The 55827-nt window shown below is 70.4% G+C and carries 49 protein-coding genes and 2 pseudogenes (1 of these 51 only partly in view); 25 read left to right on the top strand and 26 right to left on the bottom strand.

The genetic code is table 11. The features are described from left to right. A protein-coding gene (locus ACZ5TL_RS05925) for an NAD-binding protein (protein ID WP_468588130.1) crosses the window boundary here: on the bottom strand, positions 1 to 1081 show its 5' portion. It extends 908 nt beyond the left edge of the window; the window shows 1081 of its 1989 coding nt (coding positions 1–1081); the start codon lies at positions 1079 to 1081; the stop codon falls past the left edge of the window. A gap of 58 nt (positions 1082 to 1139) precedes the next feature. After that, entirely contained in the window at positions 1140 to 2375 is a 1236-nt protein-coding gene (locus ACZ5TL_RS05920; protein WP_468588128.1) for a cation:proton antiporter, read from the bottom strand. Between the two features lie 315 nt (positions 2376 to 2690). On the opposite strand from ACZ5TL_RS05920, the gene ACZ5TL_RS05915 reads away from it, so the two are divergent. Further along, positions 2691 to 3761, top strand: coding sequence for a PucR family transcriptional regulator (locus ACZ5TL_RS05915; protein WP_468588126.1), 1071 nt, complete (start codon positions 2691 to 2693; stop codon positions 3759 to 3761). A 287-nt stretch (positions 3762 to 4048) separates the two neighbouring features. Here ACZ5TL_RS05915 and ACZ5TL_RS05910 read toward each other — a convergent pair whose 3' ends face one another. The 3 genes from ACZ5TL_RS05910 to ACZ5TL_RS05900 form a co-directional block, all read right to left on the bottom strand. Further along, entirely contained in the window at positions 4049 to 4318 is a 270-nt protein-coding gene (locus ACZ5TL_RS05910; RefSeq protein WP_468588124.1) for a hypothetical protein, read from the bottom strand. Between the two features lie 57 nt (positions 4319 to 4375). Next, on the bottom strand, positions 4376 to 5692 hold the full coding sequence (gene nhaA, locus ACZ5TL_RS05905) for a Na+/H+ antiporter NhaA (RefSeq protein WP_468588122.1): 1317 nt from the start codon (positions 5690 to 5692) through the stop codon (positions 4376 to 4378). A gap of 249 nt (positions 5693 to 5941) precedes the next feature. Then, the gene (locus ACZ5TL_RS05900) at positions 5942 to 7477 is read right to left on the bottom strand and encodes an alanine/glycine:cation symporter family protein (RefSeq protein ID WP_468588120.1); all 1536 of its coding nucleotides are present in this window, start codon (positions 7475 to 7477) and stop codon (positions 5942 to 5944) included. 539 nt (positions 7478 to 8016) lie between these two features. Here ACZ5TL_RS05900 and ACZ5TL_RS05895 point away from each other — a divergent pair. Both ACZ5TL_RS05895 and ACZ5TL_RS05890 read left to right on the top strand, forming a co-directional pair. Then, positions 8017 to 8448, top strand: coding sequence for an NfeD family protein (locus ACZ5TL_RS05895; RefSeq protein WP_468588118.1), 432 nt, complete (start codon positions 8017 to 8019; stop codon positions 8446 to 8448). A gap of 5 nt (positions 8449 to 8453) precedes the next feature. Continuing rightward, a complete protein-coding gene (locus tag ACZ5TL_RS05890) occupies positions 8454 to 9491 on the top strand; it encodes an SPFH domain-containing protein (RefSeq protein WP_468588116.1) in 1038 nt (345 codons plus the stop codon). 154 nt (positions 9492 to 9645) lie between these two features. On the opposite strand, the gene ACZ5TL_RS05885 is transcribed toward ACZ5TL_RS05890, so the two are convergent. Continuing rightward, entirely contained in the window at positions 9646 to 10011 is a 366-nt protein-coding gene (locus ACZ5TL_RS05885; protein WP_468588114.1) for an STAS domain-containing protein, read from the bottom strand. A gap of 221 nt (positions 10012 to 10232) precedes the next feature. On the opposite strand from ACZ5TL_RS05885, the gene ACZ5TL_RS05880 reads away from it, so the two are divergent. Next, complete coding sequence (locus tag ACZ5TL_RS05880; protein WP_468588112.1) at positions 10233 to 10676, top strand: ATP-binding protein; 444 nt, start codon at positions 10233 to 10235, stop codon at positions 10674 to 10676. Positions 10677 to 10781: 105 nt separating this feature from the next. Here the strand turns inward: ACZ5TL_RS05880 and ACZ5TL_RS05875 are convergent, their stop codons facing one another. Continuing rightward, positions 10782 to 11201: an arsenate reductase ArsC gene (locus ACZ5TL_RS05875; RefSeq protein WP_468588110.1), complete on the bottom strand. Its 420-nt coding sequence runs from the start codon at positions 11199 to 11201 to the stop codon at positions 10782 to 10784. A gap of 217 nt (positions 11202 to 11418) precedes the next feature. Between ACZ5TL_RS05875 and ACZ5TL_RS05870 the strand changes: the two genes are divergently transcribed. The 4 genes from ACZ5TL_RS05870 to ACZ5TL_RS05855 all read left to right on the top strand — a co-directional run bounded on the left by ACZ5TL_RS05870 (position 11419) and on the right by ACZ5TL_RS05855 (position 14103). Further along, on the top strand, positions 11419 to 11553 hold the full coding sequence (locus ACZ5TL_RS05870) for a hypothetical protein (protein WP_468588108.1): 135 nt from the start codon (positions 11419 to 11421) through the stop codon (positions 11551 to 11553). A gap of 89 nt (positions 11554 to 11642) precedes the next feature. Then, positions 11643 to 11951 (top strand): ArsR/SmtB family transcription factor, encoded by a 309-nt coding sequence (locus ACZ5TL_RS05865; protein ID WP_468588106.1) that lies wholly within the window; start codon positions 11643 to 11645, stop codon positions 11949 to 11951. Beyond that, positions 11948 to 13042, top strand: a complete 1095-nt coding sequence (arsB, locus tag ACZ5TL_RS05860) for an ACR3 family arsenite efflux transporter (RefSeq protein WP_468588104.1) — start codon at positions 11948 to 11950, stop codon at positions 13040 to 13042. The genes ACZ5TL_RS05865 and arsB overlap by 4 nt, the downstream gene beginning before the upstream one ends. Then, positions 13039 to 14103, top strand: a complete 1065-nt coding sequence (locus ACZ5TL_RS05855) for an ArsO family NAD(P)H-dependent flavin-containing monooxygenase (RefSeq protein ID WP_468588102.1) — start codon at positions 13039 to 13041, stop codon at positions 14101 to 14103. The genes arsB and ACZ5TL_RS05855 overlap by 4 nt, the downstream gene beginning before the upstream one ends. An 83-nt stretch (positions 14104 to 14186) precedes the next feature. Here the strand turns inward: ACZ5TL_RS05855 and ACZ5TL_RS05850 are convergent, their stop codons facing one another. Next, on the bottom strand, positions 14187 to 14549 hold the full coding sequence (locus ACZ5TL_RS05850; protein WP_468588100.1) for an ArsR/SmtB family transcription factor: 363 nt from the start codon (positions 14547 to 14549) through the stop codon (positions 14187 to 14189). Between the two features lie 143 nt (positions 14550 to 14692). On the opposite strand from ACZ5TL_RS05850, the gene ACZ5TL_RS05845 reads away from it, so the two are divergent. Together ACZ5TL_RS05845 and ACZ5TL_RS05840 are read left to right on the top strand one after the other, a co-directional pair. After that, entirely contained in the window at positions 14693 to 16057 is a 1365-nt protein-coding gene (locus ACZ5TL_RS05845) for an NAD(P)-binding domain-containing protein (RefSeq protein WP_468588098.1), read from the top strand. 36 nt (positions 16058 to 16093) lie between these two features. Next, complete coding sequence (locus ACZ5TL_RS05840) at positions 16094 to 16558, top strand: ArsI/CadI family heavy metal resistance metalloenzyme (RefSeq protein WP_468588096.1); 465 nt, start codon at positions 16094 to 16096, stop codon at positions 16556 to 16558. A 282-nt stretch (positions 16559 to 16840) separates the two neighbouring features. Here ACZ5TL_RS05840 and ACZ5TL_RS05835 read toward each other — a convergent pair whose 3' ends face one another. Beyond that, on the bottom strand, positions 16841 to 16999 hold the full coding sequence (locus ACZ5TL_RS05835) for a hypothetical protein (protein WP_468588094.1): 159 nt from the start codon (positions 16997 to 16999) through the stop codon (positions 16841 to 16843). 463 nt (positions 17000 to 17462) lie between these two features. Next, positions 17463 to 17813, bottom strand: coding sequence for a winged helix-turn-helix transcriptional regulator (locus ACZ5TL_RS05830; protein WP_468588092.1), 351 nt, complete (start codon positions 17811 to 17813; stop codon positions 17463 to 17465). A 47-nt stretch (positions 17814 to 17860) separates the two neighbouring features. Here ACZ5TL_RS05830 and ACZ5TL_RS05825 point away from each other — a divergent pair, with 47 nt between their 5' ends. The 3 genes from ACZ5TL_RS05825 (at position 17861) to ACZ5TL_RS05815 (ending at position 22604) form a co-directional block, all read left to right on the top strand. Then, the gene (locus ACZ5TL_RS05825) at positions 17861 to 18766 is read left to right on the top strand and encodes an NAD(P)-dependent oxidoreductase (protein ID WP_468588090.1); all 906 of its coding nucleotides are present in this window, start codon (positions 17861 to 17863) and stop codon (positions 18764 to 18766) included. 152 nt (positions 18767 to 18918) lie between these two features. Continuing rightward, on the top strand, positions 18919 to 19086 hold the full coding sequence (locus ACZ5TL_RS05820) for a hypothetical protein (RefSeq protein ID WP_468588088.1): 168 nt from the start codon (positions 18919 to 18921) through the stop codon (positions 19084 to 19086). Between the two features lie 1355 nt (positions 19087 to 20441). Beyond that, on the top strand, positions 20442 to 22604 hold the full coding sequence (locus ACZ5TL_RS05815; RefSeq protein ID WP_468588086.1) for an ATP-binding SpoIIE family protein phosphatase: 2163 nt from the start codon (positions 20442 to 20444) through the stop codon (positions 22602 to 22604). 258 nt (positions 22605 to 22862) lie between these two features. Here ACZ5TL_RS05815 and ACZ5TL_RS05810 read toward each other — a convergent pair whose 3' ends face one another. Together ACZ5TL_RS05810 and ACZ5TL_RS05805 are read right to left on the bottom strand one after the other, a co-directional pair. Beyond that, positions 22863 to 24050, bottom strand: coding sequence for a beta-ketoacyl-[acyl-carrier-protein] synthase family protein (locus tag ACZ5TL_RS05810; protein ID WP_468588084.1), 1188 nt, complete (start codon positions 24048 to 24050; stop codon positions 22863 to 22865). 728 nt (positions 24051 to 24778) lie between these two features. Next, a complete protein-coding gene (locus ACZ5TL_RS05805; protein ID WP_468588082.1) occupies positions 24779 to 27373 on the bottom strand; it encodes an AMP-binding protein in 2595 nt (864 codons plus the stop codon). Between the two features lie 278 nt (positions 27374 to 27651). On the opposite strand from ACZ5TL_RS05805, the gene ACZ5TL_RS05800 reads away from it, so the two are divergent. The 3 genes from ACZ5TL_RS05800 to ACZ5TL_RS05790 are packed head-to-tail and all read left to right on the top strand — an operon-like array spanning position 27652 to position 31397. Beyond that, positions 27652 to 28698, top strand: a complete 1047-nt coding sequence (locus tag ACZ5TL_RS05800) for an iron ABC transporter substrate-binding protein (RefSeq protein WP_468588080.1) — start codon at positions 27652 to 27654, stop codon at positions 28696 to 28698. A 45-nt stretch (positions 28699 to 28743) separates the two neighbouring features. Then, on the top strand, positions 28744 to 30342 hold the full coding sequence (locus ACZ5TL_RS05795) for an ABC transporter permease (RefSeq protein WP_468588078.1): 1599 nt from the start codon (positions 28744 to 28746) through the stop codon (positions 30340 to 30342). Then, complete coding sequence (locus ACZ5TL_RS05790; protein ID WP_468588076.1) at positions 30339 to 31397, top strand: ABC transporter ATP-binding protein; 1059 nt, start codon at positions 30339 to 30341, stop codon at positions 31395 to 31397. The genes ACZ5TL_RS05795 and ACZ5TL_RS05790 overlap by 4 nt, the downstream gene beginning before the upstream one ends. A 238-nt stretch (positions 31398 to 31635) precedes the next feature. Here the strand turns inward: ACZ5TL_RS05790 and ACZ5TL_RS05785 are convergent, their stop codons facing one another. Both ACZ5TL_RS05785 and ACZ5TL_RS05780 read right to left on the bottom strand, forming a co-directional pair. Next, complete coding sequence (locus ACZ5TL_RS05785) at positions 31636 to 32724, bottom strand: class I SAM-dependent methyltransferase (protein ID WP_468588074.1); 1089 nt, start codon at positions 32722 to 32724, stop codon at positions 31636 to 31638. An 86-nt stretch (positions 32725 to 32810) separates the two neighbouring features. Then, a complete protein-coding gene (locus ACZ5TL_RS05780; protein ID WP_468588072.1) occupies positions 32811 to 33758 on the bottom strand; it encodes a class I SAM-dependent methyltransferase in 948 nt (315 codons plus the stop codon). Positions 33759 to 33868: 110 nt separating this feature from the next. Between ACZ5TL_RS05780 and ACZ5TL_RS05775 the strand changes: the two genes are divergently transcribed. The 4 genes from ACZ5TL_RS05775 to ACZ5TL_RS05760 are packed head-to-tail and all read left to right on the top strand — an operon-like array spanning position 33869 to position 37472. Continuing rightward, complete coding sequence (locus ACZ5TL_RS05775) at positions 33869 to 34864, top strand: branched-chain amino acid ABC transporter permease (RefSeq protein ID WP_468588070.1); 996 nt, start codon at positions 33869 to 33871, stop codon at positions 34862 to 34864. Between the two features lie 10 nt (positions 34865 to 34874). Then, complete coding sequence (locus ACZ5TL_RS05770; RefSeq protein WP_468588068.1) at positions 34875 to 35867, top strand: branched-chain amino acid ABC transporter permease; 993 nt, start codon at positions 34875 to 34877, stop codon at positions 35865 to 35867. Further along, a complete protein-coding gene (locus tag ACZ5TL_RS05765; RefSeq protein ID WP_468588066.1) occupies positions 35857 to 36729 on the top strand; it encodes an ABC transporter ATP-binding protein in 873 nt (290 codons plus the stop codon). The genes ACZ5TL_RS05770 and ACZ5TL_RS05765 overlap by 11 nt, the downstream gene beginning before the upstream one ends. A 2-nt stretch (positions 36730 to 36731) precedes the next feature. Further along, on the top strand, positions 36732 to 37472 hold the full coding sequence (locus ACZ5TL_RS05760) for an ABC transporter ATP-binding protein (RefSeq protein ID WP_468588064.1): 741 nt from the start codon (positions 36732 to 36734) through the stop codon (positions 37470 to 37472). An 18-nt stretch (positions 37473 to 37490) separates the two neighbouring features. Here ACZ5TL_RS05760 and ACZ5TL_RS05755 read toward each other — a convergent pair whose 3' ends face one another. Both ACZ5TL_RS05755 and ACZ5TL_RS05750 read right to left on the bottom strand, forming a co-directional pair. Continuing rightward, on the bottom strand, positions 37491 to 38738 hold the full coding sequence (locus ACZ5TL_RS05755) for an ABC transporter substrate-binding protein (RefSeq protein WP_468588062.1): 1248 nt from the start codon (positions 38736 to 38738) through the stop codon (positions 37491 to 37493). A 216-nt stretch (positions 38739 to 38954) separates the two neighbouring features. After that, on the bottom strand, positions 38955 to 40415 hold the full coding sequence (locus tag ACZ5TL_RS05750; RefSeq protein ID WP_468588060.1) for an aldehyde dehydrogenase family protein: 1461 nt from the start codon (positions 40413 to 40415) through the stop codon (positions 38955 to 38957). 169 nt (positions 40416 to 40584) lie between these two features. Here ACZ5TL_RS05750 and ACZ5TL_RS05745 point away from each other — a divergent pair, with 169 nt between their 5' ends. After that, positions 40585 to 43014 (top strand): SpoIIE family protein phosphatase, encoded by a 2430-nt coding sequence (locus tag ACZ5TL_RS05745; RefSeq protein WP_468588058.1) that lies wholly within the window; start codon positions 40585 to 40587, stop codon positions 43012 to 43014. Positions 43015 to 43545: 531 nt separating this feature from the next. Next, on the top strand, positions 43546 to 44211 hold the full coding sequence (locus ACZ5TL_RS05740) for an expansin EXLX1 family cellulose-binding protein (protein ID WP_468588056.1): 666 nt from the start codon (positions 43546 to 43548) through the stop codon (positions 44209 to 44211). 80 nt (positions 44212 to 44291) lie between these two features. Here the strand turns inward: ACZ5TL_RS05740 and ACZ5TL_RS05735 are convergent, their stop codons facing one another. Then, complete coding sequence (locus tag ACZ5TL_RS05735) at positions 44292 to 45422, bottom strand: glycoside hydrolase family 12 protein (RefSeq protein WP_468588054.1); 1131 nt, start codon at positions 45420 to 45422, stop codon at positions 44292 to 44294. A gap of 232 nt (positions 45423 to 45654) precedes the next feature. Continuing rightward, positions 45655 to 46677, bottom strand: coding sequence for a LacI family DNA-binding transcriptional regulator (locus ACZ5TL_RS05730; protein WP_468588052.1), 1023 nt, complete (start codon positions 46675 to 46677; stop codon positions 45655 to 45657). A gap of 347 nt (positions 46678 to 47024) precedes the next feature. Between ACZ5TL_RS05730 and ACZ5TL_RS05725 the strand changes: the two genes are divergently transcribed. Next, positions 47025 to 47870, top strand: a complete 846-nt coding sequence (locus ACZ5TL_RS05725; protein ID WP_468588050.1) for an RNA polymerase sigma factor SigF — start codon at positions 47025 to 47027, stop codon at positions 47868 to 47870. A 182-nt stretch (positions 47871 to 48052) separates the two neighbouring features. Here ACZ5TL_RS05725 and ACZ5TL_RS05720 read toward each other — a convergent pair whose 3' ends face one another. Beyond that, complete coding sequence (locus ACZ5TL_RS05720; RefSeq protein ID WP_468588048.1) at positions 48053 to 48592, bottom strand: phenolic acid decarboxylase; 540 nt, start codon at positions 48590 to 48592, stop codon at positions 48053 to 48055. 200 nt (positions 48593 to 48792) lie between these two features. On the opposite strand from ACZ5TL_RS05720, the gene ACZ5TL_RS05715 reads away from it, so the two are divergent. Continuing rightward, positions 48793 to 49101, top strand: a complete 309-nt coding sequence (locus ACZ5TL_RS05715) for a hypothetical protein (RefSeq protein WP_468588046.1) — start codon at positions 48793 to 48795, stop codon at positions 49099 to 49101. Between the two features lie 391 nt (positions 49102 to 49492). Here ACZ5TL_RS05715 and ACZ5TL_RS05710 read toward each other — a convergent pair whose 3' ends face one another. Both ACZ5TL_RS05710 and ACZ5TL_RS05705 read right to left on the bottom strand, forming a co-directional pair. After that, complete coding sequence (locus ACZ5TL_RS05710; protein WP_468588566.1) at positions 49493 to 49915, bottom strand: DUF350 domain-containing protein; 423 nt, start codon at positions 49913 to 49915, stop codon at positions 49493 to 49495. A gap of 400 nt (positions 49916 to 50315) precedes the next feature. Further along, positions 50316 to 51001 (bottom strand): annotated as a pseudogene (locus ACZ5TL_RS05705) (S1 family peptidase); the annotation flags it as partial. A gap of 110 nt (positions 51002 to 51111) precedes the next feature. Between ACZ5TL_RS05705 and ACZ5TL_RS05700 the strand changes: the two are divergent. Further along, on the top strand, positions 51112 to 51621 hold the full coding sequence (locus ACZ5TL_RS05700; protein WP_468588044.1) for a MarR family winged helix-turn-helix transcriptional regulator: 510 nt from the start codon (positions 51112 to 51114) through the stop codon (positions 51619 to 51621). Positions 51622 to 51714: 93 nt separating this feature from the next. Here the strand turns inward: ACZ5TL_RS05700 and ACZ5TL_RS05695 are convergent, their stop codons facing one another. The 5 genes and pseudogenes from ACZ5TL_RS05695 to ACZ5TL_RS05675 all read right to left on the bottom strand — a co-directional run bounded on the left by ACZ5TL_RS05695 (position 51715) and on the right by ACZ5TL_RS05675 (position 55723). Continuing rightward, complete coding sequence (locus ACZ5TL_RS05695; RefSeq protein WP_468588042.1) at positions 51715 to 52140, bottom strand: PPOX class F420-dependent oxidoreductase; 426 nt, start codon at positions 52138 to 52140, stop codon at positions 51715 to 51717. Between the two features lie 73 nt (positions 52141 to 52213). Further along, positions 52214 to 52606, bottom strand: a complete 393-nt coding sequence (locus ACZ5TL_RS05690; protein ID WP_468588040.1) for a nuclear transport factor 2 family protein — start codon at positions 52604 to 52606, stop codon at positions 52214 to 52216. 41 nt (positions 52607 to 52647) lie between these two features. Continuing rightward, entirely contained in the window at positions 52648 to 53430 is a 783-nt protein-coding gene (locus ACZ5TL_RS05685; protein ID WP_468588038.1) for an MBL fold metallo-hydrolase, read from the bottom strand. An 837-nt stretch (positions 53431 to 54267) separates the two neighbouring features. Continuing rightward, on the bottom strand, positions 54268 to 54642 hold the full coding sequence (locus tag ACZ5TL_RS05680; protein WP_468588036.1) for a hypothetical protein: 375 nt from the start codon (positions 54640 to 54642) through the stop codon (positions 54268 to 54270). Positions 54643 to 55076: 434 nt separating this feature from the next. After that, positions 55077 to 55723 (bottom strand): annotated as a pseudogene (locus ACZ5TL_RS05675) (DUF5753 domain-containing protein). Between the last annotated feature and the right edge of the window lie 104 nt (positions 55724 to 55827).

The following is a 55827-nucleotide window of genomic DNA, read 5'->3' as shown; positions in this document are numbered from 1 at the left end:
CCAGCCCTGCCAGGAGTTGGAGAATCTGCCGGGCCGTGGGCTCGTCGAGGGCGGGGTCGTTGACGGCGAACAGGTCGAGCAGGGTGAGGTAGGCGGCGTGCAGGGGGTGGCCGCCGATGGTCAGCCAGGTCGCCACCGCCAGGCCGAGGACGCAGACGGTGAGCCCGGCCAGGGCCCCGCGCAGCCGGCGCGAGAAGAGCGAGGCGAGTGGAGCACTCCGCACCGCCAGGCGGCCGGGTGAGGGAGCGGACCCGGTGTGCGCGACCGCCTCGAGTACCACGGTGCCGCGCCCCGTGGCGGCTGCCACCGCGTCGTCGTCGGGCAGCAGCATCGGACCTTCCTCACCGCTGGCGTCGGTGCCCTCCGCGCCCGCCGGGTCGCTGGTGGTGGACGACAGCAGGGCGAGTGTGCACAGGCCGGGGCCGGCCGCCCGGCCGTGGCCGGGCGGCGTGCGCTCCGTGGCGCGCAGCAGCAGCCCGTCGGCCTGGACGACCTTGCTGGTGCCGGCGATGGCGGTGGCCGCGAGCGCGGGCGCCGCGGTGTCCGCGTCCGACAGGACGGTGGTGGAGGTGTCCAGGGCCTCGGGGTCCAGGCCCGGGACGGCCAGGGTCGCGGCCTGGTCGAGGAGCTCCTCCAGATGCTGGCCGAGCTTGCGGTTGTAGAGCCGGATGACAAGGCGCAGCCGGGGGTTGAGGCGGCGGGCGGCCAGGGCCGCGCGGATGTTGGTCTCGTCGTCGTCATGGACCAGCGCCAGCGCGGTGGCCTCGCGCACGCCCACCTCGGCCAGGACGGCCTCGTCCAACTCGCGGGTCTCCAGCACGCGGGGAGGGACGAGGCCCTCCTCGGCGGACGGTCCTCCCGTACGGTTCACGACGGCCTGCACCCGGCCGAGCAGGGCCGAGGCCCGCCACCCCCGCCCGGTGGGGTCGACGCGCCGAGTGGGCGGTACGACAAGGGTGACCCGCTCCCGGTACACCGTGGTGAGCTCGGCGGCCAGCCGGTCGGCGAGCGCGTCGTCACCGCACACGATCATGTGGCCCGGCCGCGGGAACCCACGCGTCGGCTGCGGGAAAAGGGCCATGTCGTTCCCTCAGTTCCGGACCGGGCGCAGACCAGCCGGCTTCGTTTCACGGATGGGTTCACGTCTCGGCACGGGCGCTCTCCTTGGCGGTCCGGGGCGTCGTGTCGCCGCCGGGTACCCCGGCGAGGTCCTCGACGTCGAACATGCGGGCGATCGGCACGTCGGTGGAGCTGTGCGCGATGATCGAGAAGGCGATGCACACGGCGATCAGGGTGAACGCCTCCTCGCCCTGGGGGATCCCGGCCTGCAGGACCAGCAGGCCGTACACCACCGAGGCGAAGCCCTTCGGGCCGAACCAGGCCGCGACCAGCTTCTCCCGCCGGTCGAACCGGGTGCCGAGCAGCGACAGCAGCAGCGACGCCGGGCGGATCAGCACGATCGCGAGGACGACGGCGACGTAACCGCCGAGGGACAGGTCACCGAACAACTGCGGCGTCAGCAGCGCACCGAACACCAGCAGCGCCGCGAACTTGGCCAGCTCCGCCAGCGCCTCGCCGAGCGGCTCGAACGCCTCCTTGGCCTCGAGGGAGCATGCGGTGAGCACGGCGCCCGCGGAGAACGCGGCGAGGTAGGGGTTGGCGTGCGTCAGGTGGCAGGCGGCGTACAGGATCACACCGATCGCCAGCGGCAGCAGCGGCTGGAGCTTGGGTTCAGCACCCAGCAGCCTGAACCGGACGAGGGCGATCACCACGATCGGCAGGACGACACCGAAAGCCAGTCCGAGGACCAGCTCCAGCGCGATCTTTCCGAGCGAGGACTCGGCGTGCCCGGACGTCGGCCCGGCAGCCGCGATCAGGATGAGGACGACCGGCAGTGCGAGCCCGTCGTTGATGCCGCTCTCCACGTTCAGCAACTGCCGCAGCTTCGGCGGGACTTCCTTGCGCCCCACGATGGCGGAGGCGAACACCGGGTCGGTGGGCGCCAGTACGGCGCCGACGAGGAGGGACGTCGTCCAGTCCAGGCCGACCAGGAAGTGCGTGATCAGCGCCATGCCGGCGAACGCCAGCGGCATGCCGAGCCCGAGCGCGCGAGCAGGGTTCCGCCAGTTCTCGCGCAGCTTGGGGAAGGAGACGTGCATGCCGTCGGTGAACAGCACGGCGAACAGCGCCAGATCGGCCGTCACCGACACGATCTCACTGTCCGGCGTGATGTGGATCAGCCCGAGGAAACCGTCGCTGACGACGGCGCCGCCGACCAGGAAGAGGAACGAGGTCGACAGCACGGTCCGGGCCGCCAGACCCGACAGCAGTACCGCGACGAGCAGTGCCACCCCGAAGACCACGACGAGCACCATGAACACGACCCCCGACCAGCGAAGAGACTTCCGTGGAAACGCCGACCAGGCTTCCCGGCACACCGCTGGAAACCTTACACATGCCTTACACGGCACCGGTGGCGGCATGTCCGCACCTTCAGCATCCTCGGCTTTGCCGGAATACGGCATGGTCCGTCGCTCGCGACCACACGTGTGTCACGTACGGGGAGCAACGACACAAACGGCTCTCGCGCGGGTCTTGCCGAAGCCGGGCAATGAACGCCGCCCCATCGTGGACGGCCCACCGCCCATGCGTTAAAACAGTGTCAAGAGTGCGGCGACGGGGGGATGTTCATGACAGAGCAGGGCGTGTCCGAGGAGCACGGGAAGTATCTGGACGGATACGCCGTCCTCCTCGCGGATGCCTCCGCGACCGGCCGCCGGCTGACGCGGGAGGAACTGGGCTCGCGTCGCGCCCTGGGGGAGAAGGCCGCGGAGGCCGGTGTCGGACTGCGCGCCCTGGTCGCTGCCCACATGACCTCGACCCGGACGAACTGGCCGACCGGAAAGGGTGTTTCCACGGACAGTGTGCTGGCCGCCGCCGCCCAGGCCATGGACGCGTTCGCCGAGGGCTACGAGCGGGCCCAGCGGCACGCAGTACGCCAGGAGGAGGCCGCCCGCCGGGAGTTCATCGACGACCTGCTGTACGGCCGGAGCGATCTGGGCCGGCTGGCCGAGCGCGCGGAGCGCTACGGGCTGCGCCTGTCGTACGAGCACGCGGTCGCCGTGGCGCGCGGCACGACTGCCTACGACGAGGGAGATCCGGCCCTCCGGGAGGTCGAGCGTGCGCTGATCGGCCGGTTCGGTGACCGCAGCATCCTGCTCACCACCAAGGGCGGACGGCTGGTGTGCATCGCCCCCGGCGACCAGGACGAGATCCTCGCGTACTTCGCCAAACAGGCGTTCGCGGCCACGGGCGGGGGACAGGTGGCGATCGGCCGCCCACAGCCCGGCCCGGCCGGTGTCGTCCACTCCTACGAAGAGGCCCTGAACGCCCTCGACCTGGCCGAACGGCTGGAACTCGACGAGCCCGTGCTGCGCGCCGCCGACCTTCTCGTCTATCCGGTCCTCACCCGCGACCGGCAGGCCATGGCGGATCTGGTGCACAGCGCTCTCGGCCCGCTGCGTCAGGCCCGCGGCGGTGCCCAGCCGCTCCTGGACACCCTCATCGCGTACTTCGACGCCGGCTGCGTGTCCGCGGAGGCGGCGCGGCGCCTGTCGCTGAGCGTGCGCGCCTTCACCTACCGCCTGGAGCGCATCCACAAGCTCACGGGCGCCGATCCCTCCGACCCGGTCCACCGGTACACGCTGCAGACCGCGGTGATCGGGGCCCGGCTGCTGGACTGGCCCGCGAGAGCCTTCTGAGACGTGACCTGCATCCGTGCTCTGCCGGGAGCCCGACGCGACCGCCACGCACAGCAGCCACAGGGGTCATCGGGCCGAGCCCGGGACACGGCGCCCCCTGACCGGCGGCGGAGCCCCGCCGCCGGAGCGGTCACGGTGGCCGTCTCCCCGGCTTCCGAGTCGAGAGGAACGGCGCCCGCGCGGGCGGGCATTCCGCCCGGCCGCCGCCCAGGGGCCCTCGGTCAGCCGCAGCGAGCTGTCCGCGGGTGTGTGCGGGCGGGTCCGGGCGGTCCGGGCGGTGAGGCCCGTCAGGGCCTGTTCCTTGGCCGGCCCACGAGGAACGCGACGAGCACGCCGATCAGCGCCGCCCACGCCAGTGCCGCAGCCCCGATCCGCCACCACCCCGTCACGGCGACGGCCACGGCCGCCACCACCCCGGCGGCCACGGCAGGGCCGCCGGTCACGTACGCCCACTGCCGGCGGGTGCTGCCAGGCCGGCGCAGCTCACCGATCGCGCTCCTGATCGCCAGCACGGCGACCACGATCACCACGGGCAGCGCAGACCCCGCGCCGTTCACTCCGGGGTCACACCGGGGCAGGGATCAGCCAGAGTCCGTGCGCGCATGCCGTCCTCCTCAGCTGTCGCCCGGGGCGCCGCTCTGGCCAGGGCTGGTCCGCTGGTAGATGTCGGGGATCCCGTCGGCGTCGTCATCCCGTGTCTCCTCCTCCCACAGGCGGCGGTAGATCCCGTTGCGGCGCTTGATCAGCAGCGCCGCGAGGACCGCGGCCATCAGTGAGCCGAGCAGCACGGCGGCCTTGATGAGCTCGGCATCGGCCGGATCGGGGAAGGCCAGTTCGCCGATCAGCAGGGCCACGGTGAAACCGATCCCGGCGAGCACCGCCAGGGCGAACACATCGGCCCAGGCCAGGTCGGGGTTGAGACGGGCCCGGGTGAAGCGCGCGGCGAGGTAGGTGCCGGCGAAGATGCCCAGGGTCTTTCCGGCGACCAGGCCCAGCACGACCCCCAGCGGCTCCGGCTGGGTGAACACCTCACCCAGCGCCCCGGTGGAGACCGCGACGCCCGCGGCGAAGAGAGCGAAGAGCGGGACGGCCACTCCCGCCGAGACCGGGTGCAGCAGATGGGAGGTCTGCTCGGCGGGGGAGTGGTCCTCGCCCTTGTCACGCTTGGTGCGCAGGATGAGGCCCATGGCCACCCCGGCGACGGTGGCGTGGACGCCTCCGTTGTACATCAGGGCCCAGATGGTGACGCCGAGCGGCACGTACCACCACCAGCCGCGCACGCGGTACCGCTGGAGCGCGTAGAAGACGGCCAACCCGGCGACAGCGCCGGCGAGGGCGGCGAGATTCAGGTCACTGGTGAAGAAGACCGCGATGACGAGGATCGCACCGAGGTCGTCGACGACGGCGAGGGTGAGCAGGAACGCGCGGAGGGCGGAGGGCAGGTGGGTGCTGAGGACCGCCAGGACCGCGAGGGCGAAGGCGATGTCGGTGGCCATGGGGACGGCCCACCCCTCCAGGCTGCCCCCGCCGACGGTGGCCGTGACCGCGTACAGGGTGGCCGGCACCACCATGCCGCACAGCGCGGCGACCACCGGCAGCGCGGCCGTGGCCGGCGTGCGCAGCGAACCCACGACGAGCTCGCGTTTCAGCTCGATACCCGCGACCAGGAAGAAGATGCTGAGCAACCCGTCCGCGGTCCAGTGCTGCACCGACAGGTCGAGGCCGAGCGCGCCGATGCCGAAGTGGAAGTCGCGGATCTCCTCATAGGTTCCGCTCCACGGAGTGTTCGCCCACACCAGAGCCACCACGGCCGCTGCCAGCAACACCAGTCCGCCGACGGTCTCCGTCCGCAGAGCCTGGGTGACCGCCGACCGCTCGGGCCACGGCAGCAGGCCGAGGAAGGTCGAACGCTCGCGCGGGGCAGCAGCCATGAGAAGAGACCTCCGGGGGGCACGGGCATGAGGGCATACGGCCCCCTGGACGCCGACCAGACTTCCCGGCACACCCCACGTACGACGCCCGCTACGGGCGGGCCGCCGACGCGTTCCGAACACCCTAACCGCCTGCCCGAGATCACACCAGATGCGTTTTCACCTGCCCGGATGCACAAAGATCGGGCCCGTACACACCACGGCGCGAGGTGTGTACGGGCCCGATGAGGAGCCGGGCCGCGGGGGCGGTCAGACGGTGGTCTTCGCCGACTCCTGGTCTTCGTCACCGCCGGTGTTCTCGCCGGCCTTGCGGGCGCGGACGAACTCCAGGAAGGAGTTGAGCTCGCGCTTGACGACCGGAGCGAGGAGGTAGAGGCCGATGATGTTGAAGACCGACAACAGGAAGAGCGCCGAGTCGGCGAGGCTGATCAGCGAGTCGAGGGACATCAGGGCGCCCACGATCACGAACAGGCTCCAGATGACCTTGAAGACGGTCTCGCTGGTCTTGCTCTTGCCGAACAGGTACGACCAGGCCTTGAGGCCGTAGTAGCCCCAGGTGAGGATCGTGGAGAAGGCGAACAGCAGCACCGCGACGGTGAGCACGGCCGGGAACCAGGGCAGTACGGTCTCGAAGGCGTCGGAGGTGATGGTGACGCCGCCGATGCTCTCGCCGGCGCGGGCCTCGCCCCAGCTGGCCGGGTCGGCGATGACGATGGTCAGCGCGGTCATGGTGCAGATGACGACCGTGTCGATGAACGGCTCCAGCAGGGCGACCAGACCCTCGCTCGCGGGGTGCTTGGTCTTGACCGCGGAGTGGGCGATCGGGGCGGAGCCGAGACCGGCCTCGTTGGAGAACGCGGCGCGCTGGAAGCCGATGATCAGGGCACCGAGCACACCGCCGGCGACGCCGTCGGCCTCGAAGGCGCCCCGCAGGATTTCCTGGAAGGCGTCCGGCACCGCGGTGACGTTGCCCAGGATGACGACCAGGCAGGCCACGATGTAGATACCGGCCATCGCGGGCACCAGCCGGCTGGTGACCGAGGCGATGGAGCGGATGCCGCCGAGCAGCACGAGACCGACCAGCGCGGAGACGACCAGGCCGAAGAGGACGGCACCGGCGGAGGAGGCCAGGAAGCCGTCCTCGCCGCCGAAGGTCGAGGAGATCTGCGCGTAGCTCTGGTTGGTCTGGAACAGGTTGCCACCGAACAGTCCGAAGAAGAGGATCATGATCGAGGCGAGGACGGCGAGCACCTTGCCGAGCTTGGCGCCGCCGCTGCCGAAGCGCTCCTTGAGGCCCTTGGGCAGGTAGTGCATCGGGCCGCCGGAGACCGTCCCGTCGGCGTGCACCTCGCGGTACTTCACGCCGAGGGTGACCTCGACGAACTTGGACGCCATGCCGAGCAGACCGCACAGAATCATCCAGAACGTCGCGCCCGGGCCGCCGATGGAGACGGCGACGGCCACACCGGCGATGTTCCCGAGACCGACCGTGCCGGAGACGGCGGCGGTCAGCGCCTGGAAGTGGTTGACCTCACCGGCCGACCCCTTCTCGTCGTACTTCCCGCGCACCACGTCGACGGCGAGTTTGAACTTGCGGACCTGCAGGAGCCCGAACCAGCCGGTGAAGACCAGTCCGGCGACGACGAGCCAGGCCACGATGAGAGGAAGATCTGTCCCTCCAACCGGGACGGAGTAGAAGACGACCTCCCCCAGCCACGTGGCTATGGGTTCGAAGAACTCGCTGACAGCTTTGTCGACGGATTCGGTCATGGAGTCGAGTGACACAGTGGCTACCTCGGTGGTGCGGAACCGGGAGACAGGGGTATGCCGCCGGCTGGGTGTGCGGTCTCTGAACGAACGTCGTTGTCCGATTGGCGACCTCGGGTGTGCGTCCCGCAGAAGCGGTCCGTGAACACCCTGGTCGTATTGCCGGTGCATGCCGACCGCTCCGCGCTGTGGCGATGAGCGGTGCCACCTGCGGAGTCGCGCAGTTCTACCACGACTCCTGTGCACTCTTGAGTGATGCAGATCACATAACCATCAGTAGTCTTCGAAAGTGCCAGCGGGCGATATCGGACCGTTATGCGGTGGCCGGGATCCGTTCATCGGACATCTATTAAGGGGGGTGGTGGTCGGAGGGCCGCGAGGGGGTGGGGCGAGGGTCGGGTGTGCGCAGAGGTGGTGGGCGGTCCTGGGTCGTGCGCTGAGGCGTGAGGGGGGCGAGTTCGGGTCGACATTTCCGCTTTAGAGGAGTGATCTTCGCGGGAGCGGTAAAAATGAAGCAAAGAGCCCTTCGCACCCGAACCGGTCAGGAGGGGCGCGTCATGGACCCATGGCTGATCTGGTTGATCATCGCCGGCGTGCTGGCTGTCGCGGAGATCTTCACCTTGACCGCCGCGCTCGGCATGCTGAGCGCGGCCGCGTTGGTCACCGCGGGTTCCGCCGCGGTCGGACTGCCGCTGCCTTTCCAGTTCCTGGTCTTCACCGCCGTCGCGACAGTCACCGTGCTGTTCGTGCGCCCCGTCGCGCTGCGCCACCTGGTCCAACCCCGAGCGGCACGCTTCGGTGTGGAGGCTCTGGTCGGCAAGGGCGCCTATGTCGTCTCCGAGGTGACGGGTCTGGGTGGCAGGGTCCGTATCGACGGCGACGAGTGGACGGCCCGCGCCTATGACGAGACGCTGGTGATTCCCGCTGGAAAGACCGTCGATGTCATAGAGATCAGCGGTGCCACCGCGATCGTCTACCCCCGGGACTGACAATTATGGAAACCTCGGCGTTCCTGATCGCAGGCTTGATCGTCGCACTGTTCGCAGTATTCACCGTAGTGCGGGCGGTCCGCATCGTGCCCCAGGCCCGCGCTCGTAACGTCGAGCGACTCGGGCGCTACCACCGGACCCTGAATCCTGGCCTGAATCTCGTCATCCCGTACATCGACCGTGTTCACCCGGTGATCGACCTGCGGGAACAGGTCGTCTCCTTCAAGCCGCAGCCGGTCATCACCGAGGACAACCTGGTCGTCGAGATCGACACCGTCCTGTATTTCCAGGTCACCGATCCGCGGGCGGCGTTCTACGAGATCGCGAACTTCCTCCAGGCCGTCGAGCAGCTCACCGTCACCACGCTGCGCAATGTGGTCGGATCCATGGACCTGGAAAAGACGCTGACCTCGCGCGACACCATCAACAGCCAGCTCCGAGGCGTCCTGGACGAGGCCACCGGCAAGTGGGGGCTGAGGGTGAACCGGGTGGAGATCAAGGCCATCGACCCGCCGCAGTCCATCAAGGACGCGATGCAGAAGCAGATGCGAGCCGAGCGGGACAAGCGAGCCGCGATCCTCGGGGCCGAAGGGCAGCGCCAGTCGCAGATTCTCACCGCCGAGGGCGACAAGCAGGCCGCCGTCCTGCGCGCGGAGGGCAACCGTACCGCTGCGATCCTCCAGGCCGAAGGCCAGTCCCGGGCCATCGACGAGGTGTTCCAGGCCGTGCACCGCAACGACCCCGACCCGAAGCTGCTCGCCTGGCAGTACCTCCAGGCCCTGCCCCAGCTCGCGCAGGGTGCGGGCAGCACCTTCTGGGTGATCCCCAGTGAGGTGACCTCCGCACTCCAGGGCGTGTCCCGCGCCTTCAGCGAGGCCCTGCCCCCGTCGCCGGCCACCCGCGAGAAGCCCACGGACGACATGGCCGCTCAGGCCGCCGACGACACGGCGGAGGCGGCCGAAGCCGCTGCCGCGGCCCTCGCCGACGCGGCCAGGGCCGATCGCGCCGCCCCGGAGTCTCTCCCGTCCCGGCGTCCGGGCTGATGGCGGGTGACCCTGGTCGGAGGCCTTCAGCGCGCTCTGTACGCACCCTGTCCAGCGAGCCGATCGCAGCGTTCGGGCGGGGGCGGCTGAACAGCGTCCCCGGCCGCCGGCGTTCGTTCCGCATGCCTTTCGTGTCCCGTCCGGGTGGGGCGGGTCAGGGGTGGAGGGCCTGCTCGGTGGTGGGGTGACAGGGGATGAGGGTGTCGACGCCGACCAGTTGCAGGACTCGCAGGACGGAGTCCTGGGCGGCGGCGATGCGCAGCCAGCCCTGCGCGCCGCTCACCTGCCGGTGAGCGGCCACGAAGGCGTTGATGCCGCTGGAGTCCATGAAGGTCACGCCGCTGAGGTCCGCCACGATCCGCGGCGGCGCCACGCCGTCCGGGCAGAGCAGGGCCGCGCCGAGGACATCCTTGACGTCGTGGTCGATCTCGCCGTGCAAGGTCACGACACGGACACCATCCACGACGCGGTGCTCGACGGACAGCCGGCCGGACTGGTCTGCTTGCTGGTTGTCGGTCACCGTTTCCTCGACTGAGTTTAGGCTGGCCCTGGGCAGGGAGTGCGCGGGTGATTCTGCCCCACCGCCCGGGCCGGATGCACTCGGGAGGCTGTACCGGGCAGCACCCCTGCGGCATGCGGGCAGGAAAGTCGGGTACTGGCGCGCGTGAACGGGGAGTGAGGGCGAGGTCAGTGGGATCCCAGGATGACGGTCACGGTGCTGCTCAGCCGGAAGCGCATCTGATGCGCGCCGGCTACGCGCTGGAGGGGGACGGCGGCTGCATCGCGGACGCTCGCCACCACGCCGCCGCCTTCCTCGACCGGGCCCGGGCCGACCATCACGTGCCCGTGACGGCACGCGCGAAGGACCTGACCCAGCTGGTGGTCAGTGAACTGGTCACCAACGCCCGCAAGTACGCCCCCGGCCCGGTCCTGATGGAGCTGCGCATCACCACCGCCGGCGTCGAGGTCGTCGTGTGGGACAGCGACCCCACCATCCCCGCGGCCCGGGCCGCCGATCCCGGCAGGATCGGCCAGCACGGTCTGGAGATCGTCAAGGCCGTCACCGAGGACCTGTTCGTCGAGCAGGAACCGGTCGGCAAACGGATCACGGCCCGCATCGCCCTGTCCGGCACTCCGGTACAACGGGCAGCGATGCCGCCGTCCGCACCCGGAACCAGCGGCTGACCCCGCCCGGCGCGGACGCGCCTCGGGTCGGCCGACGCCGCGGCACGGGCGAGGCGTTCCGCCGGACGACGCCGCCGGGCGTGGGCGCAGGGGTGATCTCGGAGCTCAGGCGCTCCGCTGGGTGTCGATCTCGGCGATGAGCGCCTCGATGCGGGTTCTGATCGCGTCGCGGATGGGGCGGACGGCCTCGACGCCCTTGCCCGCGGGGTCTTCCAGGGCCCAGTCGAGGTACTTCTTGCCGGGGAAGACCGGGCAGGCGTCGCCGCAGCCCATGGTGATGACGTAGTCGGAGGCCTGGACCGCCTCGGTGGTCAGAACCTTCGGCTGGGCCGCGGAGATGTCGACGCCGACTTCCTCCATCGCCTCGACGGCGGCCGGGTTGACCTGGTCGCCGGGAACGGAGCCGGCGGAGCGGACCTCGATCCGGTCGCCCGCGAGGTGGTGGAGGAAACCGGCGGCCATCTGCGAGCGGCCGGCGTTGTGGACGCAGACGAACAGCACGGAGGCGAGCGGAGCGGAGGACATGCGTTCTTCCTTCACAAGATGAGTGGCAAGGGGTGCCGGGGGCTCAGGTGCTCGCCGGGCCGGCGGGCAGGCCGGCGATGAGCCGGCTGATCCGGTCGCGGGTTTCACGAACGACGGCGACGGCTGCGCGGCGGTCGGCGTCCCGGGGAGCGCGGCCTCCGCCTCGGTCGGCGCTTGTGCGACGTACGGCTCGACCTCGGCGTCCGGACGGGTGTCCGTGGGACGAGACCAGGACGCGGTCGGCGGCCCGGTGCTCAGGCGGTGCGGGAGCGAGCGGCGAGCGGCCTGCGCGCTGGGCGGCACGCCGGTCACCGCCGGCGGCCAGGCGCTCGGCAGGGAGGGCGGGCGGTGAGGAGGAGGCGGACATGGGAGACCCTTCCGACGGGCCTGCGGGTCAGCCCGGGCTGGTGTCAGCCCGAGGTGATGTGACAGTATCAGCCCATGCTGACGTCAGTCGACAATGAACTGATCCGGGTGCTGGCCGACCCGCTCAGGCTCCGGATCGTCACCCTGCTGGCCCGCGAGACGCTGTGCACCACGCACCTGGTCGAGGAGACGGGCGCCAAGCAGACGAACTTGTCCAATCACCTGAAGGTGCTGCGCGAGGCCGGCGTGGTGGAGACCGAGCCGTGCGGCCGGTTCACGTACTACCGCCTCCGGCCCGAGGTCATCGAGACACTCGCCGGCCAGTTCACCGATCTCGCCGCCTCCGCCCGCGCGAACGCCGACACGAAGAGGGCCTGCCCGTGACCCGCATCGACGCACCGGCGCCCGCCACCGAGGACGCCTCGGTCGTCGCCAAGCTCTCCACGCTCGACCGCTACCTGGCCGTGTGGATCCTCATAGCCATGGCCGCCGGCCTCGGGCTCGGGCGGGTGATCCCCGGATTGAACGACGCGCTGGCGAAGGTGGAGATCGGCGGCGTCTCCCTGCCGATCGCCATCGGTCTGCTGGTCATGATGTACCCGGTCCTGGCGAAGGTCCGCTACGACAAGCTCGACGCGGTCACCGGCGACCGGAAGCTGATGATCTCCTCGCTGGTCGTCAACTGGCTCGTCGGCCCCGCGGTGATGTTCGCGCTGGCGTGGACCTTCCTGCCGGACCTGCCCGAGTACCGCACGGGGCTGATCATCGTCGGCCTGGCCCGCTGCATCGCCATGGTCATCATCTGGAACGACCTCGCTTGTGGCGACCGCGAAGCCGCCGCCGTCCTCGTCGCCCTCAACAGCGTCTTCCAGGTCCTCGCCTTCGGCCTGCTGGGCTGGTTCTACCTCGACCTGCTGCCCGGCTGGCTCGGCCTCGGTGACGGTGAGCACCTCGACATCTCGATGGGGAAGATCGCCCTGAACGTCGTCATCTTCCTCGGCGTCCCGCTGCTGGCCGGGTTCCTCACCCGCCGCATCGGCGAGACCCGGCTCGGCCGGGAGGCGTACGAGTCGACGTTCCTGCCCAGGATCGGACCGTGGGCGCTGTACGGGCTGCTGTTCACGATCGTCATCCTCTTCGCCCTGCAGGGAAAGACCATCACCTCGCAGCCGCTGGACGTGGCCCGCATCGCACTGCCGCTGCTGGTGTACTTCGCGGTGATGTGGTTCGGCACCTTCGCCCTCGGCAAGGCGGTCGGCCTCGCCTACGACCGCACCGCCACGCTCGCCTTCACCGCCGCGGGCAACAACTTCGAACTCGCCATCGCGGTCGCCATCGCCACCTTCGGCGTCACCTCCGGCCAGGCCCTGTCCGGCGTCGTCGGTCCTCTCATCGAGGTCCCGGTCCTCGTCGCCCTGGTCTACGTCTCGCTTGCCTGGCGGCGGAAGTTCACTTCCGTCCGACCGGGTTCATGACGCAGCACACGGATGTGGTGGTGGCCGGCGGCGGCCAGGCTGGGCTCGCCGCCGGCTACCACCTCCACCGTCAGGGCCTCGGCTTCGTCGTCCTGGATGCCGGCGCCGCGCCGGGTGGCGCCTGGCAGCACATGTGGGACTCGCTGCACCTGTTCTCCCCGGCGCGGTACTCCTCGCTGCCCGGTCGGCTCATGCCCGCACAGCCCGGCCGGAGCTACCCGGACGCCGGGCACGTGGTGGACTACCTCGCCGACTACGAGAAGCGCTACGACCTGCCCGTCCAGCACGGCACCCGCGTCGTCGCCGTACGCCGTGACGGCGACCGGCTCCTCGTCGAGGCGGATTCCGGCACCTGGCGGGCCCGGGCGGTCATCAGTGCCACCGGTACCTGGTCGCGTCCCTTTCTCCCCGCCGTCGCGGGCCGAGGAGTCTTCGCCGGACGGCAACTGCACACGGTGCACTACCGCCGCCCGGCCGACTTCACGGGGCAGCGTGTCATCGTGGCCGGCGGCGGGAACTCCGGCGCCCAGATCGCGGCCGACCTCGCCCTGGACGGCAGTGTCGAGCTGACCTGGGCCACCCAGCGCCCGCCTCGCTTCCTCGCTGACGACATCGACGGCCGTGTCCTGTTCGACGTTGCCACCGCACGCCGCCGCGCCCTCGACGAAGGCGGCACCGACACCGGCGGAGTGGCCTCACTCGGCGACATCGTCGCCGTCCCGTCCGTCCGCGCCGCCCGCGACGCCGGACTCCTCGACGCCGAGCCGATGTTCTCCCGCCTCACCGCCGACGGCGTGCAGTGGGCCGATGGCGTGCACGAGCGCGCGGACGCGGTCATCTGGTGCACCGGCTTCCGGCCCGCGCTGGCCCACCTGGCACCGCTGAACCTGCGCGGCCCCCGCGGGCACATCGCGACCCACGGCACGCGCGCCCTCGGCGAACCCCGGCTGCACCTTCTCGGGTACGGAGACTGGACCGGGCCGGCCTCCGCGACCCTCATCGGCGTCGGCAGGCCGGCCCGCGACGCCGCCCGACAGATCGCGCGGCAGCTGCGCGCCTGACCCCGCGACCCCGCCCGTTCGGCATGCCGGAGGAGGCTTCGGCGAGCGGGTCTGCCGCCGCGTTGACGCAGGGGGAGCGGCGGTCAACCTCGCAGGTCGAGCAGGTCGGCCATGGCCGCCACCACGGACGGGGCGATCTGGTAGTACACCCAGGTGCCGCGCCGCTCCGAGGTCAGAAGGCCGGCCTCGCGCAGCTTCTTCAGATGGTGGGACACAGTGGGCTGGGAGACGCCGACATCGGCGATGTCGCACACGCACGCCTCTCCGCCCGGGTGAGAAGCGACCTTGGAGAACAGTCGCAGACGCACCGGGTCCGACAGCGCCTTGAACATCGCGGCCATCTTCTCGGAATCCGCCTGTGACAGCTCCCCGGCCGTGATCGGCGGACAGCACGGCACCGCACCGTCCTGCAGGATGGGCAGCTCCACAACCTCTGACTTCGACATGCGTCTATGTTGACACTCGTCGATGCGGGTGGCAAGCTCCCAAGGTATCGACAGGCATCGAAACAGCGCCGACGGCGCAGCCGGCCGACCGCCCGCGCCCACGCGGGCCGACCTCTTCGCCCACCTTGAGGAGACCGCGCACCATGAGCACCCAGCAGCTCCCCGTCATCGTCATCGGAGCCGGCCCCACCGGACTCGCTGCCGCCGCCCACCTCGTGGAGCGCGGCATCGAGCCCCTCGTCCTCGAAGCCGGCGACACGGCGGGCGCGGCCGTCCGGGAGTGGAACCACGTACGCCTCTTCTCGACGTGGGGCGAGGTCATCGACCCGGCCGCCCAGAAGCTGCTGGCTCCCACCGGCTGGACGCACCCCGACCCGGCGACGTATCCCACCGGCGGGGACTGGGCCGAGCAGTACCTGCAGCCGCTCGCCGAAGCCCTGGGCGACAGGGTCCGCTTCGGCGTCGCCGTCACCGGCGTCTCCCGGGCCGGCCGCGACCGGATCGTGGACGCCGACCGGGAGAGCCAGCCCTTCGCCGTGCACCTCTCCCACGCCGGCGGCCACGAGGAGCGCATCGTCGCCCGCGCGGTCATCGACGCCTCCGGTACCTGGTCCGGCCCGAGCCCGATGGGCGCCGACGGTCTTCCCGCCCTCGGCGAGAAGGCAGCCGCCGACCGCGTTTCGTACCGTGTTCCCGACCTCGGCGACCCCGCCGTACGGTCCCGCTACACGGGCAAGCGCACCGCCGTAGTCGGCGCGGGCGCCTCCGCCTTCACCACCCTCGCCCTCCTCGCCGACCTGGCGAAGGAGGAGGACGGTACGCACGCGGCGTGGATCCTTCGGCGCGGCATCGGCGCGAACACCTTCGGTGGCGGCGAGGCCGACCAGCTCCCCGCGCGCGGCGCGCTGGGTCTGCGCGCCAAGGCCGCCATCGAGGCCGGCCACGCGAGCGCGGTGACGGGCTTCCGCGTTCAGGCCGTCGAGCGCGACGGCGACCAGCTCGTCCTGCTCGCCGAGGACGGCCGCCGCCTGGACCCGGTCGACGAGGTCATCGTCCTGACCGGCTTCCGCCCCGACCTGTCCTTCCTCTCCGAGCTCCGCCTCCGCCTCGACGACCGCCTCCAGGCCCCCACGGCCCTGGCCCCGCTCATCGACCCCAACGTCCATTCCTGCGGCACGGTCTACCCGCACGGCGTCAATGCCCTCTCCCATCCCGAGCAGGACGTGTACCTCGTCGGCATGAAGTCCTACGGCCGCGCCCCGACCTTCCTGGCCCTGACCGGCTACGAGCAGGTCCGTTCCATCGCCGCCGCCATCGCAGGCGACCACGAGGCCGCCGAGCGTGTCGAACTCACACTCCCCGAGACGGGAGTCTGCGGCGGCGCGGGTCTCTTCGACGAGCCCGACGCCGCCGAGAGCGCTGAGGGCGGGGAGGGAGGCGGATGCTGCACCGTACCGGCCACCGTGCAGATCTCAGGCACCGCCCCGGCCGCGTCCGGCGGCTGCTGACACGCCAACCCGCCCCTTACAAAAAGGAGGTACGCCATGTCCCGCCTGCAACTCGCCCTGCGCGTTCCCGACCTCGACGCGTCCGTCGCCTTCTACAGCAGGCTCTTCGGCGCCGAGCCCGCCAAACTCCGCGACGGCTACGCCAACTTCGCCCTCACCGAGCCCCCGCTCAAGCTGGTTCTGATCGAGGGCACGGAGGGCGAGGCGACCCGCTTGGACCACCTCGGCGTCGAGGTCGGCAGCACCGAGGAGGTCCACACCGCCACCGCCCGTCTGAGCGAAGCCGGCCTGGCCACCGACGTGGAGAAGGACACCACCTGTTGCTACGCCCTCCAGGACAAGGTCTGGGTCCACGGCCCCGGCCAGGAGCCCTGGGAGGTCTATGTCGTCAAGGCCGACGCCGACACCCTGGCCAAACAGCAGGACAGCACCTGCTGCGAAGGCGCGGCCCCGACCGGCACCGACCCCAAGGAACCGGTCGCCGCGGGCGGCTGCTGCTGATCTCACCGCGGATCGGCCCCGCACCAGCGAGGCCGCGACCGGAACGGGGGACCGGTCACGGCCTCGCGCGGCGCTGTCCTCCCTGCGAGCGACCCGGATCACCAACGGGGGCACCGGGGCGAGGACACCGGCGCCCTTGCAGGCCCCGACACGTTGTTCGGGTGTCATGGCATCAGGGTCAGCACTACGACACCGGAACCGCTGTGGCGGAACCCTGGCCGTCGTCGCCGGCGAGAGTGCGCGCCGGGCGTCGCGACGCCGCGGAGATCCATCAGAAGCACCCTAATCCCAGTCGGACGGCGGCTGCTTGACCCTGCCGCCTGTGTGCGGCAGCTGCACGTAGTCCTCGGCGCCGGAGGGCAGGGCGGAAACGCACGCTGCTGAGCAGGCGTTGACCAGGAGAGGCAGGACATCGGCGGCCACCCGCAGGGAGATCCACACTTGGTGGAGCCCACCCTGCTTGATCGGCCGGTCGCAGACACCGCATCCACGGATGGCCGTGGTACCCCAGCGCCGGGCATCAAGCGCTGACAGGTCGAGATCAGCAACGGAGACTCGCGGCGGCTGTAGTCGAGGGAAGGGAGGACGGATCTTGTAGTTCCCGAACAGTGCGCGGGTGCTCACCGTGCTCCGGACCAGCATTGAGCATCTGGTGATCTCGTAGGGGAACCAGTGCAGCCGGACCACGCCGGAGGTCACCAAGGAAGCTGCAGCCGACGGTGGTCGGCGTGCCGGTGGTGAAGGCGGTGAGCGAACCGCTCAAGAAGGTTCCCTCACAGGGGTGCCGCCCGTAGTAGCCACTTTTTAGTGGGTACTTGGCGACGGTCAGCAGCCGGGTGACCCTGGTGGAGGGGGGCCGGAGGGCCGTCGGATCCCGGTGAGAGGTGGGTGACGAGGCGATGCGTCATGAGGCCGGCTGGGCCTCGGTGAGCCTCTCCAGACGGCGGTGGCCCCAATCGGAGAGGGGAGCCAGCGCCTCGGAGAGTTCTCGGCCGAACGCGGTCAAGGAATACGTGGTCTTCAGCGGAAGTACGTCGTGCACCTCCCGGTGCACCAGGCCGTCGGCCTCCATCTCGCGGAGTGCCTGAGTCAGCACCTTCTCGCTGAGACCCGGCACTTGCCGGCGCAGCTCGCCCGGGCGCTGCGGACCGGATTCCAGCAGCCACAGCAGAGCCGTCTTCCACTTTCCGTCGATCACCGCGATCGCGGCAGTGACACCACAGACATTCGGGTCCTGAGCACGACTGCGCGTCATTTCGCCCCATTCCTCACAAGTTGTCAATGCTCTTTGGGAGTTGAGAGATGTCCTCACACACCGAACAGTCTGCCGTCACCGTCCTCGGCTTGGGGCCGATGGGCCGATCTCTTGCGGGTGCCTTCCTGGATGCCGGCCTGCGAACCACGGTCTGGAACCGGACGCCGGGCCGGGACCGGGAGCTGGTCGCGCGGGGCGCGGTCAGCGCCCGGTCGGCCGAGGAAGCGGTTGCCGCGAGCAGGGTGATCGTGGTCTGCGTGGTGAACTACGACGCGATGGACGCCATCGTGAGGCGAGGGGTGGTCACGGGCGCGCTGAAGGGACGCACGGTGGTCAACCTGACCGCCGACACCCCGGACCGGGCCCGACATACCGCAGCGTGGGCGGCCGAGCACGGTATCCACTACCTGGACGGTGCGATCATGACGCCGACCACGACCATCGGAACCCCGGCCGCGGTGTTCATCCACAGCGGTCCGGAGGATCTCTACCGTGAGCACCAGCCCGTCCTGGAGGCGCTGGGCGGCACTCATACCCACCTCGGCGAGGAGATCGGCCGGGCGGCGGCATACGACATCGCGCTGCTCGACATCTTCTGGACGGCGATGGCGGGCTACATGCACGCCTTGGCCGTGGCTCGGGCCGAAGGCATCACCGCGTGGGAGCTGGCGCCCTTCGCCAAGGGGATCGGCGGCATCCTCCCGGCGATCTTCGAAGAGACCGCGAAGGAGGCCGACAGCGGCAGCTACTCGGGTGAGGACAACCCCATCACCTCGGCCGCGTCGTCCATGGCGCACATCATCCACACCTCCGAGGCGCATGGCATTGACGCGGGCGTGATGCGCGCGGCGGAAGGCATGGCCCGCAGAGCCATCGGACTGGGCCACGGCACCGACGGGTTCCTGCGGATCGCCGAGCTCTTGGGCCGTCGCCAGGAGGACCCCGCGGTCTGACCACCAGGTCCGGCAGCGTTTCAGCTGAGCCGTTCCCCGGACGGGATCACCGGCCCGGGTACTCCGGCGCTGTTGTTCCGCATCGACGCTCCGGTGTGTGGGGCCGAAGGCCGGGCATACGGGCTTCACCCGCTCTGAGAGGAGTTCGTTTCATGCTCGGCATAGTCGCGGCGGTGTTGTTCTTCTTCGCGTTTCTGATCAACGCGGCAGAGATCAGCACCAACGATGTGTTCTCTTCGACGAACGTCATGCTCCTGGGACTCATGTGTCTGGCTCTGCACATGGCCGGCGTCGGCACTGGCTGGGCCCGCAGACGCTGAGCCCATGCTCTGCGGGTCCGGTGAGCTGTCGCTTTGCCCGCCCTGTTCCAGGGCGGGGTGCGTTCTGGGCCATGGCGGCCGTAGCCGTGGCACGCACATCGACACCACGGCCGATGAGCTTCCAGGGCACCAAGTAGAGGGTGCGGCCAACCCCGTTGTTGTTTCTGACGGCCCATGGGGGCGGGTGGCTCGGCTGTTGCCACCCGCCCCCGAGTTTCGCTACCGCGATTCCCAACGGGGGCTTGTGGAGGGCGTGTTCACCTGTCGGCACTGGTTCCGCCGCCTGTGGATCCGCTGGGAGGCGCTCTCGGACGCGCGCTCATCTGCCGCCGGCTGGGCGACTGCACGCTCTGCCGGGCGAGGGCCGGCCAGTGGAGCGTGCTCTCATCGCGCCGCCGGACGGCCCCGGCACGGTCCGGCTGTACCGCGCGGACGACGGCAAGGAGCTCTTCACCACCGGCCTCGCGCGCACGCTCTCCTCGGCTGCCGTCGGTCCCGGCGGCAGCCTGCTCGCCTGTGCCCCGCCGACGGGCCGCTCCAGCTGTGGGACACCGTGGGCCGCGAGCGGCTGCCGGGGGCCTGCGAGAAGGCGGACAGAACAGTGTGCGGTACGGGCTCCGGCGTGGACGGCGGCGCACGCCTGCTGCGGTTCAGCGCGGACGGCAGGCGGCTGACCGCTGTCTACGGCACGAGGGCCCTGGTCTGGGACATCCGCGGCGGCCGCACGCTCGCCGACTTCAGCAGTGACGGGATCACCGGCTTCACCCAGGCCTCGAGCAGGTCGTCAACCCCGCAGCCGTGGACGCCCGGCCTCGTCGAGCACTTCGCCCGCATGGGCGCCGAACGCCGGACCGGTCGACGTGGCAATCGCACAGATCGCCCTCGCCGCCGTCCTGGCCCTGGTCTTCCTGCCACTGGGAGCGGCGAAGACCGCCGCGGTGCCGTTCATACGAGAGGCGGCGGCGCACCTCGGCATGCCCCCCGGGCCTGTACCGCGTCATCGGCGTACGCCGGCGCCGTCAGGGCCGGCCCGATCGCGGCGGACACCCCGAGCGGGGCGGGGCCAGTCCGAGCACCGGTCCCTGGCCCCGGCCACCTCCAGGGCGCCGGAGTGGCGGTCGGTTCCGCGTGACGGCCCGTGGTCCGCGCCCGTCTCGCGCGGGAGCTCGCCGACGCCTGACGGCTGTCTGCCGGAGCCCTTCCCTCACTTTCCGTGATCACCGAGCCATGCGCTGGTGTGGGCGAAGCGGCCCCCGGTGTTATTCAATGAGATGTGCGGTCAGGGATCTCGGGGCTCCGCCGCACGGGTCAGACTACGGCCCCGGCGCTGCGCCGGGGACTGCTGAGAGAGCCGCATGGACTCCACACCCCCGCCCTCGTCCTCTCCGGCGTTCGACCTGGTCAGTCGCGCCCTGGGACGCTACATCCCGCGCGGTGGATCGGCAGCGGCCGCCGGTCCTGCCGACGCGCAGGGCAACGGCACGACGTCCCAGCGGGTACCCGACGACCCGGCCGCCGTCCGTCAGGAGCAGATCCTTGGCGCGGTCATCCTGGACAGGGATCTGATCATCACCCGCTGCAATCTGGAAGCCCCCGTATTCGTGGGTCTGGACGTTGTGGCCGGGAGGCCGTTCGTCGACCTTCTGCCCCTCGGAGACGTACCGACGGTCACACGGCGGCTGCGGCAGGTCGTGGAGACCGGTGAGGCGCATGTCGCCCGGATCCAGCGCCTGCGGCGCGCTGACGGGTCGGAGCTGGTGGTCTCGATGAGTATCCTGCCCGCCGCGGCACCCGAGGAGGGCCTGACCGTCTCCGTGATCGCCATGGCGAGGAGGCTGCACCTTTACGCCGCCGAGACCGCGATCGGTACGTCACTGGACATCGGCGAGACCGCGCAGTCGCTGGCGGAGTCCCTGTTGGCCTGGGGAGATGTGGCCGCCGTCGACCTCGACTTCGCCGTGTGGACGGGTGAGGGCGTCACCGGGCGGGCGAAGGGGCGCATCCGGCTGCGGCGGGCGGCCCTGGTGCCGGACCGGGCGTGGCCCGAGGGCTACGTGACTCCGGGTGACGATCTTCCGGGCGACGCGAGTCACCTGCTGGCACAGGCGGTACTGCGGGACGACGCCCCGCAGACCATCGTCATACCCGACCGGGAGGCGGTCGAGCGGGTATTCGCCAGTCCGCGAGTTGTGCGTGCCCTGGTCCCCGGCGACCGGTCGGCGGGTGTGGCGTGCATACCGCTGGTCCTGGATTGCACGCCGCCCGTCGTCCTGGGCGTGGCGGAGGTCTGGCGGCGGACGGACCACCCCTTCCGCGACAGCGAGCTGTTCGACCTGCAGGAACTGGTGGCCAGGACCGCCCACCACGTCGATCTGGCGCGTCAGCACCAGCGCGAGCACACGCAGGTGCTGGCGTTGCAGCGCCGGCTGCTGCCCCGGGCCGGCGGCGACACCGTCCAGATCGCCAGCGTCTACCAGCCCGCCAGCCCCGACAGCGCGGGCGTCGGCGGCGACTGGGTGAACAGCTTTCCGCTGCCTGACGGCCGTACCGCGCTGGTGGTCGGTGACGTCGTCGGGCATGGCCTGGGAGCCGCGGCAACCATGGGGCAGCTGAGTATGGAGGCCCGCGCGTTGCTGTCCGCGGGACTCGCGCCCGACGAGGTGCTGGAGCACCTGGACGAGACCGTGACGCTGCTGGACGACGCCGAGTCCGGGCTGGCGGCCGGCTACAGCGCCCTCGGTTCGACTTGCTGCATCGCCCTCTACGACCCTGTCAGCCACCGCGTGACGCTGTCCAGCGCCGGCCACCTCCCCCCGGTCCTGGTCTCCCCGGACGGGCACGCGGGCCCGCTCCCGGTTCAGCCCCACCCCGGCCTCGGCGCCGAGTTCGCGCTGCGGGAGCCGTTCGACGTGCACACCTTCGACGCACCACCGGGCTCCCTGCTCGCCCTCTACACCGACGGCCTGGTGGAGGATCCGGCGGTGTCGATCGATGAGGGCATCGGCAGGCTGGCGGGCGTGGTGTCCACCGTGCACCCCTGGGATGCCCTGCAGCAGGCCGCACGGCACGTCGTCTCGGCGCTGGCACCCGCGCGCCAGCGCGACGATGTGACCCTGCTGCTCGCGCGGATGATCGGCTACCGCAAGGGAGACACCGCGACCTGGCGGCTGCCCGCCCGCCACGACGCCCCCGCCCGTGCCCGCGCGCAGGTCACCACACTGCTGAGGCGCTGGCGTACCAGGGACGACACCCGGGACACCGTGGTGATGCTGGTCAGCGAGCTGGTCACGAACGCGGTGCGCTTCGCCGCCGGTCCCATCACGGTACGGCTGATCAGGACCGGTCACGGCTTGCTGTGCGAGGTGGGCGACACAGGTCACGGCAGGCCGCGTCTGAGGCGGGGCGGCCTGCTCGACGACGGCGGTCGTGGGCTGAGCGTCGTGCACAGGCTCACCACGCGGTGGGGGGTGCGGTGGACGGACACCGGAAAGGTGATCTGGGCGGAAGTCGCCCGGTAGCGCGGCCACACGGTGCGGACCCGGCCCGCCCGCGTACGGGAGCTCGGCGAGAGCACGGGCGGCGTACGCGTCACCGCCGACGGCACGGATGCGCGTCAGCCACCGCCGTCGGTCCGGATGCGTCTCAGCCCCGCCGACGATACGAACGGGGCGTCAGCGCCCGCCGACGGAACGGACGGCCCCGCATTGGTACCGGCGGCATGACCGATGATGACGGCGGCCCATGTGCCGGACCGGTAACGGTGGCGCGGCCTCGCGCTACAGCCACTCGCCTTGCAGGGCGGTAGCGGTGAGGCCCGGTGCCGCCGCGTACAGAACGGCGCGATTGCCGGGCTTCTGCTGCCCGGCGTCATGCGCTCGCCTCAGGATGTCGAAGACGGCGGCGCCTCCGCGGTTGCCGCTGGTGTAGCTGTCCCGGCTGTGCTCCAGCAGCCCGGACGGCCACGCGTCGGGCATCGTGTGCTCCATGTACTCCAGCACCCGGGTGCCGCCGGGATGCGCGAGCAGAACGTCGGGGTGCCAAGAGTCGGGTTCGTCCTGGTAGCGCAGGCGCAGCCACTCCCACATCGCGGTGACCGTCTCCTGCACGGCGCGCGGCCCACGCCGGTCCATCACGAAGTGGGTGCCGTCCGCCCGTGTCTCCAGGCGGTGCAGGTCCTGGGTGCCGGGCAGGGTGTGGTGCCAGGCGGCGTCCAGCCGCACCACCGACTCGGGCCTCGGGCGGCCCGTGACCACGGCGGCGACCGCGGTGTCGGCAAACAACAACCGGACGATCAGAGACTCCAGGGTGTCGTCAGCGGGCTGGTAGGTCGTGCTCAGCGCCTCCGCGATGACGATCAGGACCACCCGGTCGGGGTCGGCGGCCACGAGATCCGCCGCCAGCGCCAGGGAGCGGGTCCCCGCGATACAGGCCCACTGCGTCGCGGGCAGCATCATCACGTCGCTGCGGAGCCGCAGCTTGTTGGCCAGGGCCATGTCCAGACCCGGCAACGCCGGGGTGGTGGAGTGACTGGTGATCAGGCAGTCGATGTCCGCGGCGTCCAGCCCGGCTATCTGCAGGGCCCCGCGTGCCGCGCGCTCCCCGTAGGACTGCACGGCCTCCCAGGCCGGCGCTGTGCGCTCCTGGATGGTCTGCGGCGCGGGTATGGTCTCGAGGGCGGCGATCACGCGGTTCACGTCGTGCTGGGTGAACCCGTCGCGTGCCAGCGCTTTTTGGGCCGGCTCGATGTCGACAGCCCGCAGGCCGCCGCCGTTGCCGGGCGCGACGGCGGACTCCAGCGGCAGCATCCATCCGCGGGTCTCGATGCCCGTACTGGCCGCGATGCCGTCGATCCGCGGCGCCCACGCCGCGTGCGGGTGCCGGTCGCTCACCTCGGCCACGATCTGGCTGGTCTTCACGGCGTGCTCGCCGTGTATCACGGCAGGAGGGCAGAGGTAAGCGGCCATAACGGGGCACCTTCCAAGGGGGAGGAGGGACTGGCGAGGGAACGTCACGAGTGCTGTGGCATGGGTCACTTCGGAACTTCGCACCCGGAGGACGCCGTTGGGATCCGGTTCGGGATGCGGTGTCCGTTTCGAGCATGGACGCCAAAGGGACATTTCCGCTGTGATGCAGGCAACTTAGGCGCCTTGGAGTTCGTGATACGGCACACACACCGAGGAATCAGGGTCCTCGAGGCGGTACCTCAGCCCCATCTGACTCACTGCCAGCCAGGTGGTTGCCTGGTCGTTCCGAGGGGTCGGTCCCCGGCGGTCCGACCCGGCGTTCGACTCCGGTGCGGGACTTCGAATCACTTTCGTTCGAACCACCTTCGCCGGGAGGAGAAGTTCAGGCCGCCGCCCGGCCCGGCCGACGGTGGCGCGCTGATCTGCTGCCGCCCAGGCCCGCCCGGCTCGGACACGCGCGGCGGCGGCAACACGACCACCGACGCCCTCCACTTCGGCAAGCCCGTGATCCTGTCGACGCACAGCTCCACGGCGAGCTCGACCGGTTGCCCGGATGCGACCCTGCGGCGGGCCCTCGCCACGATCCGGCGGGCCGGCATCCTGAGCCACGACGACTCCGCGGTCGCGTGGGGGCGGCCGCCGGCGAACCAGGCACCGGGCGCCGATGCCGTCAGGTCAGCTGAGGCGGAGGGTCAAGCAGCCCGTGGACCGCGAACGTCGGCCATGTCTCAGCCGGTCCGTTCCGCTCCGCGGGCGAGGGCCGCGCCGAAAGCGGAGGGCCTCGTGATGGTCGGGAGCGACGAAAGCAGCTGGTGCGTCAGGCGCGTGGCCACCGCTCCGTACGCCACACCGCAGACAAGGGAGACCACCAGGGCCGCCACGGGGGAGTGGTCCCGCAGGTGCGGGTAGACCTGGAAGTGCGTCAGGTAGATGTACAGCGAACTGCCCGCCAGGATCCCCGCCAGCCGGTTGACCGGGTCGATGCTGGGCAGGGCCGGGACCCAGAGCAGCAGGACGAGGCCGACCACGACGATCGAGGTCCGCAGGGTCTGCTCGCCGGGGAACAGGCCTGGCACGGTGACCAGCGTGACGGCGGTGAGCAACAGGCGCTGTCCCCCCGTACGTGCCCGCGCCGCCGCCCAGCCCAGCGCGAACAGGAAGAAGACCACGGTGGGGCTCAGATGGGAGCGGACATGTGCGAGGCCCCAGGGGTCGTAGCGCCCGACCAGCCCCAGGGCGACCAGTGCCAGGGCGAAGCCGAACGGGTTGCGCCGCTCCGCGCGGTCCACCAGGGGGATCGCCAGGAGGACGGCCGACCCGGTCAGGAAGTAGACGAGTGCCTCGACGAACCAGTAGCGCCACTCAGGGTCGGAGTTGTCCTGTTCGAAGAGGCTGTTGGCCAGGACGACGTTGGCCAGGTCGTATTCGCGGGTCAGCAGCAGCGCGAAGGCGATCCACACCATGCTCGGTACGGCGATGCGCGCGATGCTTCGTCCCGCCCTCCGCAGGCGCTCCCGGCGTTCGCCGGCGGAGAGGTGGAAGCGTGCGAAGTTGTACCCGGCGACGCCGAGCAGGACGTGGGCGCCGCCTTGGAGGATGAAGGCCGGGATGTGTGAGCCGACGATGAGGACGATGCCGATCGCCCGCAGGGCGATGCCCGTCTCCAGGTTGCGCCGCAGCCTGCGCCGTGGGGTGGCCGGCGGTGCGAGCCGCCCGGCTCGGGGGGCCCGCAACTGCCGGATCGGCGTGGTGTGCCAGTCGGGGGGCAGCTCGCCCAGTGCCTCCTCCAGCCGCAGCGACATCTCGACGTACGAGAGTGAATCGCCGCCCAGGCTCACGAAGCTGCTGTCCTCGGTGACGTCGTTCCGGCCGAGGATCTCGGCGTAGAGGGCGCAGAGGCCGACGTCCCCGGGGCCGGGCATCGGCGTCTGTGCACCGCGCCCCAGCCGGCGTACGGCCTCGTAGTCGGGTTTGCCCGAGGCGAGCCGCGGAAGCTCGGACACCAGCCGCACGCGTATCAGGTGCGGCGGCAGACCGCAGCCGGCCGTCACGAGACGCCGGATCGCGGTCGCGTCGGCACCTTCCGTGCGGGCCGCGATGACGGACAGCGCGTCGTCATCGCCCGCGCACGCGGCATGTATGCCGTGCCCCTCCAGGACCGACTCGACGCCGTGCGGGTCTATGCGCAGACCGAGGATCTTGATGAATCGGCTGCGGCGGCCCACTATCTCGTACAGCCCGTCGGGGGCGCGCCGGGCGATGTCCCCGGTGTGCAGTTCCGACACGGTGCGGCCGAGGCCGAGGTCTTCCGGTGTCTCGGCGTAGCCGAGCATGACGTTGGGGCCCGAGTAGACCAGTTCGCCGGTGTCGGGTGCGTCGACGCCGTCGACCGGTTGCAGCCGGAAGGAGCCGCCGGGGATCGGAACGCCCACCGCCTGCGGGCGCTCGGGGGCGAGTTCCGGGGGCAGGTAGCCCATACGGGCCGTCGCCTCGGTCTGCCCGTACATCACGAACAGGTCCCAGCCGCCACGTCGGCCCAACTCGGCGTACCGGGTGACCCGTTCGGGTGCCAGGCGGCCTCCGGCCTGGGTGATGCAGCGCAGGTGAGGCAGCCGCATCTGCTCAAAGCCGACCCGGTCGAGCAGGTCGAAGGTGTACGGCACCCCGGCGAACGACGTGCCGTGGGCGGTGCGGAACTCCTCCCAGAAGGCGGCGTCGGCGACCGACCGTTCGGTGAGGATCAGTCCGGCCCCGCGCAGCAGGTGGCTGTGGATGACGGACAGGCCGTAGCAGTAGTGCATGGGCAGGGTGGTGGCCGCGCGGTCGGTCCTGCGGATGCCGAGGTAGGTGGCGATGGACTCGGCGTTGGCCTGGAGATTGTCGTGCGAGAGCCGGACCAGCTTGGGTGAGCCGGTCGAACCGGAGGTGCTCAGCAGCAGCGCGAGATCCGGGTGAAGGGTGTGGGCACTCCCACGGCGCCGTTCGTCGAGGATCCAGGTGCCGTGGTCGTCCGGGCGGGCGATGACATCCGGGTCGTACGCGGCGGTCAGGGCGTCGATCGTGCCGGTGCTGTCGTCGGTACCGTCACCGGTGCTGTCGCCGGGAACGAGCAGGACGGGGTGGCCGGAGGCTAGGGCCGCGAGGTGGACCACCAGAGCGTCGGCACGGTTGGCGCCGGCCAGCAGGACGAGGCGGCGCTCCGGTCCGAGGCGTTCGGCGGTGGCGGCGACCCGCTCGGCGAGCGCGCGGTAGGTGACTTCACCAGATGGCGTGATCAGCGCGGCGTGATCGCCGTGAGAGGCGAGATGACGTGCGAACAACACCCCCCGCTCCCGCGCGGGCGGCGGTGGAGACGAAACGGGGGCAAAACGTGGAACAGGCCTGGTGAACAGGGCCGAGGCAGGTCGAGGAGAGTTGTTCACGGGCGCGCGACCTTTCTGCGGCAGCGTCCGCAAATAGCACAGATCCCTTGACGGTTAGGCAAGCTTTACCTTATTCATAGCATGTCCCTAGCTGGCTTGAAAGCATCGCTTCGCCCGCTCGCTGGAACGACGCCGCGACCCCGCGGCGTGCCGGCGAGCCCCCAAGGAAGGCACACCACATGCGACGCCCCTCGGCTCGCCGGATCACCGCACTGCTCGCGGCCGGCCTGCTTCTCCCTGTCCTCGCCGCCTGCGGCTCCGGCGACGGCAAGGGCGGCTCGGCGGAAGGCGGTGACTCCGCCCTCGTCATCTACTCCGGGCGCAACGAAAAGCTGGTCAAGCCGATCCTCGACAAGCTGGAGAAGGCCGTCGGCACCAAGGTCGAGGTGCGCTACGGCGACAGCGCCGAACTGGCCGCGCAGATCCTGGAAGAGGGCGACCGCACCAAGGCCGGCCTGTTCCTCTCCCAGGACGCCGGCGCCCTGGGGGCCCTGTCCAAGGAGGGCATGCTCACGAAGTTGCCGCAGTCGAGCCTCGACGAGGTGGAGGAGGCCTACCGCGGCGGGGCGGGCGACTGGGTGGGCCTGTCGGGGCGGGTGCGCGTCATCGCCTACAACCCGGACCAGGTCGCCGAGGACAAGGTCCCGGACCGTGTGCTCGACGTGGTGAAGCCCGAGTGGAAGGGCGAGGTCGGCTTCGCACCCACCAACGCCTCCTTCCAGGCCTTCGTCACCGGCATGCGCGTCCTGGAGGGCGATGACGCCACCCGCGAATGGCTCAAGGGCCTGAAGGCCAACGGGAAGGTCTACACCAACAACCTCGCCACCCTCGACGCCGTCGAGTCCGGTGAGGTCTCCCTCGGCCTGGTCAACCACTACTACTGGTACGAGCGGGTCGCCGAGAAGGGCGAGGACAAGGTCAACGCCAAGCTCAACTTCCTGCCCGGCAAGGACCCGGGCGCGCTCATCAACGTCGCCGGCGTCGGCATCCTCAAGGACAGCGGCCAGACTGAGACCGCCCAGAAGGCCGTCGACTACCTGCTGTCCAAGGAGGCGCAGACCTACTTCGCGGACAAGACGAAGGAGTACCCGCTGGCCGCGGGCGTCACCAGCAACGTCGAAGACCTGCCGCCGCTCGACTCCCTGGAAGCCCCCGACATCGACCTGGGCAAGCTCGAATCCCTCCAGGAGACGCTGGCCATGCTCCAGGACGTCGGACTGGTCTGAGAGTCCGGGAAGCGTGAGAAGACCAACGGAAACCGTGAGCCCGACGTGACCACAACGGCATCCGGAGGCCGCCCGGCCGGAGCACCCGCTCCCGCCGGGCGCCGGCGCGTCCGTACGGCACACGGGGCACCACGCGCCGGCCGCAGACCCCCGTGGATCCTGCTCGTCCCCGCCTGTGTCGCCGCCCTGTTCGCCCTGCTGCCCCTCGGCTACCTCACGGTCCGCGCCTTCGCCCGCGGGCCGCGCTACGCCTGGGACGTCGTAGCCGACGAACGCACACTCCAACTCCTCGCCCGCAGCCTCGGCCTGACGGCCGTCGTCGTGGCGGCCTGCCTGGTGCTCGGCATCTCCCTGGCCTGGCTGACCGTCCGCACCGCCCTGCCCGGGGCACGCACTTGGTCGGTGCTGGTCACCCTGCCGCTCGCCGTGCCCAGCTACGTCGCCGCCTTCGCCTGGCTGGCCGCCGCACCGCGAACCGCCGGATTCGCGGGGGCCGCGCTCGCCCTGACCCTGGTCAGCTTCCCCTACGTGCACCTGCCGGTCGCCGCCGCGCTGCGCGGCATCGACCCGGCGCAGGAGGAGGCCGCACGCTCCCTCGGACACGGACCGGTGCGCACCTTCCTGAGAGTCACACTGCCCCAGCTGCGCCCGTCCGCCGCAGGCGGAGCACTGCTCGTCGCGCTGTACGTGCTGTCAGACTTCGGCGCCGTCTCGCTGATGCGCTACGACACGTTCACCCGGGCCATCCACACCTCCTACCGCGCATCCTTCGACCGCACCCCGGCCGCCGCCCTCAGCGTCGTGCTGGTGGTGATGACGGTGGCACTGGTCGCCGCCGAGGCCCGCACCCGCGGGCGCGCGGGCCATGCCAGGACCGGCGGCGGCACCGCCCGCCCGGTCGTCGCGGTGCCCCTGGGACGCTGGCGGATTTCCGCCCTCGCCTGGTGCGCCACGCTGGTGGCCGCCGCCGTGGCCTTCCCGCTCGGCACCCTCGGCTACTGGCTCTCTGTCGGAAACTCGGCAACGTGGGACCTCGGCGGACTCGCCGAGGCCGCCTGGGTCACTCTCGGCGTCGCCGCCGCGGGAGCCGCCCTCACCACGCTGCTGGCGCTGCCCGTCGGCGTGATCGCCGCACGTTACCGGGGACGCGGAACCGCGCTGCTGGAACAGGCCGCCTACGCCGGCCACGCACTGCCCGGCATCACCGTCGCGCTCTCCCTCGTCTTCTTCGCGGTGCGCTACGCCTACCCGCTCTACCAGCAGCTCCCCCTGCTGATCTGCGCCTACGCCGTGCTGTTCCTGCCGGTGGCCGTCGCCGCCACCCGCGCCGCCGTCCTGCAGGCGCCACCCGTACTCGAGGACATGGCCCGTTCGCTGGGCCGCTCGCCCCTGCGGGTGCTGCGCGAGGTGACCGTGCCGCTGGCCGCACCGGGTGTGGCGGCCGGCGCCGCGCTCACCTTCGTGGTCTGCATGAAGGAACTGCCGGCCACCCTGTTGCTGCGCCCCACCGGCATGGACACCCTGGCCACCCGGCTGTGGACCGAGACCGGGGCCGGCTCCTTCGCCGCCGCCGCACCCTACGCCGCGGCCCTCATCCTCCTGGCCGCCGTCCCCTCCTACCTCCTGGGCAGGCACCGCACATGACCGACCGCCACAACGAGCTCCGCGTCGAGCAGCTCACCAAGACCTACGGCCCGGAAGCCCCCGTTCTCCGAGGTGTGGACCTCACCGTGCCGGGCGGGACACTGGCCGCCGTGCTCGGACCTTCGGGCTGCGGAAAGACCACCCTGCTCCGCATCGTCGCCGGGTTCCTGCGTGCCGACGCGGGCACCGTCGCACTCGACGGACGCACGGTCGCGGGTCCCGCCGTCCATCTGCCGCCGGAACGGCGCCGCATCGGAATCGTGCCGCAGGAAGGCGCCCTCTTCCCCCACCTGAGCGTGGCCCGCAACGTGGCCTTCGGCCTGACCGGCCTCGACCGCGGCGAGCGGTGCCGCCGGACGCAGGACATGCTCGACCTCGTGGGACTGGCCGGATACGGCGACCGCATGCCGCACGAACTGTCCGGCGGGCAGCAGCAGCGCATCGCCCTGGCCCGGGCACTGGCCCCACGCCCCGCACTCGTCCTGCTCGACGAACCGTTCAACGCCCTCGACAGCGCGCTGCGCGTCGGAGTCCGGGCGGATGTGCGAGCCGCGTTGCGAGCGACAGGGGCCACGGCACTGCTGGTCACCCACGACCAGCAGGAAGCCCTGTCCACCGCCGACCTCGTCGCCGTCGTACGGCAGGGCCGCATCGCCCAGTGCGACACCCCTCACGACCTCTACCGGCGCCCCGCCGACCCCTGGGTCGCCGGCTTCGTCGGCGACGCCGTACTGGTCCCCGGAGAGGTGCGCGGCGGTGGCTCCACGGCCACCACACCGCTGGGCACCGTGACGCTGGCCGCACCACCACAAGGCCGCAGCACGGGCACGGTCGTACTGCGCCCCGAGCAACTGCGACTGACCGACGCGAGCACGGAGGAGGGCGTGCGCGGCACGGTCCGGGACGTCTTCTACTACGGCCATGACGCCAAGGTGACCGTGGCGATACAGGGCCTCGACGCCCCCGTCGACGTTCGCGTGGCGGGCCCCCTGGCGATAGTCCCCGGCCAGGAAACCGCGATCCGCGTGACCGGCGAGGCGACACTGCACCCGTAGCCCCTGCCGCGGCCGGAGACTCGGCACGAGCGAGCGCGAGCGATCGCCGAAGGACGCAGCGGGTTCAGTCACTGACTGACGCCCTGCCGGGCCTCCACCCGCCGGCGCCGGCTCTCCCGCGGCGGCGACCGGGCAGCCCGCCCTGCCCCCACCGCATCGCCTGGTCGCACGCAGGGCGGCGGCGTGACGATGCTCCCGGCCGGTGAGCAAGGGGGGCGCGGCGGCGCTCCCCTCACCATCACCTTCCGTGCAAGGTGGCGACGTAGTAGGCGTTGAGGGGGTCGCCGTCCACGGACTTGATGTCGACATCTGCGAAGCCGGCTTCCCGGAGCATCCGCACTGCTGTCTCCTGCCCCCAGACAGTGCCCAGCCCGGCTCCGCCGGTGCTGAGCGAGGTCGTCATGCAGTAGAAGACGGAGAAGCCGTAGAGCGCGGGCCCGAAGGGATGGCCGATGTTCTCCTCCAGCCTGCTGGAGGCGGCGATGTCGCCCATGAGGAACGTGCCGTCCTCAGCCAGAGCCCTCCTGATCGCTTCCAGCGTCTCGGCCGGCCGTGCCAGGTCGTGGATCACGTCGAAGGCGGTGATGAGGTCGTACGTGCCGCTGATCTCCGTCGAGTCGCCGAGGGTGTAGCGGAGGTTGCCCAGGCCGGAGCGGGCCGCCCGCGTACGTGCGACGTCGATCCCCGCCTCCGACTGATCGATGCCGTGGAAGCGGCTGGCGGGGAAGGCCCGCGCGAGCACGAGAGGAGCGTGTCCCTGTCCCGTGCCGACGTCGAGAACGTCGATGCCCTCGCGCAGCCGCTCCGTGAGCCCCGGGACCAGTGGCACGATCGTGTCGACCAGTGCCTGGTCATAGACCCGGGCGGTTTCCTCGGCCTGCAACGCCTGGAACCGCGGATAGGCCGAGTACGGCACGCCTCCTCCCTCGCGGAAACTGCGTACGACCTGCTGCTCGACCTCGCCCATGAGGGCGATGTAGGGCATCATTCCGGCCAGGCACTCCGGGCCGGCCGCGGTGGTCAGCGAGGCGGCGTGCTCGGACGGCAGCGTGTAGCGCTGCCCCTCCGGCTCGTACTCCACGAAGCCGCCCACGACCATGCCGCCCAGCCACTCGCGCACATACCGCTCGTCCAGATCCGCCGCCTTGGCGATCTCCGCGCTGGTCGACGGGGGAAGGGAGGCCAGGGTGTCGAACAGGCCGCACTGATGGCCCACGCTGGTCAGCAGGGCGAGCACGCCCTTGTTCAGGACATCGGCGACTTCGCCCGCGAACGCCTCCTGCCTCGCGGGGTCCGGGGGAGCCTGGTGCGTTTCACGAGTGGACATGATCGCCCCTTCGGTCAAGGCGGCTGAGACGCACGGCCAGAACGAGACCTTTTTGTCATGCTAAGCCCGTATCGCCGACCAGGCCGTCACGGTGCTGCCTCCCCCTGGCGGGCGTCTCCAGCGGGCGAGGACGGGACACGGGGCCGCTTGTCGAAGACGTACGCCGTGTAGCGCGCGACGCGCTCGATGGCCTGGTGGGCCCGGATGACGGCGAGGGCCTCGTCCCACTCGCGGGCGTCGAGACTTCTCAGGCCGGGCCACCGCACGCACAGGGCCTGCCGGCCGGCCCGGGTGGACGCGGTGCCGGCGAACAGGGCGCAGAGCTGGGCCGCCCGGTGGAGTACGGGGGTGGTCCAGTCGAGGACATGGCGTGTGGTGAAGCCGGCGGCGGAAGCCATCAACGGGTAACGCTCGTACGGTTCGAGGTCGTCGAAGCGCCAGGTGCCGCGGACGAGGCCGTTCGGGTCGAGGGTCCCGATCGGCTGATCCGTACGGGAGGTGACATCCACGAGGACGAGCCGCCCTCCGGGGCGGAGCAGCCGGAAACCTTCGCTCAGGAAGGACCTGCGGCCCTCATGGCCGAAGTGGAAGGCGGCCTCCAGGCAGTGCACCCGGTCGACGGAGCCGTCCGTCAGCGGGATCTCCGCTGCCCGCCGCGGCAGAGCGGTGGCGTCGGCGACGGCGAATCGCGCGCCGGAACAGCCACCGAAGCGGCGGCGTGCCTGGGCGATCTGCGCGGGCTGGATGTCCACCCCCAGGGCCCGGCATCCCGCGGCGCCCAACCGTGCCGTGGTGTCACCGCGACCGCATCCGGCATCCAGGACGAGCTGTCCGGGCCGGGCGTCCAGCAACGCCAGCGACCGGCGGGCCAGACGGCGCTGAAAGGGCACAGGCCCTGCCAGAGGCACGACCGGCAAGGTGGGCAGCGTGAAGTAGCCGATGTTGGCCAGGCTGTCCCAGCCGAGGTGCCGGAGCACCCGGAAGAGCACGCTGTCGTCGCTGTAGGCACTCGCCAGGTTCCCGCCGTCACTCATCCCGCAACCTCCGCTTCCGGGGCGCATCTGTGGCCCGCTGCCCGTGTCACCGCACAGACCTGCACCTACACTGAGCCCATAAAGGACGTTCGTGACATACCGGAACTGCCATGCGCCATCAGCGGATGCTCGTACCGGTCCTCGCCCTGGCCCTTGTCATGCTGCCCGCGATCTCCGCACGGGCGCAGGGTGAGGAAGTCCCACGCGGCCCCACGTTCTCCGCGCGCGCTCTGCAGGCGCTGATCGACGGTATCCAGTTCGGGGTGATCATCGCGATCACCTCGGTCGGGCTCTCACTGATCTTCGGAACCATCCATCTGATCAACTTCGCGCACGGTGAGTTCGTCACGATCGGCGCCACCTTCGCGTTCTTCCTCAACGTCTCCGCGGCGGGTCCGGGCTGGCACCTGATTCCCGCCGCTCTCGCCGCGGTGGTCTTCGGCGCCCTGCTGGGCGCGGCGGTCGATCGCGGCATCTGGCGCCCGCTGCGGGCCCGGGGCACCGGGCTGATCAACATGTTCATCGTCACCATCGGGCTCTCGCTGCTGCTGCGCCACGTCGTACTCGTGCTGTACGGAACCCGTCCCGCCTCCTACGCGCAGTACGACATCCAGAGCACGATCGACCTGGGGCCGGCCGGCATCACGCCACGGGACCTCACGGTCACCCTGCTCGCCGTGCTGGTGCTGCTCGGCGTCGCCGCGCTCCTGCAGAAGACGCGGATCGGCACGGCCGTCCGGGCCGTCTCCGCCAACCGTGACCTCGCGGAGGCGTCGGGCATCGACGTGCAGCGGGTGGTGCTGTTCGTGTGGATGCTCGGCGGCGGGCTGGCCGCGCTCGGCGGTGTCTTCTTCGGCCTGGTCGAGATCGTCACCTGGGACATGGGCTTCAAGCTCCTGCTGCTCATGTTCGCCGGGGTCATCCTCGGAGGGCTCGGCTCCGCCTACGGAGCGATGGTCGGCAGTCTCGTCATCGGCATCGTCGCCCAGATGTCCACCCTGTGGTTCCCGGTCGACCTGCAGTACGCCTGGGCCCTGCTCGTCCTCATCGTCGTCCTCCTCGTCCGGCCGCAGGGCATCCTCGGCCGGGCCGAACGCGTCGGGTGAGGGGTGCGCCATGGACTTCTCGGACATCGTCTCCAACGCCCTGCGCTCGGGAATCGGCCCCATCGCCGCCGTCTACGCCCTCGCCGCGATGGGACTGAACCTGCACTTCGGCTACACGGGGCTGCTGAACTTCGGCCAGGTCGGATTCATGCTGGTCGGCGGCTACGGGCTCGCCATCACGGTGTCGACGTACGACGGTCCGATGTGGCTCGGCGTCCTGGGCGGCATCGCCTGCGCGATCGTGCTGGCCCTGCTTCTCGGTCTGCCCACCCTGCGGCTGCGCGCCGACTACCTCGCCATCACCACGATCGCGGCGGGGGAGACGCTACGGCTGTTCTACCGCTCCAGCTGGGCCGAGCCGGTCACCGGCGGGGTGTTCGGGCTGCAGAGGTTCGCGAACGACTTCTACGCGCTCAACCCTTTCGAGCCCGGCACCTACGGCGTGTGGCTCGTGAGGTTCGGCTCCCGCGACCTCTGGGTCATGACCGTCGGATGGACGCTGGTGCTCCTGGCCGGAATCCTGCTCGCCCTGCTGATCCACAGCCCGTGGGGCCGTGTCATCCGGTCGATCCGGGAGGACGAGGTCGCCGGGCGCAGCCTCGGCAAGAACGTCTACGCGTACAAGATGCAGAGCCTCGTGCTCGGCGGCGTCATCGGGGCGGTCGCGGGCATGATGCAGGCGATCCAGGTGCAGTCCGTGAACCCGGACAGTTACGATCCGGCCGTCACGTTCTTCCTGTACACACTGCTCGTCCTCGGAGGTGCCGGGCGGATCCTCGGTCCGGTTCTCGGCGCGATCCTGTTCTGGTTCGTCCTCAGCTTCCTCGACAGCGCGCTCCGCCAGGCCATCAACGCCGACTACATCTCGCCGGACCTCATCAGTACCTCGGAGGTCGGCGCGGTGCGCTTCGCCCTGGTCGGAGTCGCCCTGATGCTGCTGGTCGCGTTCCGGCCGCAGGGGATTCTCGGCAGCCGGAAGGAGATGCTGCTCAGTGGCCGCTGACCCTGTCGGATCCCACCCGGACCGGCTCTCCGCGATCGATCCCGAGCCGGGGGTGCGCAAGCCCGATCCCCTGCTGGTTCTGGACCAGGTGACCCGTACCTTCGGAGGCCTCGCCGCCGTGCGGGTCGAGCACCTGGAGGTCCAGCGCGGGGTCATCACGGCGCTCATCGGGCCCAACGGCGCCGGCAAGACCACACTGTTCAACGTGGTGAGCGGGTTCGACCGGGCCGACGGCGGCCGGTGGTCGTTCGACGGACGGCCGCTCACCGGCGCCCCGGCGCACCGGGTGGCGCGGCGCGGAATGGTCCGTACGTTCCAGCTCTCCAGAGCGCTCGCCCGGCTCACGGTGCTGGAGAACCTTCTGCTCGCCGCGCCCGGTCAACGCGGCGAGCGGGCGCTGCCCGCGCTGCTGCGACCGCTGTGGCGCGGGCAGGAGCGGGAGCTCGAGCGCCGGGCGGACGAACTGCTGGACCGGTTCCGGCTCGGGCACCTGCGTGACGACCACGCCGGCACGCTCTCCGGCGGTCAGCGCAAACTGCTGGAGCTGGCCCGCGCACTGATGACCCGGCCGGTCATGCTCCTGCTCGATGAGCCGATGGCCGGGGTGAACCCCGCGCTGACCCAGTCGCTGCTCGGACACATCCAGCGGCTGCGGGACGAGGGGCTGACGGTGTGCTTCGTCGAGCACGACATGGACGTGGTGATGGGCATCAGCGACTGGGTGGCCGTCATGGCCGACGGCCGCCTGGTGGCCGAGGGCCCACCGCACACGATCGGCCGGAACGCCGCCGTCGTGGACGCCTACCTGGGCAAGCGGCACGACGAGCCGGAGGCGACCGAGGAGAGGGATGAGGAGGAGTAGCGATGTCCGTCGAGGAACAGGCACCGGTACTGGCGGCCGACGACATCGTCGCCGGATACGTCCCTGGTGTCGATGTGCTGCGCGGATGCAGCGTCGAGGTGCGGCCGGGCGAGGTGGTCGGCGTGATCGGCCCCAACGGCGCCGGCAAGTCGACTCTGATCAAGGCCGTCTTCGGGCTGCTGCGGGTGCGCGGCGGGACTGTGCGCCTGCGCGGCTGGGACGTGACCGGCCGGCCCGCGCACGAGCTGGTCCGGCGGGGCGTGGGCTACGTTCCGCAGCTGCAGAACGTGTTCTCCACACTGACCGTCGAGGAGAACCTGCGGATGGGAGTCTATCTGCGGCCCAAGGACCAGGCGCGGCGGGTCGCGGCGGTCGAGGAGCTCTTCCCCGTCCTGGCCGACCGCCGCGGGCAGAAGGCCGGCGCGATGTCCGGCGGCGAACGCCAGATGCTCGCGATGGCCCGCGCGCTGATGATGGAGCCGCAGCTGCTGCTGCTCGACGAGCCGTCGGCCGGCCTGTCACCGCTCCATCAGGACCATGTCTTCGAGCAGTGCAGGACGATCAACAGCGCGGGCGTCGCCGTGCTCATGGTCGAGCAGAACGCCCGCAGGTGCCTGCAACTCTGCGACCGCGGCTACGTCCTCGACCAGGGCCGCAACGCGTACACCGGCACGGGTACGGCCCTGCTGCACGACGAGAAGGTGATCGAGCTCTACCTCGGCACGCTCGCCCGCGTCCGTTGACTCCCGCTGTCCTCCCGGTCACTCCTCGGCCGTGCTGGTCTCGGTGCGCAGGGTCTGCAACTCTCCCTCGTCGTTGTAGCCGTAGACCTCGATCGTGGCCTGGCCTGGTTCGCCCTCGTCGGTGAAGTCGAGCGGGCCGCTCACACCGTCGTAGTCGATGTCCCTGCCGTCGGCGATCAGTTCCTTGCAGGCGGCGAACGAGTTGCACTTCTCGCCGTCCTTGGTGATCCCGTTCATCTCCTTGACGTACTCGCGGGGATCGTCCGTCCCCGCCTTCTCGGCGGCGAGCGCGATCGTTGTCACGCAGTCGTACACCTGCGGTGCGAACTGCAGCTCCTGCAGGTCCGGCGCGAATTCCTTGAGGTCGTTCACGTACTGCTCGTTCGACGCCGATGCCGGCGCGGTCCCCTTCATCCCGGAGAGCCTCTCCGGCTGGCCAGGGGCGACCAGCGAGGGCAGCTCCTCGCTGCGCAGTCCGTCAGCGCCGTAGACGCCGATCTGGTCGGGCCCGAGTCCGGACTCGATCATGCCCTGCAGGATCTGGGTGCCCTCCTCGAAGGCGATCACCACGGCGGCGTCCGGCCTGGAGTTCTCCACCTGCTGGACGACCTGGTCGAAGTTGGTCGCCTTCGGGTCGTAGGTCTCCGCGAGCGTCACCGTCGCACCGGCGTCCTCCAGCGACTCCCGGGTGGCCTCCATCAGGCCGCGCCCGTAGTCGTCAGCCCGTGCGACCAGGGCCACCCGGTCGTGGCCGTCCTCGCGGACGACATCCGCCAGGACGGGCCCCTGCAGGGCGTCGCTCGGGACGGTACGGAAGTAGTAGCCGTCGTCCTCGTAGTCGGTGAACGTGGGAGCGGTGTTCGACCCCGAACACTGCACGACGCCCGCACCGGTCACCCGGTCGATGAACGCCAGCGACATCCCGGAAGCGGCGGCGCCGATGACCGCGTCCACGCCTGCCGAGAGGACCCGGTCCGCGGACTGCGCGGCAACGGCCTCCTGGCCCGCCTCGTCACTGGCGACCACATTCGGCACGAACTTGCCCAGGACCCCGCCGGCGTCGTTGATCTGCTGTATCGCGAACTTCAGCGACTCGATCTGGGGCGGACCGAGGTAGGCGAGCTGTCCCGTCTCCGGCAGGACGTAGCCGAACTGGAGCTCACCGTCGCCCGGCTCGGCCTGGGCGGTGCCCGTCGTACCTCCGACGGCTATCACAAGAGCGGCCGCGCTCGCGAAGATCGCGGACCGCCGTATCGACGCTTTCATCTCCGCCTCCGCTCGTTACAGGCGGCGGTGGTCGACTGGCCGGCCAACCGCCCGCCATCTGTACACGAGGTTAGATCTCTTTTGGAGTCCGGAAAAGAACAAAGAATACACTTTTGTGATGGAACGTGCTCCCGCCCCGGCCTCCGTTAAGTGCACCGTCCATCCGGGACCCGTTCCTCCAGCCGGGTCCCCAGCAAGCTTTGCCCGGCCCCGATGTCACGTCGGCCCGGGTGCCGTCATCCAGCGCCACTGGGTGAACGCTTCCAGGCTGGCCGTGCCGCCGATGCGCGAGCCGTTGCCGGAGATGCCCATGCCACCGAAGGGGGCGTTCGCCGCGTCCTTGGCGGAGACGTCGTTGATGTGCACCATGCCGGTGCGCAGTTGTCCGGCGACAGCGGTCGCCCTCGGCACGGAACCGGAGTGCACGGCGGCCGTCAGGCCGTACGCGGTGTCGTTGGCGATCTCGACGGCCTCCGCCTCGCTGCGAAAGGGAATGACAGGGGCGACCGGACCGAAGATCTCCTCACGGAACGCCGGCATGGCTCGGTCGACGCGGTCCAGGACGGTGGGCGGGTAGAAGAGCCCGTCGCGTCGGCCGCCCGTGAGCACCCGCGCCCCGACGGCCACGCTCTCGTCGACGATGCGCTCGATCCGGGTGGCCTGCCGCTCGCTGATGATCGGGCCGACGCCGACCCCCTCCAGGCGGGGGTCGCCGAGGCGCATGGTCCGCGCGTGCCCGACCAGCGCGTCGGTGTACGCCTCGACCAGGTCGGCATGGACCAGGTGCCGGCCGGCGGCGACGCACGCCTGTCCCTGGTACCCGAAGGCGCTCATGGCTCCGGCCAAGGCGGCCGCCTCCACATCGGCGTCCTCGAGCACGACGAACGAGTTCTTGCCGCCGAGTTCCAGGACGACCCGCTTCAGTCCCTCACCCGCCACACGGGCCACCTCGCGTCCGGCCTCGACGGAGCCGGTGAACGCGACCATGCCGACATGAGGATCCGCTGCGACCGCCTGCCCGGTCTCCGCCCCGCCCGGCAGGACGTGCAGCACCCCTTCGGGCAGGCCGGCGTCCTCGAAGAGCCGCGCGACGAGGACGCCTCCGGACACCGGCGTGAGCGGGTCGGGCTTGAGGAGCACGGTGTTGCCCAGCGCCAGTGCGGGCGCCAGCGCGCGCACCGCGAACAGGAGCGGCGCGTTCCACGGGTTGATGACGCCGACGACGCCCAGCGGCACCCGCCATGCCAGACTCGTTCCACCGGGGGTCTGAGGGGTCAGGACCTCGCCCCTGGGCAGGGACGCGAGTCCCACGGCGTGCGACAGTTGGGCGAGGGCAGCGATGATCTCGTAGTCGCCCTTGACGGGGACGCCGGCCGACTCGCGGACGATCCAGTCGCGGAACGTGGCACTGTGCTCACGGAGCGCGGAGGACGCGCGCAGCAGGACCTCGACACGGTCGGAAGGAGCTGCCGCGGCCCAGTCTCCCGCGGCCTGGGCGGCCCGTGTCCCGGCCCGGGCGACGTCCGCCGGAGAGGCGATGCCGATGTCGGCCAGCACGTGTCCCGTGGCCGGTTCGCTCACTTGGCGTGTGCCGCCCTCGGATTCGCGCCAGCCGGCGCTGTAGATCTTCCCGGCCCACTCGGCCTGGTCCGGCCACCTGTCGCCGTTGCCGGTCATGGGTGCCGCCCTCCGTCCGGGGTCGGTGCCGCCGTCCTGACATGAGGACCGGTACATGCCCGTCTGCCACTCTTATTGTCTAGTGTCGTAAGTGTGCAGGTGCGCCGCACCTCGGGCCGGGGCGCTTCTGGGTCGTAGGCGCCAGGGCGGAGTGAGGGCAGATGACGTCATGAACGGATCCGCGTCCGCCGGGGACGACGGCCCGAGCGCCTGGTCGCAGGAACGTGTCGACGGTGCGGCGACGGCCAAGATCGTCGTCGATGATCACGGTGTCGTGACCGAGTGGAACGAAGGGGCTCGCCGGCTGCTCGGTTACCGGGCCCCAGAGGTGGTCGGCCGGAAGGCGGCCGTGCTTCTCGCGGACGCCGCTCCGTCCGACGTGCCGAACTCGCTGAACGGCCTGCGGAGGTGGAGCGGCACGGCCACGCTGCTGCACCGGGACGGTTACCACCTCACCGTCGGGCTGCTGGCCCATCACCGGCAGACCGACGGGGAGGACTGGCTGCTGGTGTCACCGGTGACACGGCCCGCACCGACGCCCGACGACGATACGTTCGTGCGGCGTAGTTTCGCCCAGGCTCCCTACGCGATGGCTCTGTACGACACCGGACTGCGGTTGCGCTGGGCGAACGCGGACATGGAACGTGTGATGGGCCTGCCCGAGCAGGAGATGCGAGGCCTGCGAGTGACGGAGATCGTCCTCGACCCGGAGAGCGAACGGACCGAGGAGGGCATGCGGACCGCGCTGGAGACCGGCCGTCTCCAGGAGCTCGGAGCCGCACTGCACCTCGCCGGCCACGAGCGGGAGAGCGTGTGGTCGGTGTCCCTCGTCCCCGTGCGGGGCTCCGATGGGAGTTTCGAAGGTGTCCTGCTGTCGGCACACGACGTGACGGAGCAGCACCTCGCACGGCAGCGACTGGTCCTGGTCAACGACGCCAGCCTGCTGATCGGCAGCACCCTGGACCTGACCCGTACCGCTCAGGAACTCGCCGACGTGGCCGTCCCGCGGTTCGCGGACTTCGTCACCGTCGATCTCCTGCCGGCGATCGAGGGGGGTGAGGATCCGCCACAGGGTTCTCCGCGCGGTCCGGTGAGGTTGCGCCGGGTCGCCTGCCAGTCGGTTCTGGAGCGCTGCCCCGAAGCCGTGGTGCCGTGCGGCACGGTCGCGGCCTACCCCGAGGGTTCCACCGCGGCGGAGTGCCTGGCCGCGGGGCGGCCCCTCATCGAGCACATCACGCCCGCCGCCCTGGAGGATCTTGACCGGACGGGCCCGGATCGGGCCGAACGCATGCGGCGGTTCGGGTTCCACTCGGTGCTGGCGGTACCCATGCGTGCGCGTGGCCTCATCCTGGGGGTGGCCACGTTCTCCCGCCACCGCCGGCCCAAGCGCTTCGAGCAGGACGACCTGCTGCTGGGCCAGGAGATCACCGCTCGCGCAGCCGTGTGTATCGACAACGCCCGGCGGTACACCCGCGAGCGCGACACCTCCCTCGCCTTGCAGAGCAGCCTGCTGCCGCAGGGTCTCCCCGAGCAGGCGGCTCTCGACGTCGCATCCCGTTATCTGCCCGCCAGCGCCCGGGCCGGTGTCGGCGGCGACTGGTTCGATGTCATTCCGCTCTCTGGTGCCCGGGTCGCCCTGGTCGTCGGGGACGTCGTGGGTCACGGCATCCAGGCCTCGGCGACCATGGGGCGACTGCGCACCGCCGTACGCACGCTGGCCGATGTCGACCTTCCCCCCGACGAGTTGCTGACCCACCTCGACGACCTGGTCAACCATGTTGCCGGCGGCGGCGACACCACGGCCACGCTCGACGGCGACATCGGCGCCACCTGTCTGTACGCCGTGTACGACCCGGTCTCCCGCCACTGCGCTCTGGCCCGCGCGGGCCACCCCGTGCCGGCCCTGGTGGCACCTGACGGCACCGTCGAGTTCCTCGATGTTCCGGCAGGCCCTCCCCTCGGCGTGGGCGGCCTGCCCTTCGAGTCGACCGAGCTGGAGCTGGCCGAGGGCAGCCTGCTCGTCCTCTACACGGACGGGCTCGTCGAGGGCCGTGGCCGTGAGGTCGACGAAGGGGTCACCGCCATGCGCGAGGTGCTGCGCCGACCGGCCCAGGATCTGGAGGCCGTCTGCGATGCCCTGCTGCGCACCCTGCTCGTGGATCGCGCGTCCGATGATGTGGCGCTCCTCGTGGCCCGCACCCGAGCCCTCGACGCCTCCCACGTGGCGACCTGGCAGGTGACGCAAGACCCCGCCGCGGTCGCCGAGACGCGCAAGGCCGCTTGCCGGCAACTGTCCGACTGGGGCTTGGACGACGCCGTGTTCGTCACCGAGTTGGTCGTCAGCGAACTGGTCACCAACGCCATCCGGTACGGCCGGCCTCCCATCGAGCTCAGACTGATCTACGACCGCACCCTCATCTGCGAGGTTTCGGACGGCAGCGGTACCGCTCCCCACCTGCGCCGGGCCCGTACCTTCGACGAAGGTGGACGCGGGTTGCTTCTTGTCGCTCAGCTCACCCAGGGCTGGGGCACCCGTCAGATCACCAACGGAAAGACCATTTGGGCTGAGCAGTCGCTTCCCGGCGACGGAGGTGCCTAGCGGGCCGAGACCCGTGCGGCCGTAGTGCCGGCCTGGCGGCGCGGCAGCACATGCGCCGCGTTGACCAGAGATAACACCGAGGCTCGGCGACGGCCGAGCAGCGCTGACGGCGGTCCCGCCAACTGCTTCGACCCGGCTGCACAGGTCCAGGGGCCTGACCGGCCGGGAGATCGACGGCAACCTTTTCGCCGTCCGCGGCCACTGAGCAGTGCGACACCGACACGCTCTTCCGAACGGATGAACATGCAAGAGACACGCCAGGCCGCGAGGCGGCGCAGGCACAGACGCCGGCTGATGGTGGGCACCGCCGCGGGGCTGGTCGTCACAGGTCTTCTCGTCGGCCTGGTCATGACGATCCAACCCGACCGGAAGGAGCGTGCCGGGCGGGCCCCGGCCACGGCCGTCGCCACCTCCCAGGGGGCTCTCCCGCAGGCGTCGCCTGCGCGGAAGTCCGCCACACCTTCCCCGTCCGCCACCTCCACGACCCCGTCGGCCGGCGCTGCGAGCCCGAAGGCATCCCCAACCCCGCCCGTGGCACCTTCGTCGGCCCCCGCACGGAAGGCTCCCGCCACGTCGTCCCTGGCCGGACGCATCCGGCCCAAGGTCACTTATCAGGGAGTCGCCACCGTCTACGAGGCCGGAGTCGGGGACGGCGCCTGCTCGTACGGCCCGAGCGACGACATGATGATCGCGGCCATGAACACCACCGACTACGAGACCTCCAAGGCCTGCGGGGCATACCTGCTCGTCCGCGCGGCGAACGGCGCCTCCGTCACGGTCCGTGTCACCAACGAATGCCCCCTGCCCTGCGCGCCGGGGCAACTCGACCTCAGTGAACAGGCCTTCGCCGAACTGGCCCCCACCTCGACCGGCCGGATCGCGATCACCTGGAGCCTGCTGAGCCCCGGCACGCCGGGCACGCTCTCGATCCGCTACAAGACCGGATCCAGCCCGCACTGGTGCGCCATCCAGGCGATCGGCCACCGCAACCCGCTCGCACGGCTGGAGGTCCGCGCCGACGGCGGCTGGCGCCCACTGGCCCGCACCGAATACAACTACTTCCTGTCCTCCGACGGCAGCGGATGCGGCGGCGCGATCAGGCTCACCGACATCTACGGAGAACGACTGACCGTCAACGGGATCGCGCTGCGGCCGGAAACGGTGCAGCCGACACGGGTCCAGTTCGCACGGCACTGACCCCGCCGCCACCAGTGGCGGCCTCCGGGGCCCGCCGCTGGGCGTGGAGAACTCAGGCGGACCCGGAGGGCGGCCCTGTGTCACACCGTGGTGCAGGCAGTGCCGTTCAGGCTGAAGTCGGAGGGCTTGCCCACGGTGCCGCCGGAGGTGCCCTGGAACCCGAAGCTCGCCCGGCCGCCGGCCGCCACCTCTGCGTTGTGGGCCACGTTGCTCGCCGTGACAGCTCCTGACGACCCGGACAGGTTCGCGTTCCAGGCGTTGGTTATCCGCTGCCCGGAGGGGAGGGTGAACGCGAGCGTCCAGCCGCTGACGGGGGAGGAGCCGGTGTTGGTGAGGGTGACGTCGGCGGTGAAGCCGCCCTGCCAGACGTTCGTCGCGTACGTCACCGTGCAGGCCGTGGAGCCTCCGGGGCCGCCCGGTTCACCGGAGGAGCCCGTGTCGACGGTGGAGGAGAACGAGTTCACGGCGAGGCCCGTGCCGTTCTGCCAGGGCTCGAAGCCCGCCTGAACACTCGTCAGGTACCAGCTGTTCCGCGCGAGTCCACGGGAGACGGCCTCCCGGGCGAAGTCCATGACGTCGAAGCTCCAGCTGCTGATCGCCGACGGTGCGACGAACGACAGCACGTCGTTCGAGCCGTTACTGCCGGACCACACCTGCCATGCGCGCCCGGCCACCGTGGCGGTGCCGGCCTGGGAGCCGATGGGCTGGATGGACCCGACCTTGTTGAACCAGATCATGATCTCCGTCCGGTTCACGCCGTCGGTGCGGGGCGTGGGGTCGAGCCAGATGTCGTAAGAGGCGTTGTACGCCCCGCCGTTCACGTAGGTGTAGGAGACGCTCGTGGGCGCGGTGGAGATGGTGCTGAGCTGAGCGGGAAGCGTGGTGCCGGGCGAGCAGTTGGTGTAGTGACAGCCGTTGTAGACGGACGGGTAGGACTTCGGAGCGCCGTTCGTGGGGACGGACCCGTCGGCCTGGGTGATCCTGAACCCCGAGTCGGTGACGGCGATGCACTGGGTGTCGTTGGTGCCCCAGCGGTTGTTCTGGACCACATAGCGGCCCTGGATGGTCGAGGTCCCGAAGGGTTGGCAGAGCGTGGTGTCGGCCTGTGCCACTGATGCTGTGGTCAGTAGCGCGGCGAGCGAGACGAGCGAGGTGAGCAGCGCGCCGAGCAGGCCACGCGCGCTGGGGGCATGGTGCGGTGAAGGACGCATGCGGATCCTCTTCGCAGGAGTGGGGGAGGGAACGGCAGTGCTACCGCAGCCTGGCAAATGGGAGCGCTCCCAATTCCGGGTTCGGCAGGGACTGTAGGGATGAAACAGGTACCTGACAAGAGGGGCGACGTGAACCTGTCCCCCGATGTCCGGGGACGCGGGTCGGACAAGGGCGCCGAGACGCAGCGCTCCGGCTTCGGGAGTGCCCCCCCGGTGGGTCAGCCGACGAGGGTCAGGTCGACTCGCGTACTACCAGCTCCGTACGGAGGATGACGTGGCGCCATGCCACGGCGCCCTCCTCGATCTCCTCCAGGAGCAGTCGGACCATGGCCCGCCCGATCTCCTCGATCGGCTGCCGCACCGTCGTCAGCCGTGGTTCGGTCCGCTGGGCCAGCGGAAAGTCGTCGAAGCCGATCACGGCGACATCCTCGGGCACCCGGCGCCCGGCCGCGCGCAGTGCCTCGAGTGCCCCCGCTGCCGTGGTGTCCGACGCGGCGAGGACGCCGTCGATGCCGGGATGCCGTTCGATGAGTTCGGCCATGGCTCGGCGCCCGCTCTCCGCGGTGAAGTCGCTTTCCGCGACACGGGTCTGCCCGCCCTCCAGGCCCGCCAGCGTCAGGGCGTCTTCGTAGCCGCGCAGCCGGCACTGAGAGGCGTACAGGTCGAGCGGCCCGGTGATGGTCGCTATGACTCTGCGGCCCTGTTTCACCAGGTGGGAGACGGCGCTGCGGGCTCCGCCGACGTTGTCCGCGTCGACGTAGCTGACGTATTCCTCCCCCGAGCGGCGCCCCAGCAGCACGGTCGGCAACCGGGCTTCGGCGAGCATGTCCGGCAGCGGGTCCCCGGCGCGCAGGGACATCAGCAGGACTCCGTCGACCCGGCCGCCGCGCGCGTACTCGAGGAAGCGCTGCCGCTCGGCGTCCGAGCGGACCAGGGTCAGCAGCAGTTGGAGCCCGGTGTCTGTCAGCGCGTCTCCGAGGGAGCGGACGATCTCGGAGAAGAAGGGCTCAGCGAACCGCCTCCAGTCCGGCTCCGTCATGACCAGGGCGACGGCGTCGGCTCGCCGCCCGGCCAGGGAACGGGCTGCGAGATTGGGCACGTACCCCAGTTCCTCGATGGCCCGCAGTACGGCCCGACGCGTCGACTCCTTCACGCCCGCCGCGTTGTTGATGACGCGGGAGACGGTGCCTCGTCCCACCCGCGCGTGGGCGGCCACCTCCTCCAGCGTCGGTGTCCCCGGGCGTCGCCTGCCCATGACCACCTCCCCCACCAGATCGCCGATCTTACCGGCGGGAGGCAAGCGAGCACACGGCTTCATCCGCGCCAAAAGATCAGGTGATCGTCCTGCGCCCAAGGGGCTGGGAGCGCTCCCGTTCTCGTAGGAGGTACGGGCGTCTCCGGCTGGTCACCGCAGGCGGAACTCGCTGCCCACGGCTCCGGTTCCACGTGATGGAGGAGGCCGAGGATCCGGGGCCGCCCGAGAGGAGCGGCCCCCCGTTCCGAGGGGTGCAGGCGTAGATGCAGGATGCGGGGGTACTAGCGCGGCGGCGTCGACTGCGCACAGTCGGCAGCGACGGTTGGCTTCGGTGGGAGGGGTATGCGATGGCGCTCATGAGCATGGCGGCAACGGAAACGCAGGCGCGCGAGTTGCCGGAGGTCGCCGATCCCTCTCGCGTCGCGCCGAAGGATGCCCGCGAACTGTCCAAGCTGTTCTTCGACCGGCTTGCGGTGCTGGAGGAGGGCACACCCGAGTACCAGTACGCGCGGAACACACTGATCGAGATGAACATGTCCCTGGTCCGCTTCGCGGCCGGCCGGTTCCGCAGCCGGGGGCCGGAGGAGATGGAGGACATCGTTCAGGTCGGCATGATCGGCCTGATCAAGGCGATAGACCGGTTCGACCTCACCAGGGAGGCGGAGTTCACCTCCTTCGCCGTCCCTTACATCGTGGGTGAGATCAAGCGGTTCTTCCGGGACACCACCTGGGCCGTGCACGTGCCCCGCCGACTGCAGGAGGCCCGCGTCCACCTCGCTCGCGCCACGGAGGAACTGCGCGGCCGGCTGGGTCGCACCCCGACAGTGAAGGAACTGTCGGAGCTGATGAGCCTTCCCGAGGAAGAGGTGCGCGAGGCGCGCCTCGCCGCGAACGGCTACAACTCCTCTTCTCTGGACGCGACCATCAGTGGCAGCGAGGACGGCGAAGCGGCGCTGCAGGACTTCATCGGCGCCGACGACCGGTCGCTGGAGCTGGTGGAGGACTTCCACACCCTCGCCCCGCTGATCGCAGAACTCGGCGAGCGGGACCGGCAGATTATCCACATGCGGTTCGTCGAGGAACTCACCCAGGCCCAGATCGGCGAACGTCTGGGCGTCTCACAGATGCATGTCTCCCGACTGCTGTCGCGCACCCTGGCCCGGTTGCGGGAAGGCATGCTCACGCCTCAGTGAGCAGGCGTCCCGAGCGTGGCGGGCAGGCCGGATGCCGCTTCTTTCTCATTGCCCATGCCGCGGTCGTCCTGCGTGCCCTGTGCCCCCTGTCGGCCCGGTGCCGCTCGCCCTGGTCGCGCGCACGTACTCGGTCGCCCGCGTGGGCCCGCTCGGGAAGAGCTGTGCAAGGAGCTGCCGGGCCGTCAGTTGGCTCGGTCGGGCCAGCCCGGCGGGAGGTCGCCGGGGGCCGTGGAGATGACGGTGTCGTCGTCGGCGCCGACGAACTCGAAAAGGGTGATCCTCGCGAATTCCGGGACCACGCAGACCGGGTAGGTCGGGCCCTCGTCGCGATACCTGCGCATCTCGTCGAGGTGGTCGTTCTGATACAGGACAGTGCGCTCGCCGTGCTCCTCGACCCAGTGCGGGAAGAAGATCACGCCGTGCAGGCGGCGCTTGCCGGGCATGACGTTGACGCAGACCGACGTACCGGTGGGCTCGTTCCACGAGACCTTGTAGTGGTCGTCGTCCAGTTGGACCAGGTCGACCCCCTGGTCCTTGACCCAGCGGCCGCCCACCATGCCGGAGTGGATCCGGTAGTCGATGGCGGCCGGGTTCTTCACGTACATCTCGTACTGCCAGCCGTTGGCATAGGTGTAGATGAAGCGGTGGCCGACGATCCCGGAGAGGTCCTGTGGGGGCACGGGGTTCCGGACGGTGGTCTCGTGGGCTCCGTTGCTGATCACGTCGTTCTTCCTTCGCGCTTGCCGCGGTGGGGTGGCCTGCATACATGCGTGGGGAGAGGATCTGCCGGGCCTCCGCGAGGCGCGGATCGAGTTCCTGAGAGTCCTTCCCGGCGCCGGCGCCCTCGCCCTCGCCCTCGCCCTGGGCGAGGTTGCCACGTCTACGGGTAGCCACCTCGACAGTCAGTAACCTGGTGCGCGCCATGAGCGCATCGGGCCTCGAGTGCAGGCCGTCGTCGACCGGCCCGGGTGCGGTGAATCTCGTGGCCTGCCCTCGTGTCCTCGATCTGCTCAGCCGGTACGACCGGGTGAGCACGGAAGCACTGAGGCGTGCCCTGGCTACCCTCGCGCCGGGCAGCCGACAGGCCATCGATGAGGCGCTGCAGGCGCTCACCGATCTGATCGGCGCCCTGGAGGGGCAGCGCGACTGCCCCCGGGCCATGGACGCCGGGACATGCGAGGTGGGCGCGGGTGGCAGGGGTAATACGCGGCGGCCCGGGCCTGGCGAGTGAGGCGTGAGGCCGGCAGGTCGGGGTATTCGTTTGCAGCTGGACGGGAGGGGCCGCGACGCCTGGGGAGGTCGAAGTGGCCCTTCCCCTTGCCTTGGCCACCGTCACCCTGCTGTGGCCCCTGATGACCGTCCGAAAACCGCCGGACCGCCCACGGCGCGCTGACGGACCGAAGCAGCGTACGGGCGCAGGTCGCAGTCGTGTGGTCGGCGGTCAGGGGAGACCGGCTCTTGCCGGCAGGTGAAGGTGGTAGTGCCGATTCTCGACCCGCCCGCCAAGAACGGAGCCCCCGGCATCGGGAAACCGGCGCGAGCCGGAAACGAGAATCCGCTGCCTCCGTGAGGAGGAACCCACCGCAGTGCGTGGAGGTGGGCGGTCCCTCAGGGGCAGCCGTTCAGGCGATGGACGCCGAAATGACGGCGGAGACAGCGAGGTTGCAGGACGCCGTCACCCAGACCGCGGGATGAGGCTCTGCCTCGACCAGCGTCGCGCCCAGGCGCCCCGGCGTGATCAGGTCCACCACCAGGAACGCCAAGGCCATCATCACCAGCCCCAGCAGCCCGAAAACAGCAGTTGAGACCAGTCCCTTGCCGAAGTCCTCGTATGTCGTCCAGATGGACGTGAACACGATGCCACCGATACCGAGCAGTGCGGAGCTGAGTACCGCGGCGGCGTTGCGATTGCGCTGCTCCCAGATCTGTCGGCCGAGCTTTCCGGGCGTCAGCACGTCGACCAGGACGATGCCGAGGACCAACAGGACCAGTCCCAGGCCGCCGTATGCGGTGGCCCGCCCGAGTCCGTTGACGATGTCGCTCATAGGGTTGCCGACTCCGAAGTCGTAGGGATCGTGAGTGATCGCGGTCAAGGAGAGGCAAAATGTAGCGCACACGTTCCGGCCGCTGATCGTCGCCCGGGCCTCTGTGAGGATCACCGGCGGGAGGACGCACCCTGGTTGCTGCCGGGCCCGCCTGAAATCCCGCGACCTTGCCGGCCAGGCCAGGGCTCCCAGCAGCTCAGCCCTGTTTCCTCTCGGCCGCGCGGTGACGAGCACCCAGCACCAGTCAGGGAGGACCGTGCCCGGGGCCAGCGGGCCCCTGGAGGTTCGGGGAGCGCATCGCACCCGCCGTCTTGAGCTGGTCGGCGTGCAGGAGCTGAGGTAAGAGCGGACTCCCGTCGGCAGGTCCGGGACGGAGTCCGCTCGGCCGCGCTGATGGGGATCAGGCCGTGTGAAGGGTCAGCCCGTACCGGTTGAGGATCTCGTTGACGGGCTGGTGCCAGGTCTGGCCGCCGCCGGTGCAGTTGCCCCAGCCGCCGGAGGTGACGCCTTGGGCCTGGTCGCCGCTGATGAAGGAGCCTCCGGAGTCGCCGGGTTCGGCGCAGACGCTCGTCTTCGTCATCTGGTGGACGGCGCCCTGGCTGTAGTTCACCGTCTCGTTCTTCGCCAGCACGGTGCCGCAGTGCCAGTGAGTGGTGGAGCCGGAACGGCAGACGGAGGCTCCCACCGGGGCTTCGGAGGAGCCGCGGACGAGCTGGTCGGGAACCGTGCCCCAGCCGAGCACCACCGGTACGGTCCACCAGCCGCTGCCCACGTTCACCCAGGCGTAGTCGTTGCCAGGGAACGAGGACCCCTGGAAGTTGCCGAGGTACGACCGGTCCCAGCCGTACACCGAGGCACTCGGCGAGCCGCAGTGCCCGGCGGTGACGAAGCCGCCGTGCACCGAGAAGCCGATGGAGCAGCGGACGTTGCCGGTGTAGCAGGGGTCGCCCCCCACGGTGCCGGCGGCGAAAAGCCGTGGTGCGGCGGGGCCTGCCGCACCGTCACGGGGCCCGCTCGGCGGGTTTGGGCGAGGAAGGCCCGGACATCGTTGTCGTGGCGGTGCGCGGCGACGATGTTCACGATGACCTATGCCAATCCTTGCCCGTGTGCGGTGGGGGCGAGCGGCGTCGGCGTAACCCCAAGCCGATGACCTACCATTAATCATCCATGGAAGATAGTTCTTTGGAAGATGAGTGATGGCTGACCTGAAACAGCTGTACCGGGAGCTGGTCTCGCTGGAGATCGAGCTGTGGAATGGCATCGAGGGGAGGTTGCGGGCGGAGCATGACCTGCCGTTGACCTCGTTCGAGGTGCTGCATCTGCTGCTGCGTCGGCCCGGGCGGCGGATCCAGGACATCGCGGAGGAGTTCTCGATCACCGTGGGCGGCACGAGCAAGGTGGTCGATCGGCTGGAGTCGGCGGGGCTGTGTGAGCGGCGGGCCAATCCGAACGACCGCCGGTCCTCGGTCGTCGAGTTGACGGCTGAGGGGCGGAAGCGGGTGGACGGGGCGCTGAAGGTCTTCGAGGACGAGCTGGAACTGCGGATCGGGTCGGTGATTCCTGAGAAGTCGGTGCGCGAGGTGACTGCGGTCCTCAGCACACTGCGGGCAGCCGGACGGGCCCTGGACGCGGAGCGGAAAGCCGCCGGGCAGACGCCGGTGCCGAGCATGCGGGCGCCGAAGGAGCCCGGCCGGCCAACGTCGTGAGCCGCGACGGCCTGCGCAGTGCCCGTGGGCTGAGGGAGCGGGGCCGGGGCCGGACGAGTGCGCTCGCGCGGCCCCGCCCCCTCAGCCCGCAGGTCAGTCGGCGATGCCGTCGAAGGCGATGACTGTGTCGATGTGGCCCCGGACGAGGAGGTTGCCGGGGCCGCCGTTGCGTGCGGCGTACTCCTCGGTGCGGCCGGCGCCCATGTAGCGGGCGCCGAGGCGTCCGCCCCAACGCAGCCTGTCGTCGGCGTCCTCGGAGATCTCGGCGCGTCCGTGGAGCAGGACGAACGCGTACGGGGGCCGGTCCTCGTCCACGCAGAGGGCGAACCGTCCGTCGCGCGCGAGGTTGCGGCCCTTGGCCCCGCCCGTCTCGGTGGTGAGCACGATGTCGTCGCCGTCCAGGAGGAACCAGACCGGTGTCACGTGGGGGCTGCCGTCGGCGCGGACGGTCGACAGCTTGCCGGTGCGGGTGCCCTGTGTGACGAACGCCCGCCACTGCTCGTCGGTCATCTTCCGCATGCGGGTGCCTTTCGCGTTCGTACGGATCGACTCGTGGGTGTCCGAGGGTGGTCGCCCTCGGACACCCGGAGGTTCAGCCCCAGAAGGCGTCTTCGGCGGCCGGGTCGCCGGAGAAGAGCCACATCTCGGCGATCTTGCCGTTCTCGATGCGCAGGACGTCGACGCCGTCCATGCTCATCGACGCGCCGTCGTGGCGGCCGGTGAAGTGGATGGTGGCGGCGACCAGGTCGCCGTTTCCCATGAGGGCATGGATCTCGTCGATGGCGAAGGTGCCCCGGCTGGTCTCCATCATGCTGCCGAGCATCTGGAAGACGGCGTCCTGGCCCTTGTGCTCGCCGGAGAACCGGTTGGCGCCGGGCTGGTGCCAGACGATGTCGGTGTCGAGGAGTTCGCCGAGAGCAGCCATGTCTCCGGTCTGCACGGCCTGGAAGTAGGTGCGGGCGATGTCGATGTTCGCTCTGGTCATGTTGCTTGCTCCTTGTGGTTCTTGGGTTGGGGGAGCGGTGGCTATCGGGCGAAGTCGAGTCGGTCGGCGAGGCCGGCGTCGGTGAAAGCCGCCTCGATCTCGTCTCGGCCTTCCTTGAAGTGGGCCCAGCTGTCGAAGTGGGCGGGGACGACCCGGCGGGCGCCGAGCATCTGCGCGGCCTGGGCGCCCTGGGCGCTGTCGAGGGTGAGCAGGGCGCCTTCGAAGGCGAAGGCCATACGGGCGCCGCCGAGGAAGAGAATCGCGGTGTCGACGGGAGCGAACCTCTCGGCGATCTCCTCGACATGCTCCAGGGCGGCGTTGTCGCCGCTGACGTAGACCGAGGGCAGGTCGTCGGAGGTGAGCATGAAGCCGACGACGTCGCCGGTGACCGGTTCACAGCCGACGGGGCCATGCCGGGCGGGCACGCCTGTGACGGTCACGGTGCCGCCGTCGGGCCGCTTGAGCTCGGCGGTCTCCCAGAAGGCCAGCCCCTGTGCGTTGCCGCCCAGACGACCGGCACCGCTGAGCGTGGTGAACACGACCGGAACCTCGGGCAAGAAGGCGCGGCCGGCGTTGTCCAGGTTGTCGTCATGCGTGTCGTGGGAGAGCAGGACGGCGTCGATGCCGCCCAGGTCGGCGGCGATCACAGGCGACGGGTCGGTCTTGACGAGCCTGTGGTCGCCGGGGAGGGGCATGGGGTACTCGCCGGGCGGGTCGAACGTGGGGTCGGTGACGAACCTGAGCCCGCCGTACTCGAACACGGTGGTCGGGCCGCCGTAGACACGGACGGGGATCTTTTCGCTGGTGGCGCTGGGGCCGGACATCGGTAAACCTCCAGGCGGTGAACAGTGGGGACGCGGCCCTGCGGGAGCGGTCAGGCGGCGGGTACGGAGAAGACGCCGAAGTGGTTGCCGGTGGTGTCCCCCCCGGCATCCAGCAAACCATTTACATTCCATGGAAGCAACTTCCGTGAATTATTGTTCCATGGATGTGGGTTCGGTCGTCGTCAGCCGGTCGGCGCGGACGGCACAGGAATCCAGCCTCTCGGACGCGCACGGCCGGGTCAGCAGGAAGGAAGTACGCCATGGAACCGGTCGAGATCGAGACGAAGACACCGATCCAGAAGTCGAGGGCCCCGTCGAACGACCACGTCACAACCCCTGCCCGGCAAGTCCGTGACCGCTCTGACCCGAAACGCCGACGCCGTCGTGGACGGCGCGCAGCGCGTTGTAGCCGGCGGCTACGGCTCCACGGCGGAACCGACTGAGGTATACCGCGGCGCTGAAGGGTGTTCGTGCACCTGCCGGTGGTCTCCGAAGAGGACCGCCAGACCTACGCGCGCAACATCGTCGCCGCTGTCCGCGCCGCCCGCCCGGCCTCGATCCGAACCGACTTCCCGGCTTCCTGAACGTCGCACCTGGGCATCGCCGACGCCCATGGTGTGGCCCTGGTCGGTGCAGAGTGGACGGTCCACTTCATCTTCCTCGTCAAGTTCAGCGTGTTGAAGCCGGGCGAGACTCGGCGTGGGCATTGCTTCTGCCACTTCGTTAGGCCACGCCCATGCCTTGGCCGGCCCGCGAAGTGCGCCTTGTCATCCGGATCGCACCCGGAGCCGAGTTGTCGCCGCGCCGGGCGGGGCCCCGGCGGCGGAACGACCGGTGTCAGGACAGCAGCATTCGTGTCCAGGCCACGGCCATGAACGCGCAGGCGATCGAGAACAGGCTCTGCACGCCGCCGCTGACCGGCATTCTCAGGCGGAAGTGCACGACGGCACCGGTCACCGCCACGGCCGGAAGACCCCAGACGACGAGCCACATCAGGACGGGAACGTCACGGGAGCCCGCGGTTGTGGAGGAGTGCGGCGAGGGCGCAGTGCCCATGCCGACCGCGAAGTGCAGCACTGCGGCGACCACGATGATGACCGCGTCCGCGACCAGGAACAGCAGGGCGAGCGCGATGTCGATCAGCCGAGATGGACGTTCGCGGCTCTGGGAAGGCGCCGGGGTGTCCTGGTCGTCCTCGGGCCGTGAGGTCATGACCAGACTGCATCACGGAATGACGTCTTCAGCCCCCGTCCGGGACCGTATAGGGACCCGACTGTGACCAGCCGTCACCACACCAGGGCCACGGTGGCGCCCAGGGTGACCAGGTGGTTGGGATGTGGCTTCCTGCGGCCCGGCGCCGGCCCCGGCGCCACAAGAGCCTGCTGGTGTCACCCGGCCGTGCCGCTCAGGTCCATCGCAGTGCTGGCCGACTCGTGGCGGGTCAGGTACGGCCGCCCAGCGGGCCCGGAAACCCATGTGCCTTCGGGGTTGGGCGCTCTGCACGGACCGGCGGGGGAGGGGCGCTGGTGTCCAGGAACAACGTGGCTCCAGGCGAAGGTAGTTCAGAACGCGGGGAGGGGGCTCATCGTCGTCACGCCGATGAGGTCTACCGGTTTGCCATGGGCCGGGTCGCTCCGACTTCAACATCAGGCACTCAGGGCTGGGACCGCTGTGTCGACGTAACCCTTGATGGCGTCGCTGATGAAGTCGTGGCTGCTGTCAGGATCGAGGGCCTGGGCCTGGAGGTGCTCGTACATGGCGGTGTACCGCTGCACGTCGGAGGCTTTCTCCAGGTAGAGGTCGCTGGTGAAGCGTTCGAGGTAGACCGTCGCTGTCTCGGGGCTGTCGGCGAACTTCAGGATGGAGAACTGTCCTGACAGGCCTGAGTGGGCGCCTGCCGTGTAAGGGAGAACCTGGACCGTGATGTGCGGCTCGGCCTCCAGTGCGTTCAGGTGCTCCAGTTGTTCATGCATGACGCTCGGGCCGCCGCCGACGCGCCTGAGTGCGGATTCGTCCAGGACGAGCCACAGGCGCAGCGGGCAGGACAGGTCGTAGATGCGGTGCTGGCGACGCATCTGCACCTTGAGGCGGGTGGCGCCTCTCCGGCCGTCGGCGGAGGGACCGTTTGCCGGATGACGGCCTGGGCGTAGGCAGGGGTCTGCAACAGGCCGGGGATCGCTGTGGGCTCGTAGGTGTGGAGGGAGGCGACGTCCGTCTCCAGGCCGATATAGACGCTGTTGGAGAGGTCGCCATAGGGGTGCCACCAGCCCCGCTGGCCGGATTCCCGGGCCATCTTCATCATTGAGCAGTGTGCATCGTGACGTTGCAGGTCACGGGTCTGGTATGCGCGGGGTTCGCGATGCTCGGGCTGGTCGCGGGCCGATGGCCATGGTGTAG

Source organism: Streptomyces sp. NPDC033136, from assembly GCF_055578235.1.
This window is presented reverse-complemented; position numbering and strand designations above follow the sequence as displayed.

What these genes read in the sequence shown, in the direction of transcription:
- ACZ5TL_RS05800 (WP_468588080.1), top strand. Translation starts at nt 27,652, where the DNA reads ATGCGACGCCCCTCGGCTCGCCGGATCACCGCACTGCTCGCGGCCGGC.
- ACZ5TL_RS05880 (WP_468588112.1), top strand. Translation starts at nt 10,233, where the DNA reads ATGCGCGCCGGCTACGCGCTGGAGGGGGACGGCGGCTGCATCGCGGAC.
- ACZ5TL_RS05845 (WP_468588098.1), top strand. Translation starts at nt 14,693, where the DNA reads ATGAGCACCCAGCAGCTCCCCGTCATCGTCATCGGAGCCGGCCCCACC.
- ACZ5TL_RS05895 (WP_468588118.1), top strand. Translation starts at nt 8,017, where the DNA reads ATGGACCCATGGCTGATCTGGTTGATCATCGCCGGCGTGCTGGCTGTC.
- ACZ5TL_RS05780 (WP_468588072.1), bottom strand. Translation starts at nt 33,758, where the DNA reads ATGAGTGACGGCGGGAACCTGGCGAGTGCCTACAGCGACGACAGCGTG.
- ACZ5TL_RS05715 (WP_468588046.1), top strand. Translation starts at nt 48,793, where the DNA reads ATGAGCGCATCGGGCCTCGAGTGCAGGCCGTCGTCGACCGGCCCGGGT.
- ACZ5TL_RS05735 (WP_468588054.1), bottom strand. Translation starts at nt 45,422, where the DNA reads ATGCGTCCTTCACCGCACCATGCCCCCAGCGCGCGTGGCCTGCTCGGC.
- ACZ5TL_RS05700 (WP_468588044.1), top strand. Translation starts at nt 51,112, where the DNA reads ATGGCTGACCTGAAACAGCTGTACCGGGAGCTGGTCTCGCTGGAGATC.
- ACZ5TL_RS05785 (WP_468588074.1), bottom strand. Translation starts at nt 32,724, where the DNA reads ATGTCCACTCGTGAAACGCACCAGGCTCCCCCGGACCCCGCGAGGCAG.
- ACZ5TL_RS05815 (WP_468588086.1), top strand. Translation starts at nt 20,442, where the DNA reads ATGGACTCCACACCCCCGCCCTCGTCCTCTCCGGCGTTCGACCTGGTC.
- ACZ5TL_RS05750 (WP_468588060.1), bottom strand. Translation starts at nt 40,415, where the DNA reads ATGACCGGCAACGGCGACAGGTGGCCGGACCAGGCCGAGTGGGCCGGG.
- ACZ5TL_RS05755 (WP_468588062.1), bottom strand. Translation starts at nt 38,738, where the DNA reads ATGAAAGCGTCGATACGGCGGTCCGCGATCTTCGCGAGCGCGGCCGCT.
- ACZ5TL_RS05760 (WP_468588064.1), top strand. Translation starts at nt 36,732, where the DNA reads ATGTCCGTCGAGGAACAGGCACCGGTACTGGCGGCCGACGACATCGTC.
- ACZ5TL_RS05850 (WP_468588100.1), bottom strand. Translation starts at nt 14,549, where the DNA reads ATGTCGAAGTCAGAGGTTGTGGAGCTGCCCATCCTGCAGGACGGTGCG.
- ACZ5TL_RS05690 (WP_468588040.1), bottom strand. Translation starts at nt 52,606, where the DNA reads ATGACCAGAGCGAACATCGACATCGCCCGCACCTACTTCCAGGCCGTG.
- ACZ5TL_RS05680 (WP_468588036.1), bottom strand. Translation starts at nt 54,642, where the DNA reads ATGACCTCACGGCCCGAGGACGACCAGGACACCCCGGCGCCTTCCCAG.
- ACZ5TL_RS05820 (WP_468588088.1), top strand. Translation starts at nt 18,919, where the DNA reads ATGCTCGGCATAGTCGCGGCGGTGTTGTTCTTCTTCGCGTTTCTGATC.
- ACZ5TL_RS05725 (WP_468588050.1), top strand. Translation starts at nt 47,025, where the DNA reads ATGGCGCTCATGAGCATGGCGGCAACGGAAACGCAGGCGCGCGAGTTG.
- ACZ5TL_RS05695 (WP_468588042.1), bottom strand. Translation starts at nt 52,140, where the DNA reads ATGCGGAAGATGACCGACGAGCAGTGGCGGGCGTTCGTCACACAGGGC.
- ACZ5TL_RS05865 (WP_468588106.1), top strand. Translation starts at nt 11,643, where the DNA reads ATGCTGACGTCAGTCGACAATGAACTGATCCGGGTGCTGGCCGACCCG.
- ACZ5TL_RS05730 (WP_468588052.1), bottom strand. Translation starts at nt 46,677, where the DNA reads ATGGGCAGGCGACGCCCGGGGACACCGACGCTGGAGGAGGTGGCCGCC.
- ACZ5TL_RS05775 (WP_468588070.1), top strand. Translation starts at nt 33,869, where the DNA reads ATGCGCCATCAGCGGATGCTCGTACCGGTCCTCGCCCTGGCCCTTGTC.
- ACZ5TL_RS05745 (WP_468588058.1), top strand. Translation starts at nt 40,585, where the DNA reads ATGAACGGATCCGCGTCCGCCGGGGACGACGGCCCGAGCGCCTGGTCG.
- ACZ5TL_RS05855 (WP_468588102.1), top strand. Translation starts at nt 13,039, where the DNA reads ATGACGCAGCACACGGATGTGGTGGTGGCCGGCGGCGGCCAGGCTGGG.
- ACZ5TL_RS05875 (WP_468588110.1), bottom strand. Translation starts at nt 11,201, where the DNA reads ATGTCCTCCGCTCCGCTCGCCTCCGTGCTGTTCGTCTGCGTCCACAAC.
- ACZ5TL_RS05685 (WP_468588038.1), bottom strand. Translation starts at nt 53,430, where the DNA reads ATGTCCGGCCCCAGCGCCACCAGCGAAAAGATCCCCGTCCGTGTCTAC.
- ACZ5TL_RS05710 (WP_468588566.1), bottom strand. Translation starts at nt 49,915, where the DNA reads ATGAGCGACATCGTCAACGGACTCGGGCGGGCCACCGCATACGGCGGC.
- ACZ5TL_RS05830 (WP_468588092.1), bottom strand. Translation starts at nt 17,813, where the DNA reads ATGACGCGCAGTCGTGCTCAGGACCCGAATGTCTGTGGTGTCACTGCC.
- ACZ5TL_RS05920 (WP_468588128.1), bottom strand. Translation starts at nt 2,375, where the DNA reads ATGGTGCTCGTCGTGGTCTTCGGGGTGGCACTGCTCGTCGCGGTACTG.
- nhaA (WP_468588122.1), bottom strand. Translation starts at nt 5,692, where the DNA reads ATGGCTGCTGCCCCGCGCGAGCGTTCGACCTTCCTCGGCCTGCTGCCG.
- ACZ5TL_RS05770 (WP_468588068.1), top strand. Translation starts at nt 34,875, where the DNA reads ATGGACTTCTCGGACATCGTCTCCAACGCCCTGCGCTCGGGAATCGGC.
- ACZ5TL_RS05810 (WP_468588084.1), bottom strand. Translation starts at nt 24,050, where the DNA reads ATGGCCGCTTACCTCTGCCCTCCTGCCGTGATACACGGCGAGCACGCC.
- ACZ5TL_RS05915 (WP_468588126.1), top strand. Translation starts at nt 2,691, where the DNA reads ATGACAGAGCAGGGCGTGTCCGAGGAGCACGGGAAGTATCTGGACGGA.
- ACZ5TL_RS05840 (WP_468588096.1), top strand. Translation starts at nt 16,094, where the DNA reads ATGTCCCGCCTGCAACTCGCCCTGCGCGTTCCCGACCTCGACGCGTCC.
- ACZ5TL_RS05825 (WP_468588090.1), top strand. Translation starts at nt 17,861, where the DNA reads ATGTCCTCACACACCGAACAGTCTGCCGTCACCGTCCTCGGCTTGGGG.
- ACZ5TL_RS05890 (WP_468588116.1), top strand. Translation starts at nt 8,454, where the DNA reads ATGGAAACCTCGGCGTTCCTGATCGCAGGCTTGATCGTCGCACTGTTC.
- ACZ5TL_RS05790 (WP_468588076.1), top strand. Translation starts at nt 30,339, where the DNA reads ATGACCGACCGCCACAACGAGCTCCGCGTCGAGCAGCTCACCAAGACC.